The 55,660-nt window shown below is 69.2% G+C and carries 57 protein-coding genes (1 of these 57 cut by a window edge); 27 read left to right on the top strand and 30 right to left on the bottom strand.

The annotated features are described in order from the left end of the window. The 4 genes from H5411_RS19540 to H5411_RS19525 all read left to right on the top strand — a co-directional run. Positions 1-71, top strand: the 3' end of a protein-coding gene (locus tag H5411_RS19540; RefSeq protein ID WP_183124565.1) for a carbohydrate ABC transporter permease. The gene continues 862 nt to the left of window position 1, outside the view; the window shows 71 of its 933 coding nt (coding positions 863-933); the start codon falls outside the window, past its left edge; it ends in the stop codon at positions 69-71. Between the two features lie 89 nt (positions 72-160). Next, on the top strand, positions 161-949 hold the full coding sequence (locus tag H5411_RS19535; RefSeq protein WP_101440804.1) for a carbohydrate ABC transporter permease: 789 nt from the start codon (positions 161-163) through the stop codon (positions 947-949). A gap of 12 nt (positions 950-961) precedes the next feature. After that, positions 962-2,044, top strand: a complete 1,083-nt coding sequence (locus H5411_RS19530) for an ABC transporter ATP-binding protein (protein WP_101435885.1) — start codon at positions 962-964, stop codon at positions 2,042-2,044. A gap of 111 nt (positions 2,045-2,155) precedes the next feature. After that, positions 2,156-2,719: a DUF3995 domain-containing protein gene (locus H5411_RS19525; protein ID WP_183124564.1), complete on the top strand. Its 564-nt coding sequence runs from the start codon at positions 2,156-2,158 to the stop codon at positions 2,717-2,719. A gap of 1 nt (position 2,720) precedes the next feature. Here H5411_RS19525 and H5411_RS19520 read toward each other — a convergent pair whose 3' ends face one another. Further along, positions 2,721-3,311, bottom strand: a complete 591-nt coding sequence (locus H5411_RS19520; RefSeq protein WP_101435883.1) for a TetR/AcrR family transcriptional regulator — start codon at positions 3,309-3,311, stop codon at positions 2,721-2,723. A gap of 51 nt (positions 3,312-3,362) precedes the next feature. Here H5411_RS19520 and H5411_RS19515 point away from each other — a divergent pair, with 51 nt between their 5' ends. Then, positions 3,363-4,163, top strand: coding sequence for a class I SAM-dependent methyltransferase (locus H5411_RS19515; RefSeq protein WP_183124563.1), 801 nt, complete (start codon positions 3,363-3,365; stop codon positions 4,161-4,163). A gap of 7 nt (positions 4,164-4,170) precedes the next feature. Here H5411_RS19515 and H5411_RS19510 read toward each other — a convergent pair whose 3' ends face one another. The 3 genes from H5411_RS19510 to H5411_RS19500 are packed head-to-tail and all read right to left on the bottom strand — an operon-like array spanning position 4,171 to position 6,850. Continuing rightward, complete coding sequence (locus tag H5411_RS19510) at positions 4,171-4,365, bottom strand: ferredoxin (RefSeq protein WP_037356317.1); 195 nt, start codon at positions 4,363-4,365, stop codon at positions 4,171-4,173. Positions 4,366-4,405: 40 nt separating this feature from the next. Then, entirely contained in the window at positions 4,406-5,611 is a 1,206-nt protein-coding gene (locus tag H5411_RS19505) for a cytochrome P450 (protein WP_183124562.1), read from the bottom strand. A gap of 12 nt (positions 5,612-5,623) precedes the next feature. Beyond that, a complete protein-coding gene (locus tag H5411_RS19500; protein WP_183124561.1) occupies positions 5,624-6,850 on the bottom strand; it encodes a cytochrome P450 in 1,227 nt (408 codons plus the stop codon). Between the two features lie 205 nt (positions 6,851-7,055). Between H5411_RS19500 and H5411_RS19495 the strand changes: the two genes are divergently transcribed. Further along, a complete protein-coding gene (locus tag H5411_RS19495; protein WP_101435880.1) occupies positions 7,056-7,688 on the top strand; it encodes a TetR/AcrR family transcriptional regulator in 633 nt (210 codons plus the stop codon). A 139-nt stretch (positions 7,689-7,827) separates the two neighbouring features. Then, positions 7,828-8,364 carry a DUF4232 domain-containing protein gene (locus tag H5411_RS19490; RefSeq protein ID WP_101435879.1) on the top strand — a complete coding sequence of 179 codons (537 nt, stop codon included), beginning with the start codon at positions 7,828-7,830 and terminating at the stop codon, positions 8,362-8,364. 14 nt (positions 8,365-8,378) lie between these two features. Here the strand turns inward: H5411_RS19490 and H5411_RS19485 are convergent, their stop codons facing one another. The 6 genes from H5411_RS19485 to H5411_RS19460 all read right to left on the bottom strand — a co-directional run bounded on the left by H5411_RS19485 (position 8,379) and on the right by H5411_RS19460 (position 13,942). Then, a complete protein-coding gene (locus H5411_RS19485) occupies positions 8,379-9,227 on the bottom strand; it encodes a helix-turn-helix domain-containing protein (RefSeq protein ID WP_101435878.1) in 849 nt (282 codons plus the stop codon). A gap of 140 nt (positions 9,228-9,367) precedes the next feature. After that, complete coding sequence (locus H5411_RS19480; protein WP_101435877.1) at positions 9,368-9,607, bottom strand: hypothetical protein; 240 nt, start codon at positions 9,605-9,607, stop codon at positions 9,368-9,370. A gap of 297 nt (positions 9,608-9,904) precedes the next feature. Then, positions 9,905-10,771 carry an aldehyde dehydrogenase family protein gene (locus H5411_RS19475; RefSeq protein ID WP_101435876.1) on the bottom strand — a complete coding sequence of 289 codons (867 nt, stop codon included), beginning with the start codon at positions 10,769-10,771 and terminating at the stop codon, positions 9,905-9,907. Beyond that, positions 10,764-12,197 (bottom strand): aldehyde dehydrogenase family protein, encoded by a 1,434-nt coding sequence (locus H5411_RS19470; RefSeq protein ID WP_101435875.1) that lies wholly within the window; start codon positions 12,195-12,197, stop codon positions 10,764-10,766. Before H5411_RS19470 ends, H5411_RS19475 begins: the two co-directional genes overlap by 8 nt. 1 nt (position 12,198) lies before the next feature. After that, complete coding sequence (gene deoC / locus H5411_RS19465) at positions 12,199-13,173, bottom strand: deoxyribose-phosphate aldolase (protein ID WP_183124560.1); 975 nt, start codon at positions 13,171-13,173, stop codon at positions 12,199-12,201. Positions 13,174-13,309: 136 nt separating this feature from the next. Then, complete coding sequence (locus tag H5411_RS19460) at positions 13,310-13,942, bottom strand: DUF1707 SHOCT-like domain-containing protein (protein ID WP_101435873.1); 633 nt, start codon at positions 13,940-13,942, stop codon at positions 13,310-13,312. A gap of 811 nt (positions 13,943-14,753) precedes the next feature. Here H5411_RS19460 and upp point away from each other — a divergent pair. Next, positions 14,754-15,377, top strand: a complete 624-nt coding sequence (upp, locus tag H5411_RS19455) for a uracil phosphoribosyltransferase (protein WP_101440802.1) — start codon at positions 14,754-14,756, stop codon at positions 15,375-15,377. Here upp and H5411_RS19450 read toward each other — a convergent pair. Beyond that, positions 15,370-15,960, bottom strand: coding sequence for a TetR/AcrR family transcriptional regulator (locus H5411_RS19450; RefSeq protein ID WP_101435871.1), 591 nt, complete (start codon positions 15,958-15,960; stop codon positions 15,370-15,372). The two genes, upp and H5411_RS19450, sit on opposite strands and share 8 nt — an antisense overlap. 95 nt (positions 15,961-16,055) lie before the next feature. On the opposite strand from H5411_RS19450, the gene H5411_RS19445 reads away from it, so the two are divergent. From H5411_RS19445 to H5411_RS19435, 3 genes are all read left to right on the top strand, one after another. Continuing rightward, positions 16,056-16,457 (top strand): MerR family transcriptional regulator, encoded by a 402-nt coding sequence (locus H5411_RS19445; protein ID WP_009072633.1) that lies wholly within the window; start codon positions 16,056-16,058, stop codon positions 16,455-16,457. Then, positions 16,454-17,434 (top strand): aldo/keto reductase, encoded by a 981-nt coding sequence (locus H5411_RS19440; protein WP_183124559.1) that lies wholly within the window; start codon positions 16,454-16,456, stop codon positions 17,432-17,434. The genes H5411_RS19445 and H5411_RS19440 overlap by 4 nt, the downstream gene beginning before the upstream one ends. 168 nt (positions 17,435-17,602) lie before the next feature. Continuing rightward, on the top strand, positions 17,603-17,851 hold the full coding sequence (locus H5411_RS19435; protein ID WP_312878447.1) for an ATP-binding protein: 249 nt from the start codon (positions 17,603-17,605) through the stop codon (positions 17,849-17,851). Between the two features lie 77 nt (positions 17,852-17,928). Here H5411_RS19435 and H5411_RS19430 read toward each other — a convergent pair whose 3' ends face one another. Together H5411_RS19430 and H5411_RS19425 are read right to left on the bottom strand one after the other, a co-directional pair. Further along, entirely contained in the window at positions 17,929-18,291 is a 363-nt protein-coding gene (locus H5411_RS19430) for a hypothetical protein (RefSeq protein WP_101435870.1), read from the bottom strand. Positions 18,292-18,331: 40 nt separating this feature from the next. After that, positions 18,332-18,787 carry a hypothetical protein gene (locus tag H5411_RS19425; RefSeq protein WP_101435869.1) on the bottom strand — a complete coding sequence of 152 codons (456 nt, stop codon included), beginning with the start codon at positions 18,785-18,787 and terminating at the stop codon, positions 18,332-18,334. Between the two features lie 161 nt (positions 18,788-18,948). Here H5411_RS19425 and H5411_RS19420 point away from each other — a divergent pair, with 161 nt between their 5' ends. Continuing rightward, positions 18,949-19,332, top strand: coding sequence for a hypothetical protein (locus H5411_RS19420; RefSeq protein WP_101435868.1), 384 nt, complete (start codon positions 18,949-18,951; stop codon positions 19,330-19,332). Between the two features lie 36 nt (positions 19,333-19,368). Beyond that, entirely contained in the window at positions 19,369-20,664 is a 1,296-nt protein-coding gene (gene hisS, locus H5411_RS19415) for a histidine--tRNA ligase (protein ID WP_101435867.1), read from the top strand. A gap of 456 nt (positions 20,665-21,120) precedes the next feature. Here hisS and H5411_RS19410 read toward each other — a convergent pair whose 3' ends face one another. Beyond that, positions 21,121-21,570 (bottom strand): flavodoxin family protein, encoded by a 450-nt coding sequence (locus H5411_RS19410; protein ID WP_009072659.1) that lies wholly within the window; start codon positions 21,568-21,570, stop codon positions 21,121-21,123. A 10-nt stretch (positions 21,571-21,580) separates the two neighbouring features. Then, positions 21,581-23,209: a phospho-sugar mutase gene (locus tag H5411_RS19405; RefSeq protein ID WP_101435866.1), complete on the bottom strand. Its 1,629-nt coding sequence runs from the start codon at positions 23,207-23,209 to the stop codon at positions 21,581-21,583. A gap of 58 nt (positions 23,210-23,267) precedes the next feature. Between H5411_RS19405 and H5411_RS19400 the strand changes: the two genes are divergently transcribed. Continuing rightward, a complete protein-coding gene (locus H5411_RS19400) occupies positions 23,268-24,419 on the top strand; it encodes a glycosyltransferase (protein ID WP_183124558.1) in 1,152 nt (383 codons plus the stop codon). Between the two features lie 93 nt (positions 24,420-24,512). On the opposite strand, the gene H5411_RS19395 is transcribed toward H5411_RS19400, so the two are convergent. Genes H5411_RS19395 through H5411_RS19385 form a run of 3 tightly spaced genes read right to left on the bottom strand, consistent with a single transcriptional unit; the run spans position 24,513 to position 26,610 of the window. Continuing rightward, positions 24,513-25,298: a purine-nucleoside phosphorylase gene (locus H5411_RS19395; RefSeq protein ID WP_101435864.1), complete on the bottom strand. Its 786-nt coding sequence runs from the start codon at positions 25,296-25,298 to the stop codon at positions 24,513-24,515. Continuing rightward, positions 25,295-25,723, bottom strand: a complete 429-nt coding sequence (locus H5411_RS19390) for an ABA4-like family protein (protein ID WP_183124557.1) — start codon at positions 25,721-25,723, stop codon at positions 25,295-25,297. Before H5411_RS19390 ends, H5411_RS19395 begins: the two co-directional genes overlap by 4 nt. Then, positions 25,720-26,610: a hypothetical protein gene (locus H5411_RS19385; RefSeq protein WP_460431666.1), complete on the bottom strand. Its 891-nt coding sequence runs from the start codon at positions 26,608-26,610 to the stop codon at positions 25,720-25,722. The genes H5411_RS19390 and H5411_RS19385 overlap by 4 nt, the downstream gene beginning before the upstream one ends. Positions 26,611-26,805: 195 nt before the next feature. Here H5411_RS19385 and H5411_RS19380 point away from each other — a divergent pair, with 195 nt between their 5' ends. After that, complete coding sequence (locus tag H5411_RS19380) at positions 26,806-27,426, top strand: MerR family transcriptional regulator (protein WP_183124593.1); 621 nt, start codon at positions 26,806-26,808, stop codon at positions 27,424-27,426. A 218-nt stretch (positions 27,427-27,644) separates the two neighbouring features. Here H5411_RS19380 and H5411_RS19375 read toward each other — a convergent pair whose 3' ends face one another. Then, positions 27,645-29,351, bottom strand: coding sequence for a serine/threonine-protein kinase (locus H5411_RS19375; protein ID WP_246369076.1), 1,707 nt, complete (start codon positions 29,349-29,351; stop codon positions 27,645-27,647). A gap of 268 nt (positions 29,352-29,619) precedes the next feature. Here H5411_RS19375 and H5411_RS19370 point away from each other — a divergent pair, with 268 nt between their 5' ends. The 5 genes from H5411_RS19370 to H5411_RS19350 all read left to right on the top strand — a co-directional run bounded on the left by H5411_RS19370 (position 29,620) and on the right by H5411_RS19350 (position 36,624). Next, positions 29,620-31,485 (top strand): methylmalonyl-CoA mutase family protein, encoded by a 1,866-nt coding sequence (locus H5411_RS19370; protein ID WP_183124556.1) that lies wholly within the window; start codon positions 29,620-29,622, stop codon positions 31,483-31,485. Beyond that, positions 31,482-33,650: a methylmalonyl-CoA mutase gene (scpA, locus tag H5411_RS19365; protein WP_183124555.1), complete on the top strand. Its 2,169-nt coding sequence runs from the start codon at positions 31,482-31,484 to the stop codon at positions 33,648-33,650. Before H5411_RS19370 ends, scpA begins: the two co-directional genes overlap by 4 nt. A gap of 3 nt (positions 33,651-33,653) precedes the next feature. Next, the gene (meaB, locus tag H5411_RS19360) at positions 33,654-34,643 is read left to right on the top strand and encodes a methylmalonyl Co-A mutase-associated GTPase MeaB (RefSeq protein ID WP_101435859.1); all 990 of its coding nucleotides are present in this window, start codon (positions 33,654-33,656) and stop codon (positions 34,641-34,643) included. Between the two features lie 189 nt (positions 34,644-34,832). After that, a complete protein-coding gene (locus H5411_RS19355; RefSeq protein WP_101435858.1) occupies positions 34,833-35,147 on the top strand; it encodes a hypothetical protein in 315 nt (104 codons plus the stop codon). A 190-nt stretch (positions 35,148-35,337) separates the two neighbouring features. Then, a complete protein-coding gene (locus H5411_RS19350) occupies positions 35,338-36,624 on the top strand; it encodes an amidohydrolase (RefSeq protein WP_183124554.1) in 1,287 nt (428 codons plus the stop codon). Positions 36,625-37,248: 624 nt separating this feature from the next. Here H5411_RS19350 and H5411_RS19345 read toward each other — a convergent pair. Beyond that, complete coding sequence (locus H5411_RS19345) at positions 37,249-37,701, bottom strand: gamma-glutamylcyclotransferase (protein ID WP_183124553.1); 453 nt, start codon at positions 37,699-37,701, stop codon at positions 37,249-37,251. A 132-nt stretch (positions 37,702-37,833) separates the two neighbouring features. On the opposite strand from H5411_RS19345, the gene H5411_RS19340 reads away from it, so the two are divergent. The 5 genes from H5411_RS19340 to H5411_RS19320 all read left to right on the top strand — a co-directional run bounded on the left by H5411_RS19340 (position 37,834) and on the right by H5411_RS19320 (position 42,130). After that, entirely contained in the window at positions 37,834-39,237 is a 1,404-nt protein-coding gene (locus H5411_RS19340; protein ID WP_183124552.1) for an NAD(P)H-quinone dehydrogenase, read from the top strand. A 78-nt stretch (positions 39,238-39,315) separates the two neighbouring features. Then, positions 39,316-39,768 (top strand): hypothetical protein, encoded by a 453-nt coding sequence (locus H5411_RS19335; protein ID WP_183124551.1) that lies wholly within the window; start codon positions 39,316-39,318, stop codon positions 39,766-39,768. Positions 39,769-39,965: 197 nt separating this feature from the next. Next, positions 39,966-40,607 carry a hypothetical protein gene (locus H5411_RS19330; RefSeq protein ID WP_183124550.1) on the top strand — a complete coding sequence of 214 codons (642 nt, stop codon included), beginning with the start codon at positions 39,966-39,968 and terminating at the stop codon, positions 40,605-40,607. A 58-nt stretch (positions 40,608-40,665) separates the two neighbouring features. Continuing rightward, positions 40,666-41,250, top strand: coding sequence for a class F sortase (locus H5411_RS19325; protein ID WP_183124549.1), 585 nt, complete (start codon positions 40,666-40,668; stop codon positions 41,248-41,250). 82 nt (positions 41,251-41,332) lie between these two features. Beyond that, complete coding sequence (locus tag H5411_RS19320; protein ID WP_183124548.1) at positions 41,333-42,130, top strand: VOC family protein; 798 nt, start codon at positions 41,333-41,335, stop codon at positions 42,128-42,130. Positions 42,131-42,801: 671 nt separating this feature from the next. Here H5411_RS19320 and glpK read toward each other — a convergent pair. Both glpK and H5411_RS19310 read right to left on the bottom strand, forming a co-directional pair. Continuing rightward, positions 42,802-44,310: a glycerol kinase GlpK gene (gene glpK, locus H5411_RS19315; protein WP_183124547.1), complete on the bottom strand. Its 1,509-nt coding sequence runs from the start codon at positions 44,308-44,310 to the stop codon at positions 42,802-42,804. A 22-nt stretch (positions 44,311-44,332) separates the two neighbouring features. Next, positions 44,333-45,079: an MIP/aquaporin family protein gene (locus tag H5411_RS19310; protein ID WP_101440797.1), complete on the bottom strand. Its 747-nt coding sequence runs from the start codon at positions 45,077-45,079 to the stop codon at positions 44,333-44,335. Positions 45,080-45,292: 213 nt separating this feature from the next. Between H5411_RS19310 and H5411_RS19305 the strand changes: the two genes are divergently transcribed. Next, positions 45,293-47,062: a glycerol-3-phosphate dehydrogenase/oxidase gene (locus tag H5411_RS19305; protein ID WP_101435851.1), complete on the top strand. Its 1,770-nt coding sequence runs from the start codon at positions 45,293-45,295 to the stop codon at positions 47,060-47,062. Between the two features lie 34 nt (positions 47,063-47,096). On the opposite strand, the gene H5411_RS19300 is transcribed toward H5411_RS19305, so the two are convergent. From H5411_RS19300 to H5411_RS19275, 6 genes are all read right to left on the bottom strand, one after another. Continuing rightward, positions 47,097-47,630, bottom strand: coding sequence for a GNAT family N-acetyltransferase (locus tag H5411_RS19300; protein WP_312878442.1), 534 nt, complete (start codon positions 47,628-47,630; stop codon positions 47,097-47,099). 111 nt (positions 47,631-47,741) lie between these two features. After that, positions 47,742-49,019 (bottom strand): sensor histidine kinase, encoded by a 1,278-nt coding sequence (locus H5411_RS19295; protein WP_183124544.1) that lies wholly within the window; start codon positions 49,017-49,019, stop codon positions 47,742-47,744. Continuing rightward, positions 49,004-49,399 (bottom strand): DUF1707 SHOCT-like domain-containing protein, encoded by a 396-nt coding sequence (locus tag H5411_RS19290; RefSeq protein WP_101435848.1) that lies wholly within the window; start codon positions 49,397-49,399, stop codon positions 49,004-49,006. Before H5411_RS19290 ends, H5411_RS19295 begins: the two co-directional genes overlap by 16 nt. Positions 49,400-49,407: 8 nt before the next feature. After that, entirely contained in the window at positions 49,408-49,956 is a 549-nt protein-coding gene (locus H5411_RS19285) for a DUF1707 SHOCT-like domain-containing protein (RefSeq protein WP_183124541.1), read from the bottom strand. A 54-nt stretch (positions 49,957-50,010) separates the two neighbouring features. Then, complete coding sequence (locus H5411_RS19280; protein ID WP_183124539.1) at positions 50,011-51,804, bottom strand: acetyl/propionyl/methylcrotonyl-CoA carboxylase subunit alpha; 1,794 nt, start codon at positions 51,802-51,804, stop codon at positions 50,011-50,013. A gap of 101 nt (positions 51,805-51,905) precedes the next feature. Further along, the gene (locus tag H5411_RS19275; protein WP_101440796.1) at positions 51,906-52,226 is read right to left on the bottom strand and encodes an SAV_915 family protein; all 321 of its coding nucleotides are present in this window, start codon (positions 52,224-52,226) and stop codon (positions 51,906-51,908) included. 29 nt (positions 52,227-52,255) lie between these two features. Here H5411_RS19275 and H5411_RS19270 point away from each other — a divergent pair, with 29 nt between their 5' ends. Beyond that, a complete protein-coding gene (locus H5411_RS19270; protein ID WP_183124536.1) occupies positions 52,256-52,984 on the top strand; it encodes a hypothetical protein in 729 nt (242 codons plus the stop codon). 42 nt (positions 52,985-53,026) lie between these two features. Here the strand turns inward: H5411_RS19270 and H5411_RS19265 are convergent, their stop codons facing one another. Continuing rightward, positions 53,027-54,373 carry a dicarboxylate/amino acid:cation symporter gene (locus H5411_RS19265; RefSeq protein WP_183124534.1) on the bottom strand — a complete coding sequence of 449 codons (1,347 nt, stop codon included), beginning with the start codon at positions 54,371-54,373 and terminating at the stop codon, positions 53,027-53,029. 103 nt (positions 54,374-54,476) lie between these two features. Beyond that, a complete protein-coding gene (locus H5411_RS19260; protein WP_101435844.1) occupies positions 54,477-55,088 on the bottom strand; it encodes a Maf family protein in 612 nt (203 codons plus the stop codon). Positions 55,089-55,660: the final 572 nt, after the last annotated feature.

Genomic DNA, 55,660 nt, shown 5'->3' with positions numbered 1-55,660 from the left:
CGATGATCGTCGCCACGTTCGCGCTGCGGCTGATGTTCCGCGCGTTCTCCGTGGACGGAGGAGTCAAGTGAGCACCGCAACCGCCACCGCGTCGCCCGCCGCCACCGACACCGCGCCGCCTCCTCGGCGCAGGACCAAACGCCGCTACGGTCCGGGCACGCTGACCGTCGCGACCTGGATCGTCGCGATCCTCTTCGTTTTCCCGTTGCTGTGGATGATTCTCACCGCGTTCAAACAGGAAAACGACGCCTACACCGATCCGCCGAAGCTGTTCTTCAGCCCGACGTTCGACCAGATCTCGAACGTCCTCAACAGCGGTTTCCTGCCGTACCTGGGAAATTCGGCGTTCGTCACGGTGATCTCGACGCTGCTCGTGCTGCTGCTGGGAATTCCGGCCGCGTACGCGCTGTCGCTGGCCCCGGTCAAGGGCACGAAGAACGCGCTGGGCTTCTTCCTGTCGACCAAGATGCTGCCGATCGTGGCCGCGATCATCCCGCTGTACGTCATCTCGCAGAACACCAACCTGCTGGACACGGTGTGGGCGCTGATCATCCTGTACACCGCGATGAACCTGCCGCTCGCGATCTGGATGATGCGGTCGTTCTTCCTGGAAGTGCCCGGCGAAATGATCGAGGCGGCGCGGATCGACGGCGCGAATCTGCCGACGCTGCTCCGCAAGATCATCATGCCGGTGGTCGCGCCGGGAATCGCCGCGACCGCGCTGATCTGCGTGATCTTCTCCTGGACGGAGTTCTTCTACGCGGTCAACCTCACCGCCGCCCGCGCCGGCACCGTGCCGGTGTTCCTGGTCGGCTTCATCACGAGCGAGGGCCTGTACTGGGCCCAGCTGTCCGCCGCCGCGCTGCTGGCCTCGCTGCCGGTGATGATCGTGGGCTGGATCGCGCAGAACCATTTGGTGCGCGGGCTGTCCATGGGCGCTGTGAAGTAAGGGAGAACGCAGATGTCCGCTGAAGTGATCTACGACCAGGCGTCGCGTATCTACCCCGGGAACCCGGGCGTCCGCGCGGTCGACCAGCTGAGCCTCGAGGTCCCGGACGGCGAATTTCTCGTGCTCGTCGGCCCGTCCGGTTCGGGCAAGTCCACCGCGCTGCGGATGCTCGCCGGACTGGAAGACGTCAACGAGGGCTCGATCCGGATCGGCGACCGCGACGTGACCGACCTGCCGCCGAAGGACCGCGACATCGCGATGGTGTTCCAGTCCTACGCGCTGTACCCGCACATGACGGTCGCCGACAACATGGGTTTCGCGTTGAAATTGCGCGGTTTCTCGTCGGCCGACATCAAGAAGCGGGTCGACGAGGCCGCGACGATGCTCGACCTGTCGCGGTACCTCGACCGCAAGCCGAAGGCGTTGTCCGGCGGGCAGCGGCAGCGGGTCGCGATGGGCCGGGCGATCGTGCGCGAGCCGAGCGTGTTCCTGATGGACGAGCCACTGTCCAACCTGGACGCGAAACTGCGCGTGGAAACCCGGGCCAACATCGCGAAACTGCAGCAACGGCTCGGCACGACGACCATCTACGTGACCCACGACCAGGTCGAGGCCATGACGATGGGCGACCGGGTAGCGGTGCTGAAGGACGGCGTGCTGCAGCAATGCGATTCGCCGCGGTCGTTGTACGAGAAGCCGGCGAACTCGTTCGTGGCCGGTTTCATCGGGTCGCCGGCGATGAACCTGGCGACCCTGCCCCTGACCGACGGCGGCGTTCAGCTGGGCGACCTGGTGGTGCCGCTGCCCACCGAGGTGCGGACAGCGGCGGCTGGGCTGTCCGAGATCGTCTTCGGGATCCGGCCGGAGTCGCTGCGCCTGGTCGGCGAGGCGGACGAGGGCTTCGAGCTGGTGGTGGAGCTGGTCGAAGAACTGGGCGCGGACGCGTACCTGCACGGCAAGGTCGGGGACGACCGATTCGTGGTCCGGGTCGACGGACGGACACCGCCCCGGATCGGCGACAACGTCCGGGTGGCGTTGCGCGGCGAGGGCGAGACGCACGCGTTCGATCCGAAGACGACGCTGCGGCTGGGCTGAGCGGAGGTGTCGGTGCCGGTGCTCTCCGGCACCGACACCTAGCTCTCACGGGGGAGATGCCTCCCCCGCGCGCCCGATCCTTTCCGCTGCATTTCGCGCGAGGCTTGGCGCATGTCGCTGAAGCAAGCGGAGCTGAGCAAGTGGCCGGGTTACGTCGCCGCGGCCTGGGGATTGCTGTTCGCGGTCCCCAGCTTCGTCTGGGCGACCGGCAACACCTTCGGCGCGCAATCGACGGTGTCGCCGCCGCTGGTCAAACTGGCGCAGGACCGGGTGCCGTGGTTCGTGGCCGTCCTGGTGATCACTGGTCTGCTGAAGGTTTTCGGTGCCGTGATCGGCGTCAGTCTGACCCGGCCGCTCGGCCGATGGCTCAGCCGGGCGATGGTGCTCTGCGGCGGTGGTGCGGCGATCCTGCTGACCTGGCACGGCGGGCTGTTCGTCGTGCAGGGCGTGCTGGTCAAGACGGGAGCCTTCGCGGTCGAACCCACTGCGCTGGTCAACTGGTATCTCTACCTCTGGGGGCCGTGGTTCATCGCGGGTGGTCTCGCGTTCGCCGGAGCCGCCGCGCTTTACCTCAGGCGCAGCGATGACCGGCGCACGTTGACGCGGTACGGAGCGGTCGGCGCGCTCGGTGCCTTGGCGCTGTCGATTGCCGCGCTCGCGACAGGTCTTGGCTGAGTCAGCGGAGGGCTCCGGCGAGGACGGTGGCCGCCATCTGCCGGACGGCTTCCTCGCTCGGAGGCTCCCCAGTCCGATCGGCGAAGAGCAGATGACCCGCCCCGATGAGCGTCGGAGCCAACGTCTGTACATCGGCATCCGGAGCGAGCCGGCCGAGGTTTCGTTCCGCGGCAAGGTAATCCGCGAGCACGTTCGCCGCGTCGGTCGCCAGCGGAATCCCCGGGCCCGGCCGCGCCGCCCGGAGCCGGTGCCGGAGTTCGTCGCGGAAGGTGATCAGGGCGACGATCGACACCGCGACTGACGAGAAGACTTCGGTGAGCACCTCGGCCACCGTTTCGACCACGTCGCCGGTTCCGGCTCCGGCGCGCAGGTCGTCCGCGCGGGCTTCGAGCCGATGGATCCGGTCGAGCACCAGAGCGGCGAGGAACGCGTCGAAATCCTCGAAATGCCGGTGCAGCACGCCCTTCGCGCAATCCGCTTCGGTGGTGACGGCGCGGCTGGTGAGTCCGCTCGGCCCTTCGCGCAGCAAAACCCGTTCCGCGGCATCGAAAAGCTGGGCGCGCACGTCGCGGAGATGGATCCCGGTGGGCAACTCGACCGTCCTCTCTAGCCATAGTGGGCGCTTGCCCACTATGGTGGGCACATGCCCACTTTACCCGGTTCCGAACCGCATCAGCACCGGACCATGGCGGAATCGTTCGGCGTCGATCCCGAGCGCTACGACCGAGCCCGCCCGCGTTACCCGGACGAGTTGGTGACCGCTGTCCTCGCGGCGAGCCCGGGGAAGGAAGTTCTCGACATCGGCTGCGGTACCGGCATCGAAGGGCGGCAATTCCTCGCGCGCGGCGCGGTGGTGCTCGGCGTGGAGCCGGACGCGCGGATGGCGGAGTTCGCGCGGCGCGATTTCCCGGTCGAGGTCGCGAAATTCGAGGACTGGGACCCGGCGGGACGGACGTTCGACGCCCTCGTGTCCGGACAGGCATGGCACTGGGTCGAGCCGGGCGCGGGAGCCGCGAAGGCCGCACGGGTGCTCCGTCCGGGCGGCCGGTTCGTCGCGTTCTGGCACGTCTTCATGCCGCCGGAAGAAATTTCGCACGCCCTGGCGGACGCGTTGCGCCGGGCGATGCCGGACTCGCCGTTCAGCGGCAACTACCTGAAAAGCCCCAGCGCACAGGCCTATCAGCCGATGCTCGACAAGGCCGCGGCCGGCCTGGCCGGGACCGGCGCGTTCGCCGAAGCGGAGAACTGGCATTACGAATGGACGCAGGACTACCGCCGCGACGAGTGGCTGGACCTGCTCGCCACGCAGGGCGGCGTCACCGTGGCGACTCCGGAGCAACGCGACCAGGTGCTCGCCGAGGTCGGCGAAGCGATCGACGCGCGCGGCGGCCACCTGACGACGAAGTACTCGACCGCCGCGGTGACCGCCGTCCGCTTGTCCTGACCGCCGGTCACTCCTCCAGCGAAAGCGCTTGGCTCGGGCAGATGTTCACGGCCTCGCGCGCCTTCTCGACCAGTTCGCCGTCCGGAGTGTCGTTGAGGACGATGACCGTGCCGTCGTCCTCGCTCTGGTCGAACAGCGCGGGCTCGGTGAGCACGCACTGGCCGGCGCCGACGCACTTGCCGGTGTCCGCGATGATCTTCATGATGGCCTCTTCCTGGCTTGTGGTGGGAGCACTCTGATCTCTACCAGGTCACCGGCAACTGGTACAGGCCGAAGATCGTGGCGTCTTCCTTCACCGGGATCTCGTCGACCGGCAGCACGCTCTTCAGCGTCGGGATGCGGCGGAACAGCGTGTCGAACACGATCTGCAGCTCCATCCGCGCCAGGTTCTGGCCGAGGCACTGGTGCGGTCCGAACCCGAACGCGACGTGGTGGCGCGCACCGCGTTCGAGGTCGAGCTTTTCCGGGCTCTCGAACACCTCCGGGTCCCAGTTCGCGGCGTAGCCGAGCACGAGCACGCCCTCGCCTGCTTTGATCGTGACGCCGCCGATCTCCACGTCCTCGGTCGCGACCCGGGCGGTCGCGCCTTCGACGATCGTGAAGTAGCGCAACAGTTCCTCGACCGCGAGGAGCGTCTTGCCCGGATCGGCCTCGATCGTCGCGCGCTGCCCGGGATTCTCCAGCAGCCCGATGGTGCCGAGCGAAATCATGTTCGCGGTCGTCTCGTGCCCGGCGACCAGCAGCAGGAAGGCCAGCCCGATCATCGCGTCGTGGTCGTAATTGCCCTGCTCGCGGCGTTTGACGATCTGCCTGCCGAGGAGGTCGTCAGTCGGGTCTTTCTCTTTCGCCGCGACGAGGCCGCTGAGGTACTCGCGCAGTTCCTCGGACGCCTTCTTGCGGTCCTCGATACTGGTGCTGCGCCGGATGAGCGCCATCGTGCGCTGCTGGAAGTAATCGTGATCGGTGTACGGGACGCCGAGGAGCTCGCAGATCACCAGCGACGGCACCGGCAGCGACAGTTTTTCCACCAGGTCCGCCGGTTTCGGCCCGGCGAGCATTTCGTCGATGAGCCCGTCGACGATCTCCTGGATCCGCGGCCGCATCGCCTCGACGCGCTTCACGGTGAACTCGCCGAGCACCTCCCGGCGGGCCTCGCCGTGCTCGGGCGCGTCCATCCCGATCATGGCTTTCTGCTTGGTGTTGCTGAGGATCGCGGCCCCGCCCTCGGCCAGGAACGGGAAGCCGGGCAGGAACCGGTCGGAGGAAAACCGGCGGTCGCCGAGGATCTGCCGGGCTTCCGCGTGCCGCGTGGCGACCCAGGCTTGTTTGCCGCCGGGGATCTGCACCCGGGTGAGCGCGCTTTCCTCGCGCATCCGGACGTACTGCTCCGGCTGGGAGAACGGGCAGGTGCGGGCGACCGGCATGCGGAGTTCTTCAGTGGCAGTCATCGTTTCCCCCCTTCACCAGCTCACCGGGAGGCAGTACAGCCCGAAGACGCCGGAATCGTGTTTGAACGGCAACTGCTCGACCGGCACGGCGAGACGCAGCGTCGGGATGCGGCGGAAGAGCGTGTCGAACACGATCTGCAGCTCCATCCGGGCGAGGTTCTGGCCGAGGCACTGGTGCGCGCCGAAGCCGAAGGCGACGTGGTGACGGCCGCCGCGGGTGATGTCGAGCCGCTCGGGCTCGGGAAAGACCTCGGGGTCGAAGTTGGCCGCGTAGCTCAGGCCGAGGACGCCCTCGCCGGCCTTGATGGTGACGCCCGCGATGTCGACGTCCTCGAGCGCGACGCGCGTGGTGGCGAGTTCCGCGATGGTGAAGTAGCGCAGCAATTCTTCGACGGCGTCGAGGGTTTTGCCCGGGTCCTCCTTGATCGCGGCGAGCGCGTCGGGGTTCTCCAGCAGCGCGACGGTGCCGAGTGAAATCATGTTCGCCGTGGTCTCGTGTCCGGCAATGAGCAGCAGGAAAGCCAGCGACACGAGGTCGTCGTGGTCGTAGGCGCCTTCCTCGCGCTTCTTCGCGATCTGGCGGCTGAGCAGATCGTCCGCTGGTGCGGTTTCCTTGAGGGATACCAGCTTGGACAGATAATTCTGCAGCTCTTCGACCGCGTGCCCGCGCTCTTCGACGCTCGATTCGCGGTTGAGGATCTGTGAGCTGTGCTTCTGGAAGAAGTCGTGGTCGGAGTACGGGACGCCGAGCTGTTCGCAGATGACCAGGGACGGCACCGGAAGCGAAAGCGCCGACACCAGGTCGGCGGGCTGGTCGCCGGCCAGCATCGCGTCGATGTGCTGGTCCACGATCTCCTGGATGCGCGGCTGCAGCGCCTTCATCCGCTTGACGGTGAACTCGCCGACGACGCTGCGCCGCGCCGGGCCGTGTTCCGGCGCGTCCATCGCGATCAGCGACGGGCGCAGCTTCGGGCGGCGCTGCTGGCCGTCCTTGAACAGGATCGGGAAACCGGGGTTGAAACGGTTCGAGCTGAACCTCGGGTCGTTCAGCATCGCCCGGAGGTCCTCGTGCCGGTTCAGCACCCAGGCGCGCTGGCCGCTGTGTTCGAGCTCGACGTAGTGCGCGCGAGCGTCGCGGAAACGGTCGTAGCCCGGTGGCGGCGCGAACGGGCACGTGCGCTTCATCGGGAACGCGGCCCGCTCCGGCTGTGTGCGGCTGGGCTGGGCGACTTCGGTCATCTGAACCCCCTGTGGTGGGTTTGCCCCGTTACGGAATGAATGTGGAGGATTACATTCCGGTTCACTGCCCAAGGTACCGAAGTGGAGGATCTTCGTCCACTAGCAACGGGGTGACAATTGCTGTCCGCCCCAGGTTGCGGGCACGTTTGCGCAGTTGGTCCGGCGTGCGAGAATGCGCGCCAACCGGGAAGAGGAAAGGCCGGGTATGAGTGCAGACCCCGAGACACCGCTGCGGGCGGACGCGCAACGCAACCGCGACCAGATCATCGCCGCGGCTCGCGCCATCTTCGCCAGCCACGGTCCCGAGGTCCCGATGGAGGAGATCGCGCGCGCCGCAGGTGTCGGCGTAGGCACCCTCTACCGGCGCTTCCCGGACCGCGACGCGCTCATCCGCGCGGTGGCGGTCGACAACTTCGCGGGCGTGCTGGACGACGCGAAGCGGCTGTCAGTGGAAGCGCCGACGGCGTGGGACGCCTTGGTGCAGCTGCTGTATCAAGGCGCGGAACTGCAGTTGTCGATGCAGCTGGCGATGCTGTCGCAGCGTGCGCACGAAATTCTCAAGAATGACCCCGAGGTGGCTCGCCTGCGCGAAGCGGTTCTGCTTGAGGTCGATGACCTGGTGCTCCGGGCGCAGGCCGAGGGGTCGCTGCGGAAAGACGTGGGCGCGGGTGACGTCGCGGTGCTGTTCGCCCGCATCGTGCGGCAGTTGCCCGCGCATCGGCTGAAGATGCCGGAGCTGGCGACCGCCCGCAGCATCGCCATCATGATCGACGGCCTGCGCGCCGGCCCGGTCACTCCGTTGCCGGGGCGGCCGATCGGCAAGGAAGACTTGCTCTGACCGTCTTTTGGGACGCGACGGGCCGTCCGGGGTTGCCCCGGCGGGGGTGATCTCACATCGGGTCATCGTCTTCCGGGTGCGGACGTCTTATCTCGTGAAGGCCGGTGCGGAGCCGCCGGAAACACGAGAGGGGACGACCATGAAGAACATCTGCAGGATCGCCGTTGCCGTCGCTGTCGCCGGAGGCGCTGCCGCGCTCTTCGCGGGGACGGCCGGCGCCACGACCGCGGAGTCGTCGGCATTGCCGTGCACGGCGAATCAGTTCAGCACCAAGCTCGTCTACGGCGGCGCAGGCGCGGGCCAGCGTCAGGCGGCGCTGCAGTTCACCGCGAACCCCGGCGAACGGTGCGTCTTGCCTGGCCGGGCCGATGTCGACCTGGTCGGAGCCCACAACGTCCTGGTCAACAACGAGGCGCCGGCCGACGCCCCGCCGGTGCTGATCGCGAACGGTTCGTCGGCGTACGTACCGCTGCACTGGACCGCGATCGGGTCCGACGACGAGCAGCAGACGCCGAACGCGGTGACCGTCACCGCTCCGGCCGACTCCAACCCGCACGGGGACCCGATCGACCCGAATGTGTCGGTGGACTGGACCTTCGGTGCGGTGGACGCCAACGCGGACAGCCACACGCTCGACGTCGGCGCGCTGACGTCTGGCGAAGCGCCTGCGGCGTAAGGGATTCTCCGCGGTCAGTCGGGCGGGGCTGCGCGGGTGAGCGCATCGAGCGCCCGAAGCAGCACCGCCCGGGCCGCGTCGCCCTCGGCCGCGACTGTCCACAGTAGATCCGCGACCTCGTGGTACGGGTCGACGTCGCTCGCGATGTGCTCGCCCTCCGGGGTTTCGACCATCGCGACGTCGTCGACGACCCAGAAGTCCGCGGTGACCGGATAGGGCACGACAACGTCCGCGGGGATGATCCCGAAGCGGATATTGGGGGTGCCGAGCAGTGCGAGCAGCTTGTGCACCTGCGCGATCATCACGTCCCGCGGCGCGTTCGGATAACGCAGCGCGGCCTCGGAGGTGAGCAGTTCGATGGTCCGGCCGGGTTCGTAGAGGATCTGCTGGCGTTGCATTCGCGCCCGGACCGCCTCGGTGATGTCCTGGTCGCCGCCGTGGATCCGGGCGTGGGCAAGCAGCGTATGCCGTGCGTACTCCGGGGTTTGCAGTAATCCGGAGACAATTCTGAGGTCTACCGCGCGAATTCGTAGCGCTCGCGCCTCGCGGGCAATGGATTCCTCTTGCCGGGCCCGATGTCCCTCGCGGACTTTGTCTTTCCAGCTGGCGTGCGCGTCGCGGACCTCGACCAGCTGCTCCCGCAGCTGTTCGGCCAGCTCCGGAGGTCCGCCGACCGCGGCGACCCAGGCGTCGAGGTCGTCGTCGCCGACGGTCTGCCTGCCGTTTTCGATCTTGCTGACCTTGGGCGCGTTCCAGCCGATGGCCTTGGCGAAGTCCTTTCCCGTCTCGAAGCCCGCGTCGACCCGGAGCCGGCGCAGGCGATCGCCGAGCTCTGCCCGGCGTTTCTCGAAACTGGTAGGCACTCGCCCTCGCTATCGCATGCGGAATTCCTCGAACCCGAGGGCATCTTCCCACACCTGGGGTCGAGTTTCGAGAAATCCTGGGTGGCTAGTGCCTCTGAATCGCCGGGATGCCTTGCCTTGCCCGCGCAGGCCCGTCGTGCTCAGGCTTCCCGCGGGAAGAACTTGAGCAGGCCGGCGGGGATTTCGACGGCCGTCTCGGTGTCCGGCATGCCGCGTTCGTGCAGTTGCCGCAGCGCCTGCTCGTCGGTAACCCGGTATCCCTGGACGACGTACGTGCCGCGGTTGGTGCGATAAGCGTTGGGGCAGTTGCCGCCCGCGCTGGTGGTGCCGAGGAACTCGAGGTCGAGTGCTTCTTCGGACTGAGCGGGATGCAGGGTCATGCGGAGTCCTCCTGACGTGCTGACAGCGCCCGTACCGGACACGGGGCGGTCGAAATTTCCCCAATGGCACATGTTGGCAGAGAATTTCGCGAAAGGATAGAGTCGAGACGCGAAATGCTGAGGCCCGGCGGTCCTCAGGCGAGTCCGGTGTCCGCGACCGGTGAGGTCGATCGCGGACAGCGGGGGTGCTGTGTGTTCGGCTGCCGTCCTGCCCGCGCGGACGGCGACGTGTACGGCGGCAAACAAAAACCGCCGTTCCGGGGCAACCGGAACGGCGGTTCGCGTGGAACTCGACGGTCAGACGCCGATGGGATGCCAGACGGTTTTCGCTTCCAGGTACCGCCGGAGGCGGGACAGGTCTGGTTCGGCGGTCCAGTCTGATTCGGCGTCGGGGACGGACAGGACTCGTTTCACGGTCCCGGCCGCTTCCTGGGCCAGGGTGACGCGGTCCTCGGAGGTGGCGCCGGTCGGGTCCAGGGCGTTGACGTCTCCGTGGGAAGCCAGCCATGGGCCCAGTTCCGCGGCGCGGCCGGTCAGGATGTTCGCGACTCCGCCGGGGACGTCGGAGGTGGCCAGGACCTCGGACAGCGTGATCGCGGGCAGCGGGCGCTCCGCGCTGGAGACCAGGACCGCCGTTGAGCCGGTGGCGAGGACGGGAGCCAGGACCGTCACCAGGCCCAGCAGGGAGGACTCTTGCGGGGCCAGGACGCCGACGACGCCGGTCGGCTCGGGCGTGGTGAAGGAGAAGTACGGGCCGGCAACCGGGTTGGCGGCACCCAGGACCGACGCGATCTTGTCGGTCCAGCCCGCGTACCAGACCCAACGGTCGATGGCGGCGTCCACAAGGGACTCCGCCTTTTTCGCCGGGACGCCTTCGCAGGCCGCTACCTCGGCGGCGAACTGGGCGCGGCGGCCTTCCATCACCTCGGCCACGCGGTAGAGCACCTGGCCTCGGTTGTATGCAGTTGCCGACGACCAGCCGGGGAAAGCCTTGCGGGCGGCGGACACCGCGTCGCGCAGATCCTTGCGCGACGCGTGGGCCGCGTTGGCCAGGAAGGAGCCCTTGGCATCGGTGACGGGGTAGACCCGGCCCGATTCCGAGCGGGGGAATTTGCCGCCGATGTAGAGCTTGTAGGTTTTGGCGACGGAAATCCGGTCAGACATTGAGGTAGGCCTCCAAACCGGTGCGTCCGCCTTCGCGGCCGAAACCGGACTCCTGGTAACCGCCGAACGGGGCGGCGGGGTCGAAGCGGTTGAACGTGTTGGCCCAGACAACGCCGGCCCGGAGCTGGTTCGCCATCCACAGAATGCGCGAACCCTTCTCGGTCCAGATGCCCGCCGACAGCCCGTACGGCGTGTTGTTCGCCTTCGCCACGGCCTCTTCCGGCGTGCGGAAGGTGAGGACCGACAGCACCGGGCCGAAGATCTCCTCGCGGGCGATCCGCATCGACTGGTGGACTTCGGAGAACACGGTCGGCGCGAAGAAGAACCCGCGGTCCGGCACCGGGCACGGGCTGGTCCAGCGCCGCGCGCCTTCCGCGTCGCCGGATTCGACCAGGCCGCGGATCTTCGCCAGCTGCTCGGCCGAGTTGATCGCGCCGACGTCGGTGTTCTTGTCCAGCGGGTCGCCCAGCCGCAGCGTCGACACCCGGTACCGGAGCTTCTCCAGCACCTCCTCGGCCACCGATTCCTGCACCAGCAACCGCGAGCCCGCGCAGCAGACGTGGCCCTGGTTGAAGAAGATCCCGTTGACGATCCCCTCCACCGCCTGGTCCAGCGGTGCGTCGTCGAACACCACGTTCGCCGCCTTGCCGCCGAGTTCCAGCGTCAGCTTCTTGCGGGTGCCCGCGACGGTGCGCTGGATCAGCTTGCCGACCTCCGTGGAGCCGGTGAACGCGATCTTGTCGACGTCCGGATGCTCCACAATGGACGCTCCGATGTCGCCCGCTCCGGGCAGGATGTTCACCACGCCCGGCGGCAGCTCCGCCTGCTGGCAGATCTCGGCGAAGACCAGCGCGGTCAGCGGGGTGGTCTCAGCGGGCTTGAGCACCACGGTGTTGCCGGTGGCCAGCGCCGGGGCGATCTTCCACGCCAGCATCAGCAGCGGGAAGTTCCACGGGATCACCTGGCCCGCGACGCCGAGCGGCTTCGGGTCCGGGCCGTAGCCCGCGTAACCGAGCTTGTCCGCCCAGCCCGCGTGGTAGAAGAAATGCGCGGCCGCGGTAGGCACGTCGGAATCGCGCGACTCCTTGATCGGCTTCCCGTTGTCCAGCGTCTCCAGCACCGCCAGTTCGCGCGAGCGTTCCTGGATCAGCCGCGCGATGCGGAAGAGATATTTCGCCCGTTCCGTGCCCGGCATTTTCGACCAGACCGACGTGTACGCCTTGCGCGCGGCCTTCACCGCGGTGTCCACATCGGACTCCGACGCGGTGCCGACCTCGGCGAGGATCTCCTCTGTGGCCGGGTTGATCGTCTTCAGCGGCTCGCCCGAGCCGTCGACGAATTCGCCGTTGACGAACGGCTTGTAGTGTTCTTTCAGATTGGCCAGTGCGCGCGATTCCGGCGCGGGCGCGTATTCGAAGATGCCCATGTCAGTCCACCGTCACGTAGTCAGGGCCGCTGTAGTGGCCGTCCACCTGGGTGCGCCGCTGCAGCAGCAGGTCGTTGAGCAGGCTCGACGCGCCGAACCGGAACAGCTCCGGCGTGAGCCACTGCTCGCCCGCGACCTCGTGCACGGCGACGAGGTACTTGATCGCGTCCTTCGTCGTCCGGATCCCGCCCGCGGGCTTGACGCTGCGCAGTTCGCCGGTGCGCTCGTGCCAGTCGTGCACCGCCTGCAGCATCACGTGCGTGACCGGCAGCGTCGCTGCGGGCGAGACCTTTCCGGTGGACGTCTTGATGAAGTCCCCGCCCGCCAGCAGCGCGAGCCAGGACGCGCGGCGCACGTTGTCGTACGTCGCCAGCTCGCCCGTTTCGAGGATCACCTTCAGGTGTGCCGAGCCGCAGGCTTCTTTCACGGCGCGGATCTCGTCGAACACTTCCAGGTAGCGGCCTTCGAGGAAGGCTCCGCGGTCGATCACCATGTCGACCTCGTCCGCGCCGGCCTCGACGGCCAGCCGCGTGTCGGCCAGCTTCACTTCGCGGCTCGTGCGGCCAGCCGGGAAGCCGGTGGCGACGCTCGCCACCCGCACGCCACTGCCCGCGAGCGCTTCGACGGCCGTCTCCACCAGGTCCGGGTACACGCACACGGCCGCGACGCGCGGGCAGTCCTGCCGTTCGGGGTCCGGCCGCATCGCCTTGGCGGCGAGGCCTCGGACCTTGCCGCGGGTGTCGGCTCCTTCGAGCGTGGTCAGGTCGACCATCGACACCGCGGTGTCGATCGCCCACCGCTTGGCTTCTTTTTTGATGCTCCGGGTCGCGAGTCCCGCTGCGCGCTGCTCGACGCCGACCTGGTCGACACCGGGCAGCCCGTGCAGGAACCGCCGCAGGCTCGCTTCGTCGCGAGTGACGTCCGTCAGCGGCGACGGGGTGTCCGGTGCCGCTGACGGGCTGGTGGTAGCTGTCATACCGCTGAGTGTAGGTGCGCGACAGCAGGCGCCGGAGCGCTCACTGGAATCTGTGGACAGCTGGTCACGGCCGCTCGGTTGTCCACAGTCGCGCGGTGCGAGCGGCGGTTTTTGTCGGTGTCGTGTGCAGCCGGGTTCAGGACTCGATCTGCGGTGCGTTCGAGTCCTTGGCCGGCTTGCGGTACACGACGACGCCACCCCAGAAGCCGAGGCCGTTGATCGTCACGGTCGGGGCGGTCGGCGGCGCGGGCGGCGCACCGGACTTGTCCTCCAGCATGAACGCGCCCATGAACCCGATGCCGGTGACATTCACGTTGATGTCGTCCGGGACGGTGATCTCGATCCCGCCCATGATCGCCACCGCGGTGATCGTGCACGACTTCTCCGCGAACCGGGCGCTGCGCAGGTCGATCTCGGCACCGCCCCAGAACGCGAAAGTCGTGTGCTGCTGCGGGAGAACCCAGCTGCCCTTGCGCACGGCCCCGGACATCACGCCGATCGACACGGCGGAACCGGGATGCCCGCCGATGCGGTTGTCCGGCAACCCGAGCGCGCGCGAGGGGGCGGCCTGCAGTGAGGCCGACGCGCTGGTGGCGAGCGCGGCGCTGCCCGGCAGATCGGCGGTCACCGGTTTCAGGTCGGCGAACGTTTTCGCGGAGTAGACGCTGGAAAGCCGCTCCTCCAGCTCGTTGATCGTGATGCGGCCTTCGGACAGGGCCTGGTGCAGGACCTGCGCGACCTGCTCCCGATCAGCGTCCGACACGCGCATCTGGTCGGGGCCCGGCGTGGCTGGGTCTTCACTCACCTGGGGCAGCCTATCCCTGTCAGGTCTGCGTCGGGTCCATCTAACGGTGGATAGGGGGATCATGACGCGATGGATTCTGCGTTGACGGGGACCCTCGTGCTTCCGGACGGAGTGGTGGTGCGGGCGCGCGGGCTGGGGCGGCCCCAACCGGAGGGGCCGGAGCCGGAGTTCGGGTTGTATCTGGGATCGCGGCGGATGCGGGCCAAGTACGACGCTTCGTTGGGGTGGGAGCGTCGGTGGGTGCTGTGGCCGGACTTTCTGCTGCCGCGGGATTGGGAGGGGGCGCGGCGGGAGATTGTGGGGTTGCACGGCCGGGCGGTTGCCGGGGAGGCCGTGGAGGTGGCTTGTCTTGGTGGGGTGGGTCGGACTGGGACTGTGTTGGCTTGTTTGGTGACGTTGGGTGGGATGGGGGTTGGGGAGGCGGTGGATTGGGTGCGGAGGGAGCATCATCCGAGGGCGGTGGAGACGCCTTGGCAGCGGTGGTGGGTTCGGTGGTTCGCTGAGTCTCGGTAGGGGGCCTGCTCGTCTCCTGGGGGCGACATTGCAGGTGGGTGGTTGCGTGGGGCACCCCGAACCGCAGGGAGGCTTCGTATCGGGGTGCGGGGGAGGGGCTGGGTGCCTCGATTGTTGGGTGCATCGGTGGCCTTTTAGGGGTGGGTGTGCGCGGGCGCGGTTGGGAGCAGCGCGGCGGGGCGGTGGGCCGTGAAGTAAGCGGGCCCACGAAGGCGCGGGGGAACGGGTGGCGTCCCCGAGTTGGGCGGCTAAGTTGTGCGGCATGGATGTGCATGTCGTCGACCACCCGCTGGCCAAGGCTCGTCTCTCGACCATGCGGGACGCTCGGACGGACAGTGCTGCGTTCCGGGCCGCGCTGCATGAGTTGACTGTCATGCTCGTCTATGAAGCCACGCGCGATGCTCCGGTGCGGACCGAGCGCATTCATACTCCGGTCGCGCGCACTGATGCGTATCGGCTTGCCAGTCCGCCGTTGCTGGTGCCGGTGTTGCGTGCTGGGCTGGGGATGGCCGACCAGGCGCACAAGCTGATCCCCGACGCGCAGATGGGGTTCGTCGGTCTCGCTCGCGACGAGGAGACGCTCAAGCCGACCCCGTATCTCGAGTCGCTGCCTGAGTCGCTCGCGGACCGGCCTGTCCTGGTGCTTGATCCGATGCTCGCGACTGGCGGGTCGATGGAGTACACGATCCGGTTGCTGACCGATCGGGGCGCTACGGACGTCACCGCTATCTGTGCGCTCGCGGCACCCGAGGGCCTCGCGCATCTGGAGAAGACTGGGCTGCCGGTCCGGGTCGTCACGTCGAGCATTGACGAGCGGCTCAACGACTCCGGGTTCATCGTTCCGGGGCTCGGCGACGCGGGGGACCGGCAGTACGGCGCTAGGTAAGCCAGCCGGAAGCGTTGGCGTGCAAGGCTTTTTCGTAGGCGTCGGAAACGCTGAAGCCATCCGGCAGGCGGCCGGACAGTTCCAGCGACACCAAGCCGTGCACGAAACCCCACAGGCTGACGGTGATCAGTTCCGGCGCGACGTCTTGGAACTGGCCGGACGCCACGGCGGCGCGGACCACGCCCATCAGCGGGGCGAGGGTGGCCTGGGCGACCTCGTCGGCCTCGGCGTTGGGTTCGAAACCTGGCACGGAGCGGCTGAACATGATCGCGTACAGATGCGGGTCGGCTAGGGCGCTTTCGCGGTAGGCGATGCCCAGACGCACGAGGTCGGTTACTGCGTCGCCGGACAGCGGGACCTTCTCCAGGCGCGCGCCGAAGCGGCGGAAGCCTTCCACGTACAGTGCGTTCACCAGGTCCGGTTTGCTGCCGAACAGCGAGTACACCGCGGTGGTCGACGTGCCGGAGTCGGCGGCCAGTTTCCGCAGCGACAGGGCCTTCGGGCCGTCGGCTGAGATCAGTTCGCCTGCCCGATCCAGGAGCTTCAGCCGGAGGGTTTCGTCGTGCGTACGGGGGCGAGGCATCTACCCAGCGTAACGCAACAACGTTATAAAACGCGAGCGTGACCACCGGTGGAAGATTTGACCTGGAGCGCGCTCCAGGTCGTACTGTCGAGCGCATGAGCTACTCGATAGCGGAAGCCGCACGACGTAGCGGCCTGTCGATCGACACCCTCCGGTACTACGAACGGATCAAGCTTCTCGAACCGCCCGCTCGCGATTCGGCGGGGCGGCGCGCCTACTCCGACGAAGACCTGAACTGGCTCGGCTTTCTGACGAAGCTGCGGCTCACCGGCATGCCGATCAAGAGCATGCGCGAATACGCCTCGCTGCGCCGGCACGGCGTGGCCAGCGCGGGACGGCGCAAGGCGATCCTCGTGGAGCAGCGGCAGTCCGTCGCCGACCGGATCGCCGAACTCCAGGGTTGTCTCGACATTCTGGACTACAAGATCGCCAACTACGAGCAGATCGAGCGCAAGGCCTTTGGCGTAGCGCCCGAAATGGAGGGAATTTCCGCGTGATCGGTACTAGGAAGCTCGGCGCACTGGAGGTCGGGGCGCAGGGGCTCGGCTGCATGGGGATGAGCGCTGCCTACGGCGTGCGCGACAACGACAGCGAGTCCATCGCCACCGTGCACCGGGCGCTGGAGCTGGGGGTCACCCTGCTCGACACGGCCAACGTGTACGGCGCGGGGGAGAACGAGAAGCTCGTCGGCAAGGCGATCGCCGACCGTCGTGACCAGGTGGTTCTCGCGACGAAGTTCGGCATCGTGCACACCGACCAGGGCATGACCGCGCGCGGGGACGCCGCGTATGTCAAGCAGTGCTGCGACGAATCCCTGCAGCGGCTCGGGATCGACCACATCGACCTCTACTACCAGCACCGCGTCGACGCGAACGTGCCGATCGAGGAAACCTGGGGCGCGCTCGCCGAACTGGTGCAGGCCGGAAAGATCCGCTACGCCGGGATTTCCGAAGCGGGCGCGGAGACGATCCGCCGGGCGCACGCGGTGCATCCGGTCACCGCGCTGCAGAGCGAATGGTCGCTGTGGACGCGCGGCATCGAAAACGAGATCCTCGGCACTTGCCGGGAGCTCGGTATCGGAATCGTGCCGTTCTCGCCGCTGGGCCGCGGTTTCCTGACCGGTGCGGTCACGTCGGTGCAGGAGCTGCCCGAGGGCGACATGCGCCGCAACCTGCCGCGGTTCGCCGAGGACAACTTCGCGCGCAACATGGCGATCGTCGAGGCGCTGCGCGCGCTGGCCGCGGACAAGGGCGTCACGGCGGGACAGCTGGCGCTCGCGTGGGTGCAGGCCAAAGGGTCCGACGTCGTGCCGATCCCGGGCACGAAGCGGCGGAAGTACTTGGAAGAGAACGTCGGCGCGGCCGAGCTGGAACTGTCCGAAGAGGACATCGCGGCGATCGAGAAGGCCGCTCCGGCCGATGCGGTCGCCGGCGAGCGGTACCCGGAGGCGCTCGCGCGCGTCACGGGCAAGTAGCGGCTTCAGCCGGTGCCCCGCGACGGAAGCGGGGCACCGGCGTCCCTAGGGACGGAAGAACGCGCGCTCGACGGTGCCAGGTACACCATCCGCACGGTGAACCGCGGCGACGACCCCGGCTGAGTCGTTCTCCGCGATCGGGCACACGCCGCCGGCGGTTCGATCGAGGTGATCCTCGCCCATCCGGACGCCAGGCACGTCGCACTGCGCGTGTGCGTCACCGGGACGGGCTTCCCGCAGCACGAAGCGGAACGACTTTTCGAGCGTTTCGCACACGGGACGAACGGCGAGGGCCGACGGTTCGGGCAGGGCTTGGCCTTGGCGCAGGAAGTCGTTACGGGGCACGGAGGAACGATCGCGGCGGCCGGAAAGCGGGGTGCTGGCGCGACATTCACGTTGCGCTTCCAACGTGCTTGAGCTTTCGTGCCTGGAACTTCTTGTACAGGAAGAAAGAGAGCTTGATGTACTCCGCGCAGGCTCCGCGGCCGTAGCGCTCAGTCGGTGAGGGTGTCCGTCGGCAGCAATGCGCGCAGCCGCCGGGTCGTCGCCTCGTACTCGACATACGCGCGGGAGTTCTCCGGTCCGCCCGCGGCCATCAGCTGGTCGTGCGCGATCGCCTGTTCCGCGATCACCGACGCGAGCTGCACCAGGAATCGGGCCGAGCGTTCGGAGCGGATCGCCATCTCGGCGGAACCGGGAAGGCCGCGTTCGGCGAACCCCTCGAACGCGGCGGTGTTCTCGCGCTGCTTCTCCGCCAGCAACCGGCAGGTCGCCGATTGCTGGCGGAGCTGGTCGGCATAGGCCAACGCGACGTCCTGCGGCGAAGCGGCATCCCCGGGCTGGCTCACGCCCGCCATGATGCCTGGTCCGCGCCGAGGACATCCACTGGATCGGTCCCTAGAGCACGACGACCGTGAACACGGCGGAGGCGGCAGCGGCGAACAGGGTGGATTCGGGGTGGAAGACCCGCAGCGTCAGGGTCCCGGACACGTTCAGCTGGAGGCCGAGGTCGAAGTCGCTGTCCGGCGAGCACGACGTGGAGACGAGGTTCACCCAGACTCCGGCCTGCGTTTCCTGCTGCAGATACAGGGTCCCGCCGCCGTCGCCGCGGGCCGCTGGGCCGGTCGCCACGTGTCCGTGGATCCGGAGCTGCTCTCCCTTGTGCACCTTGGCCTTCACCGGTCCGGCCTTGATGTGGACGGGGGTTTTCTTCCCCTCCTGGTGCGCTGCCGGAGCGCTGGCCTGCGGAACGGCCGCCTGGGCGGGCAGGGCGGTCAGGCACAGGCCGCTGAGGGCGAGGGACAAGGCGAGACCGGCCCATCGGGCGGGGCGCCGCATCGAGGTCGTAGTCATGACCTTCAGTTCAGTGCGCCGCGGCCTGCTTCGCTGCCCACATCCCTCGACCGTCGGGTGACAGCCACCGCCATGAGGGACATCGTGACCGTCCGCGAGAAGTTTCGTGACAGTGTTTTAAAACGGTGTTATGGTCGTCGTCGCACCCCAAGGAGGCGACCATGCACGGCCCAGTCCAGTTGTTCACCGTCATCGCGCTGGTATCGCTGCCCACCGTCATGTATGGCGGTTACGCGCTGAGCGGCGTCCTGCGCCGCGGTGACCTCACCGAGAAACAGCGCGGCTTCTTCCGCGCCGGGCACGCCCACGCTGGTGTGCTGCTCGTCCTCACTCTCACCGCGTTGCAGCTGGTCGAGCACGGCGGACTCGGCGACACCGCGCGCTGGATCGTCTGCTTCCTGCTCCTGTTCGGCGTGCTCGCGCAGTCCGGCGGGTTCTTCCTCGCGATGCTGCGCACCCGCGTCGGCATGAGCGTCACCACCGGCGGCGCGGTGCTGCTCGGCGCGGCCATGCTGCTCACCGCGTACGGCATCGCGTTCCCCTGACGAAATGGCTGGCACCGGGTCGTTAAGCTGGATGACGTGCCTGAATACCTGTCGACCGCGCCTGTCAAGGGGACCCGAGACTTCCTCCCCGCCGAAATGTCCGTCCGTACGCAGGTGTTCGGCCATCTCTACGACGTGCTGGAGCGCTACGGCTACCTCCGCTACGACGGCCCGATCCTGGAGCAGGCGGAGGTCTACGAGCGGAAGTCCGGCCAGGAGATCGCCGACCAGCAGCTGTACACGCTCACCACGCGCGGCGGCGAGCGGCTCGCGCTGCGCCCGGAGATGACGCCCTCGGTGGCCCGGATGATCGCCGGTCACGCGAAATCGCTGTCGTTCCCGGTGCGCTGGTACAGCCACCCGAACTGCCACCGCTACGAGCGCCCGCAGCGCGGCCGCGTGCGCGAGCACTGGCAGATCAACGCCGACATCTTCGGTTCGGAAAGCGCGAACTGCGAGATCGAGATGTTCGAGCTGATCCACGACCTGATGGGCGCGGTCGGCGCGACCCCGGACATGTTCGCGGTGCGGGTGAACGACCGGAACCTCCTGTCGTCGGCGCTGACCGACGTCGTCGGGATCTCGCCGGACCACCTGCCGCAGGTGTTCGCGCTCGTCGACCGGTGGGAGAAGACCTCGGCCGAGGAGCACGCGGCGAGCGCCGCCGAGATCGGGTTGTCGGACAAGCAGTACGAGAAGCTCGCCGAGACCCTCGGCGCGGGCCCGGCGCTGCTCGACGAGCTGCCCGCGGAGGTCAAGGCCGAGTCGAACCTGATCAAGGTGCTGTCCAGCAGCGCGGCGAGCCTGGTCCGCTACGAGCCGCTGATCGTGCGCGGGCTGGCGTACTACACGTCGACCGTGTTCGAGGTCTTCGACACCTCGCCGCAGAACCGTCGCGCGCTGTTCGGCGGCGGCCGGTACAGCAACCTCGCCTCGATGTTCACCAAGGAGCAGATCTCCGGCATCGGGTTCGGCATGGGCGACGTGACGCTGATGGACTTCCTCGACACGCACGGCCTCACGCCGCAGCCGCGCAGCGAGGTCGACGTCACGGTCATCCCGGTCACCGAGGACCTGGCGGACCCGGCGCGCGACGTCGCGACGGCGTTGCGCAAGGCAGGGCTGCGCACGTCGACCCCGCTGGAACTGCGCAAACTGGGCAAGGAACTCACCCGCGCGGACAAGGCGGGCGCGGTCGCGGTCGTCATCGTGGGCGAGGAGGACTGGGCGGCCGGCCGCGTGACAGTCCGGAGCCTGGCCACGCGCGAACAGCAGCAGGTCGCCGTGGCCGATGTCCCGGCCACGGTGCGGGCGATGGTCTCGCCTGCTTGATTTCTCGAGGCGGGCATCGGTCTTCGGGCCGGTGCCCGCCTCGGTTGTTCGCCGAGTGGTGGATCGGGTGCGATTTCGTCACTCGCCGCAGTCGGCCGTCGGCGAGTCGGCCGACCAGCCGGACACTCCACAATGGACACTCAAGGGCCGGTCCGCTGGGCCGGACGGGGTGCCGAAGGCCCGTTGACCGGGACGCGGGCCGGGAAGGATCCACGTTTCCCCGGCTGTGCGGACCTGGTCGGCGCCCTCGGAGTTGATTCGAGCACGCTTGGTCGCCGTTGCAGGGTCGTCATGATCGGTTCTTTGTAGTACCCTTGCGTAGTCGAGGTCGATCGCCTTCGTTGCGAACCCTCGATCTGGCCTGTTGCCGGAGGTCGACCCCCAGGGCTTCCGGTGACAGGCCTCTTTACTTTCCCGGGAAAGGCTTTCGGCCCTGCTCAGCGGAGCGACCGCCGCTCACATGAGCGTCGCGGCAAGGGTTCCGCCGAGTTCGGTCACCGCTTCCAGTGCGGCTTTGTCCGGCTCTCCCGTCACGAGCACGGGCTCCGCGACCCGGGTCCAGCCGAGCCCGGTCGTGATCGCGTCGAGTTGCCGCACGGTCCCGGACGTGTCGTTGTTGCCGTGCACGTACGCCCCGAACGGACGGCCTTTCGTCGCGTCCAGGCACGGGTAGTACACGGTGTCGAAGAAGTGCTTCAACGCTCCACTCATGCTGCCGAGGTTCGCCGGCGTACCCAGGAGGTAGCCGTCCGCGGCGAGCACGTCGGCCACCGTCGCGCCGAGCGCGGGACGGCGGACGACGTCGACGCCTTCGATGTCCGGGTGCTTCGCGCCGGCGAGCGCGGCCTCGAACATCGCCTGCATCGACGGCGACGGCGTGTGATGCACGATCAGCAACGTTGGCATGGTTCTCCCGTCAGCGCAGCAGCGCGGTGATCTCCTCGCGGACCGCGTCGAGAACTTCCGTCGCGCTGCGCCGCGCGTCGGCGAGTTCACCGGTCACCGGAGCCACCACTTGCAGGTACGCCTTCAGTTTCGGTTCCGTGCCGGACGGCCGCACTACGACACGCACGCCGTCGCCGCTCAGCCGCAGCACGTCGGCGTCCGGCAGGAGGTCTTCGAGCGTCACCGGCACCCCGCCGAGCGCGGCCGGCGGGTCCGAGCGCAACGCGGTCATGAGGCGTCCGCGCACGGAAAGATCGGTGACCCGCAACGACACTTGATCGGTGAGGTGCACGCCGTGCCGGGTCGCGAGGTCGTCGAGGACGTCCAGCAGCGTGCGGCCTTCGGCCTTGAGCGTCGCGGCCAGGTCCGCGCCCGCGACCGCGGCGGCGATGCCGTCCTTGTCGCGGACAAAGCCCGGGTTCACGCACAGGCCGAGCGCTTCCTCGTACGCGAACACCAATCCCTCGCCCGCGCGGACCAGCCACTTGAACCCGGTGAGCGTTTCCGCGTACCGCGCGCCCTTTTCCTTCGCCACCTCGCCGAGCAGCGACGAGGATACGATCGTGGTGGCCACCAACGGATCTGGATTGTCCGTTGTGGACAGAAGGTGTGCCCCGAGCAGGACACCGGTCTCGTCGCCGCGCAGCATCCGCCAGCCGTCCGGGCCGCGGACGCCGAGCGCGCACCGGTCGGCGTCCGGGTCGAGCGCCACCGCCAGATCAGCGTCCACTTCGGACGCCAGCGCCAGCAGGAGATCGGTCGCGCCGGGCTCCTCGGGGTTCGGGAACGAGACGGTGGGGAAGTCGGCGTCCGGTTCGGACTGGGCGGAAACCAGGTGCACGTCAGTGAATCCGGCGCGGGACAGCGCGGCCCGCAAGGTCTCCGCGCCGACGCCGTGCAGCGCCGTCGCGGCGATCCGCAGCTCGCGCGTCGTGCCGCGCGGCAGCGCGCCGACCGCGGAAAGGTACGCCTCGCGCGGGTCGACGACCTCGGCGCCGGGCGTGCGCGGAATGCTCCGAGCGGCCGGAGCGGACTGGATCGCGCGCTCGATTTCGCCGTCGGACGGCGGCACGATTTGCCCGCCGGTGGCGTCGTAAAGCTTGTAGCCGTTGTCCGCGGGCGGATTGTGCGACGCGGTGATCTGAATGCCGGCGACCGCGCCGTAGTGCAGCACCGAGAACGCCAGCAACGGCGTCGGCAACGGCTCCGGCAGCACCTTCACCGCGAACCCGGCGGCGGTCAGCACCTCGGCCGCGGCGGTCGCGAACGCTTCCGAACCGTGCCGCGCGTCGCGACCGACCACGACCACTCCGCCGGCGTGCCCCTGCGCGGCGAGCCACGCGGCGACGCCCGCGGTGGTCCGCGTGACCACCGCGACGTTCATCCCGTTCGGACCCGCGCGCACCGGCCCGCGCAGACCCGCGGTGCCGAACTCCAGCGGCCCGGCCATCCGGTCGGCGATCTCCTCGGCCGCGCCGGGCTCCTTGCCCATCGCGCGGGCGAGAACGGCGGTCAGTTCCTCGCGCGAGACCGGATCCGGGTCGTCGGTGATCCAGCGGTAGACGGAATCGCGAAGGCGGGAATCGAGGCTGTCGGACACCCGCGCCAGCTTACGCGGATCCGGAAACTCCGGTGATGGCTGACGATACGCTCGTGCGGTGCGCATTCTTTTCACTTCCCTCGCCTCTTACGGGCACGTCTATCCGCTGCTGCCGCTCGCCGTCGCCGCGCGCGACGCCGGCCACGACGTGGTTTACGCGACCGCGTCCGAATTCCACCCGACCCTGGAGAAAGCCGGGCTCGAACCCGCCGCTGCCGGGCTGACGATGCAGGAGGCGTTCGGCCGCCTGTTCGCCGGAGACACCCGCAGCCGCAAGGAGATCCCGGAAGGAGAGCTGAACGAGGCCATCGGCAAGGCGTTCGGGCGGCTGCTGCCCACCCAGTTCATGACCGATCTCGCGCCGGTGCTCGCCGAGCGGAAACCGGACCTGGTCGTGTACGAAATGGGCAATCCGGGCGGCGCGTTCGCCGCCGGACAGGCGGGGATTCCCGCGGTCGGACACGGCTTCGGCCGGGTTTCCTCCGGCGGCCCGATGGACCGCATCAGCGAGCAGATCGACGCGTTCGCCGCCGAGGCCGGGCTCACCGGCAGCAGCAGGCTCTTCTGGGGCCACCCGTTCGTGGACATCTGCCCGCCGTCGGTGCAGGCGCCGGAGTTCGTCGCCGGGGCCCGGCGCGTGCCGCTGCGCCCGGTCGGCTGGAGCGAAGCGGGCGATCTGCCGTCCGGCATCGAAGGCCGGGACCGGGGCCGCCCGCTGGTGTACCTGACGCTCGGCACCACCCCGGCCAGCCAGGCGCACCTGCTGACTTCGGCGTTGCAGGGCCTGGCCTCGCTCGACGCGGACGTGCTGGTGGCCACCGGCCCGGCCGTCGACGTCGCCGCGCTCGGCGAGGTGCCGTCGAACGTGCGGCTCGAGGCGTGGGTGCCGCAATCGGAACTGCTGCCGCACGTCGATCTGGTCGTGCACCACGGTGGCAGCGGGACCACGCTGGGCGCGTTCGGCGCGGGGGTGCCGCAGCTGGTGCTGCCGCAGGGCGCGGACCAGTTCACCAACGCGGACGCGGTGGTCGGCGCCGGCGCGGGCGCGAAGCTTCTCGGCGACGAGCTGACGGCGGACGCGGTCCGCGAGACGGCCGGTCGGTTGCTGGCCGACGGCGCGGTGGCGGACGCCGTGCGCGAGCTGGCGGCGGAGGTCGCGGCGATGCCTTCGCCGGAGGAAGTGGCCGCGCAGCTGCCGCGGTACGCCTGAGTTGCTGCTTCGGCAGAGGTCCGTGAAGGGCCCCATGAAGGAATCAGATTCCCTCAAGGAGCCCTTCACGGACGTCCATCGGTCGGGGAGAGCTCAGGCGCGGGCGACGAGTTCCTTCAGCAGCGAGCCCATCCGCGTCGCCGACTGCCGTCCGGCCTCGAGGACTTCCTCGTGGTTGAGCGGCTGGCCGGTCATGCCCGCGGCCAGATTGGTGACCAGCGACAGCCCGAACACCTCGAGCCCGGCCGCGCGGGCGGCGATCGCCTCCAGCACGGTCGACATGCCGACCAGGTCCGCGCCGAGATTGCGCAGCATCCGGATCTCGGCGGGGGTCTCGAAGTGCGGCCCGGGCAGGCCCGCGTAGACGCCCTCCTCCAGCGAATCGTCGATCTCCCGCGCCAGGTCGCGCAGCCGCTTCGCGTAGAGGTCGGTGAGGTCGACGAAGTTCGCGCCGACGATCGGGGAGCGCGCGGTCAGGTTGAGGTGGTCGGAGATCAGCACCGGCTGCCCGACATTCATGCCCGCGCGCAGCCCGCCCGCCGCGTTGGTCAGCAGCACCGTCCGCGCGCCCGCCGCGGCGGCCGTGCGGACGTTCTGCACGACCGGGTCGATGCCCTTGCCCTCGTAGAAATGCGTGCGGCCGAGCAGGACCAGCGCACGCTTGTCGCCGATCCGCAGGGACCGCACCGTGCCACCGTGGCCGACGGCTCCGGGCGGGGTGAAGCCCGGCAGCTCGCCGAACGGGATCTCCGCGTCGGCGGTTCCGATCACGTCCGCGGCCGGACGCCAGCCCGAACCCAGCACCACGGCGATGTCGTGCTTCTCGACGCCGGTGCGCTCGGCGATGACGGCCGCGGCCGCCTCCTCCAGGTTGCTCATGCCGCCGAGCGTATCCGGGCGCCGCGCACGACGAGGAACGCGACCAGGCCGAACGGCGACAGGAAGATCGTCAGCAGGAGCAGCGGGCTGAGCACCCACCACGGGATCCGGTGCGTGCGCGCCTCGAAGAACATCCAGCGCGCGATGAACAGGTCGAACGCGATGAGGTGAGCCCAGACCAGCGCGGCCCCGTACGGCGTGCTCAAGAACCCTTGCAGGACACCGAGATCAGGCCGCTGCATGGCGTGCCACAGCTCGCCGAAATGCGGGATCGCCAGCATGAAGTACCAGACCAGCGGCAGCAGCGGCACCCACGGCGAGGCCAGGATCCGGCGAGTGCCGCGCCAGCCGGGCAGGAAGATCATCAGCGCCCAGAACGGCACCGCGACGGGGAACGTCCAGGCGAAGACGGTCAGCTCGCTCACCGGGCCGCCTTCCGGACCGGCACCAGCGCCGACGCCGCGGCAGCCGCCGCGATCGCACCGACGAGCAAACCGGCCGCGGCCAGCGTCGTGCCGCTCGGGTAGACGAGCGGTTCGCCGCGTTCGGCCTGCCACAGGACCAGGCCGACGAGTCCCGCGTAGCCGACCGAACCCGTCCACACCAGCCGGACGCGCACCGCGCTCTCGCGCAACCGGGGCAGCCGCGTCGCGAGCACCGCGAGCCCGAAAGCCAAGAGCGGCAACGCTTGCAGCGCGTGCAAGCCGAGGAAATGCGGGATGCGCAGATCGCCGCCGGTGGTGCTCCAGCCGAGCAGCGGGAGTCCGGGGCCGCCGTCCGCGACGCCGACACTGTGCGCGCCGATGAGGTCGGAATGCCCGGTGGCCTTGATCTCGGCACGTTCGATCGGCGTCGGCCGGGTCATGGTCGCGCCGAGGCCAGCGCCGATCAACGCGAGGACTGCGCCGGTGCGCACCGCCCAGTACACCGCGCGGTCTTCGATCCTGGTGAACATGAGCAGGACGGTGCCCACGAGGGTGGCGAGCCAGAGCCCCGCCACCATCACGCCCATGGCCTGGAACAGCGCGAAGTCGAACGGCGAAGTGTTCGCGAAGTGGCTCGGCCTGCCGCGGACCGCCTGGAAGGCCATCGTCACGTATTCGGCGGCGAACAGCGCGACGGCGACGGTCGTGGCGGTGCCCGCTACCTTGTGCAACCGTCCGCGCAGCAGCGAGACGAGCCAGCTCCAGGTGAAGAAGTAGAGCCCGCCGGACACGGCGAATTTGAACAGCTTCGCCCACGCCGGCGCGCCGAGCAGGGTCCGGCGGTCGATCAGCATCGCGGCGATGGTCAGCACGGTCGCGACGGCCATCGCGGCGGCGAACCACAGCGAGGGACGGTGCCAGGTGCGCATCCGCGCGGTGTTCAGCGTCGCGGGTGGGTCGACAGTGGTGGTCACGGTGGTCCTCCCAGAATGGATAGTGAAGCTCTCCGTTATGGGAAGTTAAGCTATCCATGCTGAGAAGTCCTCAGGGTTTTTCCCGGAAGTAGGGTCGAGCGGGTGCGGATGGCAGAGCTGAGCGCCGAGTCCGGGGTCCCGGTGGCGACGATCAAGTACTACCTGCGGGAGGGGCTGCTCCCGGCCGGCGAGCGGACCAGTCCTAACCAGGCTCGCTACGGCGAGGAGCACGTGCGGCGGCTGAAGCTGATCCGCGCGTTGGTCGAGGTCGGCGGGTTGTCGGTGGTGACCGTGCGGGAGGTCGTCGCGGCGGTTGATTCGGACCGGACGGCGTACAACGTGCTGGGGGTGGCTCAGCGGGCGTTGAGCGGATCCGCCGCGGAGGTCCCGGAGGGGGATCGGGAATGGGCGACGGGATTGCTGGGGGAGGTCGCCCGGGAGCACGGGTGGAAATTCGGGGCGGACGATCCGGTGGTGGAATTGCTGGTGGGGACTGTTTCGACGATTCGTGCGTTAGGACATCAGGCGCTGCTGGATCAGATCGGGCGGTATGCGGAGATCGCCGATCGGATTGCTGAGGCTGATTTGGATACGGTCGAATCGGCTGGGTCTATGGATCGGATTGTTGAGGCCGCGGTGGTGGGGACGGTGTTGGGGGATCGGTTGTTTGAGGGGTTTCGGAGGTTGGCTCAGGCTGCGGAGACTGCGCGGAGGTATTCGGAGGGGTGAGGGGTGTCGCGGGCGGCTCGTCGCCTGGGGGCGACATTGCATGTGGGTGGTGCGTGGGGCACCCCGAAGCCGGATTGTGCTGACGGTTCGGGGGTGCTTGTCAAGGCGGGAAAGATGCCTTGACAAGCACCCCCGAACCGCAGAGGAGGCTTCGTATCGGGGTGCGGGGGTGGTGTGGGTGCCTCGATTGTTGGGTGCGTTGGTGCCTGTTTTTGTGGTTAGGAGGATGTTGGGAAGGACAGTGTCGGCGCGATTTGGCTGAAGGTGGCGGAGCCGCTGTCTTCTTGTTCTGTGGGTACTGTCAGGGACAGTAGCCAGGCGGCGTTGCCGGATTGTTTGATTAGCGCGAAGGTCGCGCGGGTGATTACGGCGTCCGGTTTTTCGGAGTGGGCTTGTGCTCGTTCGGCCGCGCGGTAGGTGAGTTCGGTGCCGTTGGGGGTTTGGTGTGCTGGTTGCGCGATGGTGAACGAGTCTTGCGACGATGAAAGGCGCAGGGCTTCTACGGCGTCTTGCTGGGAATACTTTTCGAAGAAGTTCGGGATTCGTTCCAGGCGCAGGGATTGGCGGCCGTCCGGGGAAACGTATTGGACGACCGTCGAGGTGCCGAAGACTGATTTCCGCGATGCGATGAAGCGTTGCCAGCCTTCGGGCACGGACACGGTGTATTCGCTGTCGCGCGAGACGTTCGCCGTTGCGCTTGCGTTGCCGTGCTGGGGGACCAGCTTCAGGGGCTTCGACGAGCTGTCCACCGTGCCCAGGGTGGCCAGCGTTCCGGTCTCCGGGCTTTGCGGCGGCAGCAAGTTCTGGCCGCTCACCAGGCGGGCCAATGCGAAACCGCCGCCGCAGGCCAGGGCGAACAGGACCACCGAGGCGACTGCCAGCATCGCCGTGGCCTTGGTGCTTCGGCGTGGGGGTGGCGGCGGCAGCGGGGCGGGCAGCGGTGGCGGAGCCGGCAATGGAGGCGCGGGGGTGAACGCGGCGGCGGAGCCGGTGTTCGAGGAGCGCAGGAACGGGAGCGGGCCTGGATCCGCTGCCAGTGCGGCGGGTTGATTCGCCGAGTCCGGTTTCGGGGCGACCGTTTTGATTACCTGGGTGTCGGTGGCGTCCAGGTGCGCGGCGGTCTTCTTGCCGTCTGGGGTGCGGAACAGTTCGGGGCCGAACAGGTCAAGGGCGGCCTTGTTCTGCATCGGGTACAGCCGGTGCCGCACCTCGCGCAGGGAGATCCGCTTTTCCGGTTCCTTCTTCATCAGCGCGGTGATGACGTCGGCAAGGGGACCCGGCTTCGGGCGCGGCACCTTGCCGTTGACGACCTTGCCGACGGTTTCCAGCGGGTCGCCGTCCGCGTCGTACGGGGGTGCGCCTTCGACGGCGGCGAACAGCGTCGCGCCGAGGCCCCACAGGTCGGCGTTGGGGGTGACCGCGCCGCCGGAAGCGACTTCCGGCGAGATGTAGGCGGGCGAACCGAGCATGATTCCGGTTCGCGTCATGGTGGCCTCGGAGACGTTGCGGGCGATGCCGAAGTCGGTGAGCTTGATCCGGCCGTCGCTGGCCACCAGGACGTTGCCCGGCTTTACGTCACGGTGCGTGATGCCTGCGTCGTGGGCGGCTTCGAGGGCGGCGGCGACTGCGATGCCGACTGCCGCGGCCTGTTCGACAGTCAGCGGGCCGTGGTCGCGCAGCAGGTGCGCGAGGCTGCGCGACGGCAGCAGCTCCATCACCACGAACGGTGCATCGTTCTCGCGCGCGACGTCGTGCAGCGTGATGACGTTCGGATGGGACAGCACCGCGATCGCCCGTGCCTCACGCAGCGTGCGCTCGCGCAGTTCGTCCGCCTGTTCCGCCGGGATGCCCGGCGGCACCTTCATCTCCTTGACCGCGACCGGGCGGTGCAGGAACTCGTCGTAAGCCGACCAGACCGTGCCCATCGACCCGGACCCCAGAATCGACCGCAGCCGGTACCTCCCGGCGACTACCCGCGGCTGGTCGCCGCCGGTCGACGGCTCGGCGTTCGCGGAGCCGGTGCTGTCGGTGTTGCCGGGCTGGTCCAGGTCGCTGTTCTCCGAGGGCACCCCATGATTGTGGCCCACCCCGCCGTCAGTCTTCGACTCAGCACCGCTACCCCTGAGTTCACCCGTACGGGGGGCGAGCAGAGTCACAGGTGCGGGTGGTGGCCTGCCTCTACCATCACTGGGTATGACGAACGTGGCTGGTCCGGAGTCGGCGCCGCACTCCGAGCCCGGGCTCGCGCTCGCGGCGGAGTTCCCGACCGCGGACCGTGCCCAGTGGCAGGAGCTGGTGGCGGGAGTGCTGCGCAAGAGCGGCAGGCTCCCCGAGGATTTCGCGGGTGCGCCGGAGAGCAAGCTCGTCTCGCGCACCTACGACGGCATCGAGATCCAGCCGCTGTACACCGCTGAGGACGCGCGCGGCGACCTCGGCTTCCCCGGGCTGCCGCCGTTCGTGCGCGGCACCCGGCCGGAGGGGGTCGTCGACACCGGATGGGACATCCGGGTCCGCCACCAGCGCGAAGACGCCCGCGCGGCGAACGCGGCGATCCTCGCTGACCTCGAAGGCGGCGCGTCTTCGGTGTGGCTGCGGCTCGGCGAGGGTTCGCTCCCGATCTCCGCGCTCGCCGACGCGCTGAACGAGGTGTACGTCGGTCTCGCGCCGATCGTCCTCGACGCCGGTGCGGAGTACGAAACCGCTGCTCAGGCCCTTCTCGACCTCTTCGCCGAGCGTGAGGTCCCGGCCAGCGAAGCCGTCGGCACGCTCGGCGCGGACCCGCTCGGCACCTCGGCGCGCACCGGGCAGGCGCTGCCGCTCGGTCCGGCCGCCGAATTGGCCGTGAAGGTTGCCTCCAAGTACCCCAAGGTCCGCACGATCGTCGCCGACGGACTGCCGTTTCACGAGGCAGGCGGGTCCGACGCCCAGGAACTCGGGGCGACGATCGCGGCCGGCGTCGCTTATCTGCGTGCGCTCACCGAGGCGGGGCTGGACGTCGCCGCTGCGGCCGCGCAGATCGAATTCCGGTTCGCCGCGACCGCGGACCAGTTCCTCACCATCGCCAAGTTCCGCGCCGCGCGCCGGCTGTGGGACCGGGTCCTCGAAGTCTCCGGCGCGGCCGCCGAAGCGCGCGGGATGCACCAGCACGCGGTCACGTCGCCGTCGATGTTCACTCAGCGCGACCCGTGGGTGAACATGCTGCGCACCACCGTCGCCTGTTTCGCGGCCGGGGTCGGCGGAGCGGACGCGGTCACCGTGCTGCCGTTCGACGCGGCGATCGGCCTGCCGGACGCGTTTTCCTCGCGAATCGCCCGCAACACCAATGCGATCCTCATCGAAGAGTCGAAGCTGGGCAGCGTGATCGACCCGGCGGGCGGCTCCTGGTACGTCGAGAAGCTCACCGACGACCTCGCCGAAGCCGCGTGGCGCGAGTTCACCGCGATCGAGGCGGCAGGCGGCATCGAGGCCGAGCTGGCGTCCGGCGCGCTGGCCGGACGGCTCGCGCAGACCTGGGAGAAGCGCGCGAACCGGCTCGCCACCCGGCGCGACCCGCTCACCGGCGTCAGCGAGTTCCCGAACCTGGACGAAAAGCCGGTCGCCCGCGATCCGCTTCCGTCCACTGTGGACGGCGGCCTGCCGCGGCACCGGTACGCCGAGGAGTACGAGAAGCTGCGCGACGCGTCCGACGCTTACCTTGCTGAGCACGGCGAGCGGCCGAAGGTTTTCCTGGCCACGCTGGGGCCGGTCGCCGCGCACACCGGCCGCGCGTCCTTCGCGACGAACCTGTTGCAGGCGGGCGGCATCGAGGCGGTGAACCCGGGCGCGACCGACGACCTGCCCGGCGCGTTCCGCGAGAGCGGCGCGAAGATCGCGTGCGTCTGCGGCACCGACGCGGCGTACGAGGAACAGGCCGCGTCCGTCGCGGCGTCGCTCGGCGCGGACAGCGTGCTGCTGGCGGGCAAGGGAACCTACGACGGAATCAGCGGCAACCTCTACGCCGGGTGCGACGCGCTCGAAGTCCTGACCAGCCTCCACGCACAGCTGGGAGTCTCCGCATGAGCATCCCGAATTTCGCCGACATCCCGCTCGGCACGCCGGAACCGGGCGACCGGGCCGCGTGGGCGCAGGCCGTGCAGGACGCCACCGGCAAGGGGCCGGACGCGCTGGCCTGGGAAACCCCCGAGGGCATCGGCGTGAAGCCGGTCTACACCGCGGCCGATCTGTCCGATGTGGACTTCCTGAACACGTACCCGGGCATCGCGCCGTACCTGCGCGGGCCGTATCCGACGATGTACGTCAACCAGCCCTGGACGATCCGCCAGTACGCCGGGTTCTCCACCGCGCAGGAGTCGAACGCCTTCTACCGCCGCAACCTCGCGGCCGGGCAGAAGGGCCTGTCGGTCGCGTTCGACCTCGCGACGCACCGCGGCTACGACTCCGACCACCCGCGCGTGTCCGGCGACGTCGGCATGGCCGGGGTGGCGATCGACTCGATCTACGACATGCGCCAGCTGTTCGACGGCATCCCGCTGGACAAGATGTCCGTCTCGATGACGATGAACGGCGCGGTGCTGCCGGTGCTCGCGCTGTACGTGGTCGCGGCCGAGGAACAGGGGGTGAAGCCGGAGCAGCTCGCGGGGACCATCCAGAACGACATCCTCAAGGAGTTCATGGTCCGCAACACCTACATCTACCCGCCGCAGCCGTCGATGCGGATCATCTCCGACATCTTCGCCTACACCTCGCAGCACATGCCGAAGTACAACTCGATCTCGATCTCCGGCTACCACATGCAGGAGGCCGGAGCGACCGCTGACCTGGAGCTGGCGTACACGCTCGCGGACGGCGTCGAGTACATCCGCGCGGGCGTCGAGGCCGGGCTGGACGTCGACAAGTTCGCTCCGCGGCTGTCGTTCTTCTGGGCCATCGGCATGAACTTCTTCATGGAAGTCGCGAAGCTGCGCGCCGCACGGCTGCTGTGGGCGAAGCTCGTGAAGCAGTTCGACCCGAAGTCGCAGAAGTCGCTGTCGCTGCGTACGCACTCCCAGACGTCCGGCTGGTCGCTCACCGCGCAGGACGTCTTCAACAACGTGACGCGTACGTGCGTCGAGGCGATGGCTGCCACCCAGGGGCACACACAGTCGTTGCACACCAACGCTCTCGACGAAGCGCTCGCGCTGCCCACTGACTTCTCCGCGCGGATCGCGCGCAACACCCAGCTGTTGCTGCAGCAGGAATCCGGCACCACGCGCGTCATCGACCCGTGGGGCGGCAGCGCGTTCGTCGAGAAGCTCACCTACGACCTCGCGCGCAAGGCGTGGGCCCACATCACCGAAGTCGAAGGCGCGGGCGGCATGGCGCGCGCGATCGACGAAGGCATCCCGAAGCTGCGCATCGAAGAGGCAGCCGCGCGTACGCAGGCGCGCATCGACTCGGGACGACAGCCGGTCATCGGTGTGAACAAGTACCAGGTCACCGACGACCAGCAGATCGACGTGCTGAAGGTCGACAACGCTGGCGTACGCGCACAGCAGCTCGAAAAGCTGCGCCGACTGCGCGAAGAACGCGACTCGCAGGCCACCGAGGACGCGTTGCGCCGCCTCACCGAAGGCGCGCAGAACAACGGCAACCTGCTCGAGCTGGCCATCAACGCCGCGCGCGCGAAGGCCACCGTCGGCGAGATCTCCGACGCCCTGGAGAAGATCTGGGGCCGCCACTCCGGCCAGATCCGCACGATCTCCGGCGTGTACCGGGAAGAGGTGGGGAAGTCGGACAACGTCGAGAAGGCTCGCGAGCTGGTCGAGAAATTCGCTGAAGAGGAAGGCCGCCGGCCGCGCATCCTCGTCGCGAAGATGGGCCAGGACGGCCACGACCGCGGCCAGAAGGTAATCGCCACCGGCTTCGCCGACCTCGGCTTCGACGTCGACGTCGGCCCGCTGTTCTCCACTCCGGCCGAGGTCGCCCGCCAGGCGTCCGAGGCGGACGTGCACGTGATCGGCGTGTCCTCGCTGGCCGCCGGGCACCTGTCGCTGGTGCCCGCGCTCCGCCAGGAACTGGCCGAACTGGGCCGTGAGGACATCATGGTCGTCGTCGGCGGCGTGATCCCGCCGCAGGACTACCCGGAGCTGCGCGAAGCGGGAGCGGCGGCGATCTTCGGCCCGGGCACGGTGCTCGCGGACGCCGCGATCGACCTGCTCGAGCAGCTGGCCGCGCAGGAGTCCTGAACCTTGCCGCGGCGGATCGACGTCGGCGACTACGCCAAGGGCGTGCTCGCGGGCGACCGGGGGACCCTGTCCAAGGCCATCACGCTGGTCGAATCGCACCGCGAGGACCACCGGCGGCAAGCACAGGAACTGCTCGTCGAGCTGCTCCCGCACGCGGGCGGGGCGAAACGCGTCGGCATCACCGGCGTGCCCGGAGTCGGCAAGTCGACATTTATCGACCAGCTCGGCACCGACCTCACCTCGGCCGGGCATCGGGTCGCCGTGCTCGCCGTCGATCCGTCCTCGACCCGCACCGGCGGTTCGATCCTCGGCGACAAGACCCGCATGGCGCGGCTGGCGGTCGACCCGAAGGCGTTCATCCGGCCCTCGCCGACGTCCGGCACGCTCGGCGGCGTCGCCCGCGCGACCCGCGAGACGATCGTGCTGATGGAGGCGGCCGGCTTCGACGTCGTGCTGGTGGAGACAGTCGGGGTCGGACAGTCCGAAGTGACCGTGGCGAACATGGTCGACTGCTTCCTCTTCCTGACCCTGGCGCGCACCGGCGACCAGTTGCAGGGCATCAAGAAGGGCGTGCTGGAACTCGCCGACGTCATCGCCGTGAACAAGGCCGACGGCCCGCACGAACGCGACGCCAAACGCGCCGCGCGCGAGCTGCAGGGCGCGCTGCGGATGATCTACGGCAAGGACGCGCTCTGGACGCCGCCGGTTCTCACGTGCAGCGGGCTCGAGGGCAGCGGCCTCGACGAGGTGTGGGCGGCGATCGGAAAGCACCGCGAGGTGCTCACCGAATCGGGTGATCTTGCCGAGCGGCGCAAGAAGCAGCAGGTCGACTGGACGTGGTCGATGGTCCGCGAGCAGCTGCTCGACCGGCTCACCGCGCATCCGGCCGTTCGCGCGCAGGTAGCCGACGTGGAACGAGCGGTGCGCGACGGAGAACTCACCGCCACGCTGGCCGCGGAGCGGATCTTGGCCGCGTTCGCCGAACCGTCGTGAATCCCGCTTCTTGAACGTCGTCCAAGAAGAGAAAACGCTGTGCGCACAAGTGTCTCGTGCCCGTATCCAGGGCTGGTTGCGCCCGGCGGTCGTCAGCACGAGGCGAGCGGACCCGGTCCCACCGCGTGGCGGCTGACGGGCCCGCGCCTCGGCGGGCACAATGCACGGGGACCGCGTAGAAGGGAAGTCATGGCGAAGGTGCGGGGACTGCTGCTGGCCGGTCTGCTCGGCGTGCTGCTCACCGGGGTGCTGCCGGTGGCGGCGTCCGCGGCGACCTCGGGTCCGGCCGCGGCCGCCGTGGCTTCCGAGACGGTGATCACGCAGGTGAACACGGTCCGCCAGGCGCCTCCGGGACCGGTGCTGGACCCGTCGCAGACCGACAAGGCCAACGCGGCGAAGACGAAGAAGAACCTCATCGCAGGCGGTGCCGCGGTCGTGCTGCTCGCCATCGTGTTCTTCGGCCGCCGCCACCGCATCAAGCGCCGCAAGGCCCAAGGCGGCTGAGCTTTCCGGCGTTCACCCACGCCGAACTTCGTCAGCCGTTCGCCGCAGATCCGCTACCGGCCGTCTTGGTCGAAGCGCACGGTACCGCCGCTTGCCACCTGCATGGTGCACGATCGACCGCAATGCGTAAGACAGATCGATCGGCACGTTGCGTGTTCCCCTGCGCTCGTGTTGCGGGAGGAGGTGCGGCGTGACGGTGCTCGATTCACGGCCGGACGTTCCAGGTGACCACAACCCGATCGCGGCGCCCGGCGCGCTGCTGACCGAAGCCGGCGTCAGCATGGCTCCGGTGGAAGACCTTGGCGCGGGCCGCGGCCCGTTCTGGCTGGACGACTGGCTGCGCGCGAACGCGACGGACGTGCTCGCGTGGCGGCGGCACATCCATGCCCACCCCGAGCTGTCGCGCAACGAGTTCGAGACGACCGAGCTGATCGTCTCGCTTCTGCGCCGGGTCGGGCTGAAGCCGTGGGTGCTGCCCGGCGGCACCGGCGTGGTGTGCGACATCGGCAAGGGTGAGCGCTGCGTCGCGCTGCGCGCGGACATCGACGCGCTGCCGCTGACCGAGGACACCGGCCTGCCCTACAGCTCCACCACCGACGGCGCGGCGCACATGTGCGGCCACGACGCGCACACCGCGATCCTGCTCGGCGCCGGCCGCGCGCTCGCCGGCGCGCCCGAGCTGCCCGGCCGCGTGCGGCTGATCTTCCAGCCCGCCGAGGAGGTCATGCCCGGCGGCGCGCTGGACATGATCGCCGCGGGAGCGCTGGAGGGCGTCGAGCGGATCTACGGCCTGCACTGCGACCCGCGGCTCGAAGCGGGCAAGGTCGGCACCCGGGTCGGCGCGCTGACGTCCGCCGCCGACCTGATCGAACTGCGCCTCACCTCGCCCGGCGGCCACACCTCGCGGCCGCATCTCACCGCTGACCTGGTGTACGCGCTGGGCACGGTCATCACGTCGCTGCCGTCGGTGCTGTCCCGGCGCGTCGACCCGCGGTCCGGCACGGTGCTGGTGTGGGGCGCGGTGCACGCCGGACAGGCCGCGAACGCGGTCCCGCAGGACGGCGTGCTGCGCGGCACGCTGCGGACCGCCGACCACGAGGTGTGGAAGGCGCTGGAGCCGCTCGTCGCGTCGTCGGTGGAATCGCTGCTGGCCCCGACCGGCGTCGGCTTCTCGCTCGACTACCGCCGCGGCGTGCCGCCCGTCGTTTCCGACGCGGAGTCGACCGCGCTGATGCGCGCCGGCGTCGAGGCCGCGGTCGGCGAAGCGGGGCTCGCCGGGACGGAACAGTCGTCCGGCGGCGAGGACTTCGGCTGGTACCTGGAGCATGTCAGCGGGGCCTTCGCCCGGCTCGGCGTGTGGTCCGGTCCGCCCGCTCCGCAGGCCGACATCCACCGCCCGACGTTCGTCCTCGACGAGCGCGCGCTGCTCGTCGGAGTGCGCACTTTGGTGCACACCGCGCTGGCCTCGCTGGCCTGAGTTATCCACAGGCATCACGCCGATGTGGATAACTCAGGCGGGGGAGAGGCACCCCTCGTGCGGGGGTGTCAGCGGGGAGTTACGCGCTGTGGTCTAGACCGCCGGTGCCTCCGCTGCGGCGCGCTTACCGAGAGTCATTTCGGACTTTTGTGCTGCCCGAGTGTGGCGGTTGGCCGTTGGCTCCCCGGGGTGGATTTCGTGTTGTCCGGCAACGGCTTTGGCGGAATTCGGAGCTGTCGGGATGGCCCCGCCGACCGTATTTCTGCCGTCATCTTTGGTGACGCGCTGCGATTTTTCCTGCGCTCCGCGGTGGTGGATGCCCGTGTGGGTGAGCCTCTGCAGTGTGGTATTGGGCGGCTGTCCGGCGGAGTTGTGGATCATCGGGTCACGCGGAGTTATCCACAGGGAGGTCCCGCTGGGGACAACTTCGAGCCCCGCTGGGGACGGTCCAGGCAGGCTGTGGATGACTCGGAAAACGAACGTTCTCAGCCGCCGTCGCGCGGTCGAACCGGCACTCGCGCGGCGGGGTGGTTCGCCCCTCGAACAGCTGAACGTCCGCGAGGGGGAACGGTGGGGATCACCGTCCGTGAAGGTTGCCCGCACGGACGGTCAAGACCGCAACCGTCAGCCGCTGATCCCGGTGCACGGCCGGGTGCGCAGGTCGTCCACGTAATCGGCCGGGGCCCCGGCCGCCTCCGCGGCGTCCGCCAGCACCCCGAGATACCGCGCTGAGGGCAGCCCGCCCTCGTACGCGTCCAGGACGTACAGCCAGGCCAGCACCGACCCGTCCATCGTCTGGACCCGCAGCCGGATCTTCGTGTGCATCCCCAGCTCGCCGCCTTCCCAGCGGTCGAGGCGTTCCTCGTCGAGCGCGGTCACGTCGTACAGGACCACGAACACCCGCGACGACGGGTCTTCGACGATGGTGGCCAGCGCGCCTTCCCACCCGATGTCCTCGCCGCCGAAGGTCAGCCGCCAGCCTTCCAGCCAGCCGGTGCCCGCCATGGGCGAGTGCGGGGCGCGCTCCAGCATCTGGGCGGGCTCCATGTTGGATCCGTAAGCGGCATACAACGGCACGCGGCACAGCCTAGCGACCCATCCCCGCCGCGTTCGGATGCACATGCCGTGTCCGGGCACTTCGCTTGCCGGTCAGGTTCGCCGCGTAGGGTCAGGACCACCGCCAAGCACGTGTGACATAGGAGGACCCAGGTGACCAGGATCGTGATCATGGGTGGCGGCCCGGCGGGCTACGAAGCCGCCTTGGTCGCGGCGCAGCACGGCGCCGACGTGACGATCGTCGAGCGGGACGGCCTCGGCGGCGCCTGTGTCCTCTACGACTGCGTGCCCTCGAAGACGTTCATCGCCTCGTCCGGCGCGCTGGCGAAGATGCATGACCTCGGCGAGCTCGGCATCAACACCGATCTCGCGGACACCACCGTCGACCTGCCGACTGTCCACGGACGGGTGAAAGGCCTCGCGCTCGCGCAGTCGGCCGACATCCGCGCCCGCGTGCAGCGCGAGGGCGTTCGCGTGGTCACCGCCGAAGCCCGGTTCGCCGACGACGAGCCCGGTCTGGCCACCCACACGGTGGAGGTCAAGCACTCCGACGGGACGGTGGAACTCCTGTCCGCCGACGTCGTGCTGATCGCCACCGGGGCCACCCCGCGCGTGCTGCCCGGCGCGGTGCCCGACGGCGAGCGGATCCTGGACTGGCGCCAGCTGTACGACCTCACTGAGCTGCCCGAGCACCTCGCGGTGATCGGATCGGGCGTCACCGGTGCCGAGTTCGCCTCCGCGTACACCGAGATGGGCGTGAAGGTCACCGTCGTGTCGAGCCGCGACCGCGTGCTGCCGCACGAGGACGCCGACGCCGCCGCGGTGCTCGAAGAGGTCTTCACCCAGCGCGGCACCACAGTGGCCAAGCAGGCCCGCGCGGAACGCGTCGAGCGCACCGAAAAGGGCGTCGAAGTTCACCTGGCCGACGGTCGCGTGATCGAGGCAAGCCACGCGTTGATGACCGTCGGGTCCATCCCGAACACCGCCGACATCGGCCTCGACCGCGTCGGCATCGAGCCCGGCCCCGGCGGCTTCATCGCGGTGGACCGGGTGTCGCGCACGAGCGTCCCCGGCGTCTACGCGGCGGGCGACTGCACCGGCGTGCTGATGCTCGCGTCCGTGGCCAGCATGCAGGGCCGCATCGCGATGTGGCACGCGCTGGGCGAGGGCGTCGCGCCGATCAAGCTCAAGACCGTCGCGGCGAACGTGTTCACCCATCCGGAAATCGCGACCGTCGGCATCAGCCAGCAGGCGATCGACTCCGGCGAGGTTCCGGCGCGCACGATCATGCTGCCGCTGGCCACCAACGCGCGCGCGAAGATGGAAGGCCTGCGCCGCGGTTTCGTGAAGCTGTTCTGCCGTCCCGCCACCGGCGTGGTGGTCGGCGGCGTGGTGGTCGCGCCGTCGGCGAGCGAGCTGATCCTGCCGATCGCGCTGGCCGTGCAGAACCAGCTGACGGTGGACCACCTGGCGCTGACCTTCTCGGTGTACCCGTCGCTGTCCGGATCGATCACCGAAGCGGGCCGTCAGCTCATGCGGCACGACGATCTGGACTGATTTTCCGCTTCCGGGCAACCCCGTGTCGCACGCCGCGTCTTGCGGGGTGAAGACGGGTGGCACGGGGAAGGACTGAGGGTGCGCAAGAGCGCGATTTTCGCGGTGGCGGCGGCGATCGGAATGGCCGGGACAGCGGTGGCGGCGGTGGCGGCGGACGGTCCGGCACCCGATCCGGTGACCGTGCAGCTGAACCAGGACACCGCAGTGCTGCACGGCCAGGTGAACGTCTACCAACGTGGCTCGGACCCGAACATGGCGCTCGCTTACTGCCCCGGGGCCAAGGCGGGCACGGCGACGTTCACCTCGCCGGCGCTGAAGTTCTCCGGCTACGCCTACGGCGAGATGATCGGGGTGAAGGCCACGATGAGCGCGCAGGCGCGCCTGGTGCCCGGCACCCAGCCCGGCAGTTATCCGCTCACCGTCACGTGCGACGGGAAGCAGTACAACGCGACGTTCACCGTGCCCGCCGCGCAGGTGTCGCGGGTACCCCAGGGCGCGGCGAAAGCGGGCGACGGAAGCCTCGCCGGCTAATCGTCCAGGCTTGCCGAAAACCGCCGGAAATTGTTTCCGGCGGTTTTTTCGTTCCCAGGCAACCCCGCGGCGGGCGGAGACGTCTTGGTTGTTGTCGGAGCGAAACGCCCGGGCCGCAGGGGGAACTGCCGGCCGGGCGGGGATTAGCCGCTGCCAGTGCGCGGCGGGAATCGCATTTTCATCCAAAGGGGAGTGTCATGAAGCGTACCGTTGTTTTCTCCGCCCTCGTCGCCGCCGGAATGCTTTCGGCCGCGCCCGCTTTCGCGGCTGAAGCGCCCACCACGCCGCCCGCGACGAGTACTGCCGCGCCGTCTCCGAGTACGGAACAACCGCCGGACGGCAACGCTGGCGTGCCCAAGGCGTTCATCCGGGTGCTGCCGTCCTCCGGCCGCGCCGGGGACCGCGTCACGGTGCGCGTCGGCTGCGAGGCCTCGGAAATCAAGAACCTGAATTCGGCGGCGTTGCAGTTCGGAAAGCTGCACCCGGTCGGCGCGCAGAACGACCCGTCGAAGGCTCCGGTCTCGCAGGGCACCGCGACCGTCCGCGCCGGGGTGAAGCCGGGTTCGTACAAGGTCTCGTTCTCCTGCGGAAGTGCCGACCTCGCCACGAAGTTCACCGTCCTGGGCGCGAAGCCTGCCCCTAAGCCGACGCCCGCGCCCGCGCCTGCGCCCAAGCAGGTCAGCAAGGTCCCGTCCGGTGCGCCGCAGACCGGCGGCACGGACGGTCCGGTCACGGACGACCAGGCGAACCTCGGCCTGCCGATCGCGGCCGGCGCGATGGGCGTCCTCGCGCTCGGCGGCACCGGGCTCGTGGCGGCGCGTCGCCGCCGGCGTGGCTGACTAGTCTGCTGGGCCTGGCTGCTTCACCGCGGCCAGGCTCAGGCGGATCGGGGGACAGATGATCAGGAAGACACTCGCCGCGACGTCCGTCGCGCTCGCCGCGCTGCTGGCCGGATGCTCGGTCGGCTCGACGACCGCGGCACCCGCCTCCAGCGTTCCGTCCGCTTCGTCGGCGGCGATGCCGAAATCGGAGCCGGTTTCACTGGACATCCCGAGCATCGACGCGCATTCCAGCCTGGTGCCGCTCGGCCTCAATCCCGACAATTCGGTGCAGGTTCCGCCGGTCAGCACACCGTTGCAGGCCGGGTGGTACGAGAACGGCCCCACCCCGGGCGAGGTCGGCCCCGCGGTCGTGCTCGGACACGTGGACGGGAACAAGCAAAAAGGCATCTTCTACCGGCTCAAGGAAATGAAGCCGGGAGACGACGTCGACATCGCCCGCCGCGACGGCACCACCGCGCACTTCCAGGTGACCAAAGTGGACCAGGTGCCCAAGGACGTCTTCCCGACCGACGCGGTCTACGGGGACACTTCGGACCCGGAGCTGCGCCTGATCACCTGCGGCGGCGCGTTCGACCGGGCCGAGCACAGCTACGTGGACAACATCATCGTGTACGCCCACCTGGTGAATCGCGCGCGCTGAAACCGCGTTGAACAAGACGCTCCCGTTTTTGTCGGTGCCCGGTGCGACACTGTGGCGGTTGGCACAATTCTGGGAGGCGCACATGATCACCAGGACCGAACCGTGGCCCGCGGGCACACCGTGCTGGGGCGACTTGATGGTGCCGGACCGCGACAAGGCGGTCGCGTTCTACGAGTCGCTGCTCGGCTGGACAGTCGAATCCGGCGGCCCGGAGACCGGGTATTACGGAATGGCGCAGATAGCCGGAAAACCGGTTGCGGGCATCGGCCAGATCCCGCCGGAGCAGGCAGGCATGCCGCCGATGTGGACGACGTACCTGTCCGTGTCCGATGTAGACAAAACGGCGGCCGCGATCGTCGAGGCGGGCGGCCAGGTCATCGCGCCGCCGATGGACGTCCTGACCGAGGGCCGGATGGCCATCGCGACCGACCCGACCGGGGCGACGTTCGGCCTGTGGCAGCCAGGTCGGCACTCCGGCACGCAGGCCACGCTGACGCCGGGAGCGCCCGCGTGGAACGAATGCATGACCCGGGATTTCGCCGCGGCCAAGCAGTTCTACGCGGATGTGTTCGGATACGGCTTCGGGGATATGTCCGCGCCAGGTTTCACGTACGCGACGCTGGACATCGACGGCCGGCCAGTCGGCGGCCTCGGCGAGCTGTCCGCGGACAGCCCCGCACAGCCCGGGTGGGTGACCTACTTCTGGACGTCGGACGCGGACGAGTCGGCAGCCCGCATCCCGCAACTAGGCGGCACGGTCGTGAGCCCGCCGGCCGACACGCCCTACGGCCGGATGGTGGCCGCGGTGGACGACCAGGGAGCGGGGTTCTCGTTGATGGCGCCCAACGACCAGTCCGGGACCCAGGAAGGGTGGGGGTGAGGTTAGGGGGAGCGGCTGAGTTCGCCCGGTCGGGAACGGCTGGGGCGAGGCGGTTGAGCGGGGAGGCGGTTGAGCGGCGAGGTGCTGGGCCTTGCCGCGCCGCCGTGTTCTCGGACCGAGCTGAGCCAACGTGGTACCGCGTTACTGAGCTGAGCAGGCGGGTCTTGATCGGGCCAGCGGTGTCGGGCCGAGTGTTGCCAGGTGCGGCGCTGGACTGAGTTGCGCTTGGTGGCGTTGCGGTGCCGAGTTTGATCGGCCAGTCGTCGCTCGAGCCTGCGGTGCTGGGCCGGGTGGTGCCGAGCGCAGTGCTGGGTTGAGCTGGGCTTGGCCGTACAGCGGTGCGCAGTCGGGTAACCAGCTGCCTCTCGGGCCCGAGGTGATCGGGCGCGCTGCCTGGCGGGAGTTGTCGAGCGCGGTGCGGGGCTGAGCTGCGTCTGGTGGCGTTGGCTGCCTGGTCGAGCGGCTAGCTGTCGCTCGAGCCTGCGGTGTATCGGACCGCATCTTGCCGGGCTGGTTGTGGAGCCCGGCCCGGTGATGCGGCGGCGCAGAGTCGGGCAGCCACCTACCGGCTGGCTGCCTCGTCCCCACGCACAGGCCACAAAAGCCAGTGAGGGGAACCCCGCAGGAAGCCAGTTCCCGCAGGGTTCCCCTCACCGCTGCTCAGGCCGGGATCAGTCCTCCACCCAGTCGAAGGTCTTCGTCACCGCCTTCTTCCAGTTCCGGTATTCCTTCTCCCGCCGGGACTCGTCCATCGACGGGTCCCACTGCTTGTCCTTCGCCCAGTTCGTGCGGATGTCGTCCTCTGACTCCCAGAACCCGACTGCCAGCCCGGCCGCGTAGGCCGCGCCCAGTGCGGTCGTTTCGTTCACCACCGGGCGGATGACCGGCACCCCGAGGATGTCCGCCTGGAACTGCATCAGCAGCTCGTTCACGACCATCCCGCCGTCGACCTTGAGCGACTTCAGCGGGACACCCGAGTCGGCGTTCATCGCGTCGATCACCTCGCGCGACTGGAACGCCGTCGCCTCCAGCACGGCCCGCGAGATGTGGCCCTTGTTCACGAACCTGGTCAGGCCGACGATCGCGCCTCGTGCGTCGGAACGCCAGTACGGGGCGAACAGGCCCGAGAACGCCGGCACGAAGTACGCGCCGCCGTTGTCGTCGACCGTTCGGGCGAATTCCTCGATCTGGGCAGCCGAGGAAATCAACCCCAGGTTGTCCCGCAGCCACTGCACCAGCGAACCGGTGACCGCGACCGAACCCTCCAGCGCGTACACCGTGTCGTTCGAGCCGATCTTGTAGCAGACCGTCGTCAACAGGCCGTTTTCCGACAGGACCTTCTCCGTGCCGGTGTTCAGCAGCACGAAGTTCCCGGTGCCGTAAGTGTTCTTGGCTTCACCGGGCGAGAGGCACGCCTGGCCGAACGTCGCCGCCTGCTGGTCGCCCAGAATTCCCGCGATCGGCACTTCGGCCAGGGCCCCGCGCGGACGAACCTTGCCGTACACCTCCGACGACGACCGGATCTCCGGCAGCATCGACAGCGGAATGCCCATCTCCGCCGCGATGTCCTCGTCCCACTGCAGGGTGTCGAGGTCCATCAGCAGCGTGCGCGACGCGTTCGTCGGGTCCGTCACGTGGACGCCGCCGTCGGTGCCGCCGGTCATGTTCCACAGCACCCAGGTGTCCATGTTGCCGAACACCAGGTCGCCCGCCTCGGCCCTGGCCCGCGCGCCCTCGACGTTGTCGAGGATCCACTTGATCTTCGGGCCGGAGAAATACGTCGCGAGCGGGAGACCGGTCTTCGACCGGTAGCGCTCCTGGCCGCCGCCGAGCGCGCCCAGTTCGGAGGCGATCTTGTCGGTGCGGGTGTCCTGCCAGACAATCGCGTTGTACACCGGCTTCCCGGTCTTGCGGTCCCACACCAGCGCCGTCTCGCGCTGGTTGGTGATGCCCACAGCGGCGATGTCGGTCGGCCGCAGGTCGGCCTTGGCGAGCGCGCCCGCCGCGACCGCCCGGGTGTTTTCCCAGATCTCCTCGGCGTTGTGCTCGACCCAGCCCGCCTTCGGGAAGATCTGCTCGTGCTCGCGCTGGTCGACCGCGACGACACGGCCGGAGTGGTCGAAGATCATGCAACGCGTCGACGTGGTGCCCTGGTCGATCGCGGCGACATATGAAGTCATGGATTTCCTCCAGGAAAGGGGATCAGGTCAAGTTGTGCACGCCGAGCCACACCACCGCGGCCAGCGCCGCGCCGACCAGCGGCCCGACGACCGGCACCCACGAGTAGCCCCAGTCGGGGTCGCGCTTGCCCTTGATCGGCAGCAGGAACGCGTACGCGAGCCGCGGGCCGAGGTCGCGGGCCGGGTTGATGGCGTAGCCGGTCGGCCCGCCGAGCGAGATGCCGATCACCAGCACGACGAACGCCACGCCCGCGTAGCCGAGCGCCGCGTTGCCGAAGTCCGGCCCGGTCGAGGCGTTCTTGTAGACCGGGTTGAACAGGATCCAGCCGACCAGCACGAAGGTGCCGATGATCTCGGTCACCAGGTTCCACGCCTTGTTCCGGATCTGCGGGGCGGTGGAGAAGATGCCGAGCGTCTCCTCGGGATTCGGGTGGTCGTCGAACTGCAGTTTGTAGGTCAGCCAGCACAGCACGGCGCCGAGAATCGCGCCGAGCATTTCCCCGATCAGGTAATACGGCACGACCGTCCACGAAACCTTGCCCGAAATGGCAAGCCCCAGCGTGACCGCCGGGTTGAGGTGCGCGCCGGTCGGCGCCGCGATGCTGGCCCCCGCGAACACCGCGAAGCCCCACCCGAAGGTGATGAACAGCGTGCCGGCTTGAAAGCCGTTGTTCTTCCGCAGCACGACGTTGGCCACCACGCCGTTGCCCAGCAACAGGAGCACTGCTGTGCCCAGCAGTTCCCAGACGATGATCGCGCCCGGACTCAGACTCTGACTCACGCTCTCCGCACCTCCACACTGGACAGTCTGTGCAGGGCCGATCACGTCCGGCCACAGCCTCGTCGCCGACCCCAGTCCGCGGCACGTTACCGGTGCGTACGCTCGCAATCCATAAGCCGGGCGAACCAATGTGACCATGATCGTCATGGGTTCCGCCACACGTGTCACCTCGGGGTCAGCGGACGATCACGCAAGCGTGCGATGCTGGGGAAGGTGGAGCACGAGGAGGAACGAGTGGTGACGAATCCGCGCAGCGGCAGCGACCCGGCCCAGCTGGGTCCGGCGGGCCGGGAGGAATCCTGGCGGCGCTTCGGCGACGAGACCTTCGACCTGGTCGTGATCGGCGGCGGCGTCGTCGGCGCGGGCACGGCGCTCGACGCGGCGACCCGCGGCCTGCGGGTGGCCCTTGTCGAGGCCCGCGACCTGGCGTCCGGCACGTCGAGCCGGTCCAGCAAGCTCTTCCACGGCGGCCTGCGTTATCTCGAGCAGCTCGAGTTCGGACTGGTGCGCGAGGCGCTGCACGAGCGCGAGCTGATGCTGACGAAGATCGCGCCGCACCTGGTGAAGCCGGTGAGCTTCCTGTACCCGCTGACGCACCGGATCTGGGAGCGTCCGTACACCGCCGCCGGGCTGCTCATGTACGACACGATGGGCGGCGCCCGGTCGGTGCCGGGCCAGAAACATCTCACCCGCGCGGGTGCCCTCCGAATGGTCCCCGCGCTCAAGCGGTCGGCGCTGATCGGCGGCATCCGGTACTACGACGCGCAGTCGGACGACGCCCGGCACACGATGACCGTCGCGCGCACCGCCGCGCACTACGGCGCGGTGGTCCGGACCTCCACTCAGGTCGTCGGCTTCCTGCGCGAGGCGGACCGGATTTCCGGCGTGCGCGTGCGCGACGTCGAGGACGGCCGCGAGACCGAGATCCACGCCGGAGCCGTGGTCAACTGCACCGGGGTGTGGACCGACGAACTGCAGCGGCTGTCCGGCGGCCGCGGCCGGTTCCGCGTGCGTGCCAGCAAGGGCGTGCACATCGTGGTTCCGCGCGACCGGATCGTGTCGGAGTCGGGGATGATCCTGCGCACCGAGAAGTCGGTGCTGTTCGTGATCCCGTGGCGCAACCACTGGATCGTCGGGACCACCGACACCGACTGGAACCTCGACCTCGCGCACCCGGCAGCGACCAAGCACGACATCGACTACCTGCTCGAACACGTGAACTCGGTGCTCGCGACGCCGCTGACGCACGACGACATCGAAGGCGTGTACGCGGGTCTGCGGCCGCTGCTGGCCGGAGAGAGCGAAGAGACGTCGAAGCTGTCGCGCGAGCACGCGGTGGCGCGGGTCGCGCCGGGACTGGTCGCGATCGCGGGCGGCAAGTACACGACGTACCGGGTGATGGCGGCCGACGCCGTCGACGCCGCGGTGGTCGACCTGCCGGGCCGCCCGCCGTCGTCCATCACCGACAAGGTCCCGCTGCTCGGCGCGGACGGCTACCACGCGCTGGTCAACCAGGCCGACCACCTGGCCGCGGAGCACGGGCTGCACCCGTACCGCGTGCGGCATCTGCTCGACCGCTACGGCTCGCTGGTGCACGAGGTGCTGGCGCTCGCGGCGGACCGGCCGGAGCTGCTCAAGCCGATCGAGTCGGCACCGGACTACCTCGGCGTGGAGGTCGTGTACGCGGCCAGCCACGAGGGTGCGCTGCACCTGGAGGACGTCCTCGCGCGGCGCACGCGGATCTCCATCGAGTACGCCCACCGCGGCGTCGACTGCGCCGAGCAGGTCGCCCACCTGGTGGCCGGCGTGCTGGGCTGGTCCGAAGAGGAGACCAAGCGCGAGGTCGAGGTCTACCGGGCGCGGGTCGAGGCGGAGCGGGATTCGCAGCTGCAGCCGACGGACGAGTCGGCGGACGCGCTGCGGGCCGCGGCTCCGGAGGCCCGGGCGGGATTGATCGAGCCGGTCAGCTGAGCTTTTCCTCGTGAGTGCCGGGAAGCACCGGCGCTCACGAGGGCTTCAGCACCCAGCGGATGAGCGTTTCCCCGGTGGGCGAGGGCCGGTCTTCGGGTCCGACGCGGGTGAACCCGGCCCGCTTCGCGACGACCTCGGACGCGGTGTTGCTTTCGTCGTGCCGGTAGGCGATTTCATGCAGGCCCAGACGGGCGAACCCGAACTGGATCGCGGCCGAAAGCGCTACCGCGGCGATGCCTTTGCCCCGTTCGGCGGGATGCGTCCACACCGACGCCTCGGCGGTGCCGAAGCGGAGGTCCAGATCGCGCAGGCCGACCTCGCCGAGCAGCCGGCCGGTCGCCGGTTCGGCCACGGCCCACGAGCAGCGCTCGTCGCACGCCCACTGCGCGGCGCGCAGCGTCACGTACTCGGTCGCTTCGTCGGGCGTGCGCAACCGGTAGTTCAGCACGTACCGCCGATGCTGCGGGTCCGCGAACGCCTCCATCAGCGCGGGCCGGTCGTCGAGATGCCGGTCCGCGCGCAGTTGACGCAGGTAGTACGCGCCCGCGTTGATTTCCACGGGTTCCACGACTCGAGCCTAACCGTCCGGAGGCGCGAAACGGCTGCGTGTCGCGTCACGACCGGGGTGGACGCAGGGTGAAATTTGTGCCGGGTGGCAGCGTTCGGATGATTGACGGACTCAAGCGGTGCCGGGCGAGGAGATCGCTGGGAACTCCGCGTGCACGGCGGTCCCTTCCCCTCGCGCGGACTCGATGGTCAGCGAGCCCGCGACCCGTTGCACGCGCTGGCGCATCGCTTCCAGGCCGAAGCCGGTGCCGTCGCCGCGGTCGCCGGGGGCGAAACCCTTTCCGTCGTCCCGGACATCGAGCATGACCAGGTCGCTGGTGTAGGTCAGGGTGAGGCCGATCCGGTTGGCGCGCGCGTGTTTTTCCGCGTTGGCCAAGGCTTCCTGCGCCACCCGGTACAGCGCTACTTCCAGCTCCGGCAGCAACGGCCGCGCGTCCCCTTCGACGTCGGCGGTCACCTTGACGCCGGAGGTGTCGGACACTCGATTCGCCAATCCGGCCAACGCTTCCGGCAGGTGCGAATCCGCCAACGGCTCCGGTCGCAACGCCTGAACCGCTCGACGCGCCTCGGTGAGACTGTCCTTCGCCAGCGTGTGGACGTGGTCGAGATGCCGTTGCCGATCCGCGGCTTCGGTGGCCCGGTCGGCGGCCTGCAGTTGCGTGACGATTCCGGTCAATCCCTGAGCGACAGTGTCGTGAATTTCGCGAGCCATTCTCTGTCGCTCGTCGAGCACCCCTGCCTCTCGGGCTTGGGTCAGCAATTGCGCATGCAGTGCGGCATTTTCCGTCAACGCCGTTTCCAGCCGCGCGTTCGACTGTGCGAGTTCTTCGTTGGTACGACGGCGTCGCTCGTTCTCCGCACCGACGAACCACGCTGCATACAGAATCGGCCCGACGATCGAAACCGCGGTGATCCACGGTGGCGACGGTTGCCAAATTCCCTTGGCGAGCAACGGAACCACTGCCGTCGCGGCCGCCGCGAAAATGCTCCACCGCGTCGGGAACAACACGAACGCGATCGGGTAGCCCACCGAGGCAAAAGCGGTGAACGGGTCCAGGCGGGAGGTGAGCACGGTCGCGGCAGCCAGCAGCACGACGAAGAATCCGATGGCCAGCCACGGTTTTTGCGTGCGCCGCGGGAAAACCGGGATCAGCAAGAGGAGCCACAGTCCGCTCGCCGCGGCGAGAAGCAGAGTGGTGCGCCAGTGCGCGGGGTCGCCGTGCGGCTGACCGGCGGCGATGAGCGTGCACACCGCGAGCGCCAGAATCCCGACCCCGGCGAACACCGGGCCTGCCCATCGTTCGGCCCTCGGATCGACCGAACCCGGCCGCAACCCCATCATCGGGCTGAGCCGCGGTGTGCGTTCTGGCGGGCTCAGCGCCGCCGCCATCCGCTGAAGAGGACCAGCAGCAATGGCAGCGCGAACACGATCAGCAGCCGTCCGCGCGTCAGGACGAGCACGATGACCGCCAACGCGATCGACAGCGGCAGCGAATACCGCATCACGAACGCGCCGAGCCCGCCGCCGTCGTTGCCGTTGCGGGCGGACGGCACGACCGGTTCCGGCCGGGCAGTGGCCAGCAACGCGCTCGGGCGCGGCGAAGGCAGGTCTTCGAACAGCGGCACCAGTTCGCTCACCAGCTTGGCTGACGTGACCTTCGCCGAGCGGCTGCCGTATTCGTCGATGTCGAGGCGTCCGGTGCGGACGTGCTCGGAGAGGACGTCGAGCGCGTCCTGGCGTTCGGCGTCGCTCAGCCGCAGGTCAGCCATGGTCCGCCTCAGCGGTCCAGCCGGCGCTGGCGCCGGTGTTCGTCGCGCATCGCCCGGAACTCCTCGCGGCGTTCCCGATGCCGGTCGTGGTGGTGATGGTCATGGTGCTCGAAACCCTTGCCCCAGAGCGCACGGCCGACCGCGGTGAGCGCGATCGGCGCGAAAATCACCGGCCAGCCCGCGGTGCCGGTGGCGATCAGGGCGATCGCCGCGACCCACACCAGCGGGGTCAGGGCGGCGACCGCGCGTTGCGCCGGCGACCATTCCGGCTGCCGCACGGCCACCTCTCCGGACGCCGCGGGCTGCACGGGCGCCGGCGTCGCGGCCGGTGAGGGCGCGGCAGTCGCTCCCGCACCGAACACCGGATGCGGCACCGGAAGGTCGGTGAACAACTCGCCCAGCTCGCCCCGGGTTTTGGCCGCGGTGATCCGGGCGGATCGTTCGCCGAACTCGTCGATGTCGATCCGCCCCGCGCTCATGTGCTCACCGAGCGCATTCAGCGCGGACTCTCGCTCCTGGTCGCTGATCCGCAGCTGCGGAGACGGAACCTCAGTCACGTAGTCGATGGTAGGCCGCGCGAGGGCGCGGCACCCACGACATTCAGCACAACTTCAGTCCTTGAGCTCCAAGAGTTGCGTTCCCTGCGTGACCGCGGAGCCGATCTCGACCGAAAGCCCGGTGACGGTGCCCGCTTTGTGCGCGGTTACCGGGTTTTCCATCTTCATCGCTTCCAGCACCACGATCAGCTCGCCCGCTTCGACCTGCTGGCCTTCCTCGACCGCGATCTTCACGATGGTGCCCTGCATCGGCGCGGTGACCGCGTCGCCGCTCACCGCTGCCTTCGCGCCGCCGGCCCGCTTGCGCGGCTTGGCTTTCGTCGCCGCGGGCGCGCCGCCGCCTTCGAGGGCGAACCCGCCCGGCAGCGAGACCTCGAGCCGGCGTCCGCCGACCTCGACCACGACGTTCTGCCGCGGCGCCTCTTCCTCGGCCTCGATGTCCGGGGCGACGAACGGCTCGATCTGGTTGTCGAACTCGGTCTCGATCCAGCGGGTGTGCACGCTGAAGCCGTTTTCGTCGCCGATGAACGCCGGGTCGTTCACGATCACCCGGTCGAACGGCAGCACCGTGGCCATGCCCTCGACCTCGAACTCGGCCAGCGCGCGACGGCTGCGCTCGAGCGCGTTCTGCCGGTCCGAACCGGTGACGATCAGCTTGGCGAGCATCGAGTCGAACTGGCCGCCGACCACGCTGCCGGCTTCGACACCGGAATCGACGCGCACGCCCGGACCGGACGGGGCGACGAACTTGGTGACGGTGCCCGGCGCGGGCAGGAAGCCGCGGCCGGCGTCCTCGCCGTTGATGCGGAACTCGATCGAGTGGCCGCGCGGCGTCGGGTCCTCGGTGATCCGGAGCTTCTCGCCGCGCGCGATGCGGAACATCTCGCGGACCAGGTCGATGCCGGTGGTCTCCTCCGACACCGGGTGCTCGACCTGCAGCCGGGTGTTCACCTCGAGGAAGGAAATGGTGCCGTCCACCGCGACGAGGTACTCGACGGTGCCCGCGCCGTAGTAGCCGGCTTCTTTGCAGATGGCCTTGGCGGACTCGTGGATCCGGGCGCGCTGGTCGTCGGACAGGTACGGCGCGGGGGCCTCTTCCACCAGCTTCTGGTGGCGGCGCTGCAGCGAACAGTCGCGGGTGCCGACGACGATCGCGTTGCCGTGGTGGTCGGCCAGCACCTGCGCCTCGACGTGCCGCGGCTTGTCCAGGTAGCGCTCCACGAAGCATTCGCCGCGGCCGAACGCGGCCACCGCCTCGCGCGTCGCGGACTCGAACAGCTCAGGGATTTCCTCGCGGGTACGGGCGACCTTCAGGCCGCGGCCGCCGCCGCCGAACGCCGCCTTGATCGCGACCGGCAGGCCGTGCTCGTCGGCGAACGCGATGATCTCGTCGGCGTCCTTCACCGGCTCCTTGGTGCCGGGCACGAGCGGCGCGCCCGCGCGCATCGCGATGTGCCGCGCGGTCACCTTGTCGCCGAGGTCGCGGATCGACTGCGGGCTCGGCCCGATCCAGGTCAGGCCCGCGTCGAGGACGGCCTGGGCGAATTCGGCGTTCTCGGAAAGGAAGCCGTAGCCGGGGTGGACCGAGTCGGCACCGGACCGCTTGGCGGCGTCGAGGATCTTGTCGATCGCGAGGTAGCTCTCGGCCGCGGTGGTCCCGCCGAGGGCGAACGCCTCGTCGGCGAGGCGCACGTGCGGAGCGTCCCGGTCCGGGTCCGCGTACACGGCCACGCTCTGCAGGCCCGCGTCCTTCGCGGCCCTGATCACGCGAACCGCGATCTCGCCCCGGTTCGCGATCAGGACCTTGGTCACCGGACCGCCTGTGCTCGCGGTGTCCTGCTCGCTCACCACATACCTCCCGTGCCCGTCGCCGCGCTGCTGGTCAACCGGGAGTCTACGGACCAGGGCAGGGCCTGGATTGAGAGGTGGACCACCCAGTTCGGTCCTGTTTATACCCGTCCGGCCGGAGCCTGATGCCGCAGTTCGGCCGGTAGTTCGGAGTCCAGCACGATGACGTCGTAGGGGTTGACCTGGTGCACCAGCGCCAGGTTCTCGGTGTTGACCAGGATCCACGGCTGGTGCTCGCCGCAGCAGTCGACGAGCCGGTCGAGCGCGGTGAAGGCGACCAGCGCGGTGCGGCCGTCGGGAGTGCGGCGGAGTTCGACGTTGGCTCCGGTCTGGCCGTCGGTGGTCGGGCCGGCGGGGCCGGTCGGCAGGTAAAGGGCCGGGGGCAAATTGGGGTTCGTCACTCCGACAACATAGACGGACACGGTGTGCAAGGTCGCTTACAGTCTCGGATATGCGGACTTGGCCGAAGCGCGTCCCGCGATCCGCGCTGCTCACCTCCGTTCTGGCGGCGGTGGTCACGGCGGCGGCGCTCGTCGTGGTCGTCGTGCTGCGCCCGAAGCCGGACGGCGCCGTCACCATGGCGCCGCGCGAGCCCGATGCGGCTCCGGTGGACGGATCGTCCTCGACCTGCGGGAACGGGCCCTGTCGGCAGGTGGCCGCGGTGAGCGTCGGCGGTACCCCGGTCGTGTTGCTGGCCGACGCCGCGGGCGGATCGGGCCGGGTCCAGGTCGGGCAGCAGCCGGGCACCGAGTTCGAACTGGCGATCACGAGCATGGGCGCGAAGCTGACGGCGACTTCCTTGCGCTGCATCGACGGGTCGACCGCCGCGTGCCTGATCCGCGGCGACGCGGCCGGCGGCTCGTACGGCGAACTGCTCACCGAGTCCGGCGGGGCGTGGCGCGACTACGGGAAGCCGTATTTCTCCGATGCCGGTTCGCTGTCGCTCTACGACGTGAGCCAGGACGGCCGTCCGGACGTGATCGTCGTCCGGCACGAATGCCCGGAGGCGGTCTCCGGCACGCCGCGCTGCGAGGCGGCTCCGGTGGTGGGCGAGGTGTACGAACTCGACGGCGAGGTGATGGGCTGCACGAGCACCGTCACCGCGCCGTCGAATTTCCGCGGCTGGCCGGACGTAGAGCTGAGGAAATCCCAGCTGCGGCGTTGTTCCAGCAACTCGTGAGCGGCGATCCCGGTTCTCCCCGGGATCGCCGCTCACGAGGCGTCAGGCGGTGACGGGCCGGGCGGCGCTGCCTTCGTCGCGGTGGTTCGGGCGAGCGGTCTGCGTGTCGAGGATTTCGTCGTCGAGCAGGCCCTCGCTGCGCGCGACGATCGTCGGGACCACGATCTGGCCCGCGACATTCGTGGCGGTGCGCATCATGTCCATGATCGGGTTCACCGAGTAGATCAGCGCGATGCCGAGCGCGACCTGCTTGGCGTCGAGACCGATGAACGCGGTGGTCAGGGTGAGCGCGGTCAGCCAGCCGGTGGTGCCCGCGGTGGCCAGCGCGCCGACCACGGCGACGACCACGATGCCGACGTACTGGCCGAAGCTCAGCGGCACCCCGGCGAGGTTGGCGATGAAGATCGCGCCGATCGCCGGGAACACGGCGGCGCAACCGTCCATTTTGGTCGCGCTGGCGAGCGGGGTGGCGAAGGCGGCGTAACCGGGGTCGACGCCGAGGTTCACCGCGGACTGCCGGGTCAGCGGCAGCGTCGCCGAACTCGACTGCGACGCGAACGCGAACTGGATCGCGGTGCCTGCCTTGGCGAAGAACGTCAGCGGGCTCACCTTCGCGACGAACCGCAGCAGGATCGGGTAGACGACGAACAGGACCAGCAGGCAGCCGACGTACACCGCGAGCGTGGTCGACAGCAGCGGGCGGAACAGCGCGTCGCCGTAGTTGGAGACGGCGGCGCCGATCAGGCCGATGATGCCGAGGGGCGCGAGCCGCACGATCCAGCCGAGGTAGCGCTGAACGATTTCGAAGACGCTGGTGGTGAACTCGACGAACGGCTTCGCCTTGTCGCCGAGGCTGTAGGCGGCCGCGCCGATCACGACGGCGAGGAAGAGCACCTGGAGCGTGCTGCCCTCGGCGAAGGCGGAGAAGAAGTTCTCCGGCAGCAGGCCCTTGATGAAGGCGTCCCAGGAACCCCAGTGGCTCATGCTCTTCGCGGCCTTGTCGGCGTTCTTCGCGGTGGCCGCGACGCCCTCGCCGAGCCCGCCGGAGCCGGGGTTGAACAGCTTGCCGATCGCGATCCCGATCAGCGAGGCGATGAACGACGTGATCGCGAACCACAGCACGGTCTTGCCGCCGAGCCGCGCGGCGGTGCGGCCGCCGCCGAGGCCGCGGAGGCTGTTGATGCCGACCACGATCGCCGTGAAGACCAGCGGGATCACCGCGATCTGCAGCAGGGTCGTGAAGATCGTGCCGATGTGGTCGAGGGTGTCGGTCAGCCAGCCGGCTTCAGTCGTCCGCGCGAGCACGCCGAGGCCGGCGCCCACGACAAGCGAGCCGAGTACGGCCGCGGCGAACACGCGCGGCTTGGTGTACGTCCTGACAAAGGACATGTGCCACCCCAGAGAGGTCGAGAGTTTCCGCTGGCCCGGGTGCGGGCCGGGATCGACTTTCCCTGATCACTCGTCCGAGTGACACATCGTCCCAATATGTGAACTACTTCCACATTTCGGTGACGCTGACGCCCACCTCGGCGAGGAGCTGCCGAAGCAGCGGAAGACTGATCCCGATCACGCTGGACGGGTCCCCCTCGACACCCTCGACGAACCACCCGCCGAGCGCGTCGAGCGTGAACGCCCCCGCGACGTGCAGCGGTTCGCCGGTGGCGACGTAAGCGTCGATCTCGGCCTGCGTGGGGTTGGCGAAGTGCACGGTGGTGGACCGGGTGCCGGAGGCTTCCTTGGTGCGCTGCCCGCCGTCGATCCGGACCACCGTGTGCCCGGTGAGCAGGACACCGGAGCCGCCGGCCATCCGGGCCCAGCGCTGCTTAGCGACCTCGGCCGTGGCGGGCTTTCCGACCATCTCGCCGCCGATGGAAAGCATGGAATCGCACGCGACGATCACGGCGTCCGGCTCGGAGACCATCTCGACGACGGCGTTGGCCTTGGCTTTGGCGAGAGCCAACACGAGTTCGGCGGGTTCGGGATCGGTGAGCGCAGCCGCGACGGCGTCCTCGTCGACACCGGACACGACGACCGCCGGATCGAGACCGGCGCTGCGCAAAACGGCGAGGCGGGCGGGGGACTGGGAGGCGAGGACTAGACGCACGTGCGAACGCTACCTCGGTGGGGCGCGGTGCTGGGCCGTGACCCGGTGCCGTGTTGGGCGGCATGTTTCGCGGTGCGCTGGCTGCCGCTGCCCTCGGTCGCTTCGGTGCCGACGATGGTGTGCGGCTCGGTGATGGACACGAGCAGCTGGTCGCTGTGCGATCTGGGGCGGAGTGGGTTTGGTGCCTGGGTCGCACAGCCGGTCGCTTCTGGGCGACGAGCATGCATGGCGGGGTTCGGACTAGCTCGGCAGGGTGGGTGCTTGGCGGGTTCAGAGTTGCTCGGCGGGGTGGGTGCCTGGCGGATTGGGGGTTGCGGGCGGGGGTGTGTTTCTGTCGGGCTGGGGTTGCAGGGTGGGGCGCGTGCTTGGCGGATGGGGGTTGCGGGGGCAGCGGGTGACCTTGTGGCTGCAGATGTGGAGACCGCCGCGTGGGTTGGCGTTGTGCTGCAGTCGGAACATCTGATGCCGCGTGGTGTGAGGCGTGTTGGGGTCGCGCCGGTTTGCCCGTTGCCGGCCGGGTGAGGTGTGTGGGCTGGGTGTCCGGCGGATGGGGGTTGCGGGGGCAGCGGGAG

Origin of the sequence: Amycolatopsis echigonensis (assembly GCF_014174495.1) — a bacterium.
Lineage (GTDB): Bacteria > Actinomycetota > Actinomycetes > Mycobacteriales > Pseudonocardiaceae > Amycolatopsis > Amycolatopsis echigonensis.
This window is presented reverse-complemented; position numbering and strand designations above follow the sequence as displayed.

What these genes read in the sequence shown, in the direction of transcription:
- H5411_RS19530 (WP_101435885.1), top strand. Translation starts at nt 962, where the DNA reads ATGTCCGCTGAAGTGATCTACGACCAGGCGTCGCGTATCTACCCCGGG.
- H5411_RS19525 (WP_183124564.1), top strand. Translation starts at nt 2,156, where the DNA reads ATGTCGCTGAAGCAAGCGGAGCTGAGCAAGTGGCCGGGTTACGTCGCC.
- H5411_RS19515 (WP_183124563.1), top strand. Translation starts at nt 3,363, where the DNA reads ATGCCCACTTTACCCGGTTCCGAACCGCATCAGCACCGGACCATGGCG.
- H5411_RS19510 (WP_037356317.1), bottom strand. Translation starts at nt 4,365, where the DNA reads ATGAAGATCATCGCGGACACCGGCAAGTGCGTCGGCGCCGGCCAGTGC.
- H5411_RS19505 (WP_183124562.1), bottom strand. Translation starts at nt 5,611, where the DNA reads ATGACTGCCACTGAAGAACTCCGCATGCCGGTCGCCCGCACCTGCCCG.
- H5411_RS19500 (WP_183124561.1), bottom strand. Translation starts at nt 6,850, where the DNA reads ATGACCGAAGTCGCCCAGCCCAGCCGCACACAGCCGGAGCGGGCCGCG.
- H5411_RS19495 (WP_101435880.1), top strand. Translation starts at nt 7,056, where the DNA reads ATGAGTGCAGACCCCGAGACACCGCTGCGGGCGGACGCGCAACGCAAC.
- H5411_RS19490 (WP_101435879.1), top strand. Translation starts at nt 7,828, where the DNA reads ATGAAGAACATCTGCAGGATCGCCGTTGCCGTCGCTGTCGCCGGAGGC.
- H5411_RS19480 (WP_101435877.1), bottom strand. Translation starts at nt 9,607, where the DNA reads ATGACCCTGCATCCCGCTCAGTCCGAAGAAGCACTCGACCTCGAGTTC.
- H5411_RS19475 (WP_101435876.1), bottom strand. Translation starts at nt 10,771, where the DNA reads ATGTCTGACCGGATTTCCGTCGCCAAAACCTACAAGCTCTACATCGGC.
- H5411_RS19470 (WP_101435875.1), bottom strand. Translation starts at nt 12,197, where the DNA reads ATGGGCATCTTCGAATACGCGCCCGCGCCGGAATCGCGCGCACTGGCC.
- deoC (WP_183124560.1), bottom strand. Translation starts at nt 13,173, where the DNA reads ATGACAGCTACCACCAGCCCGTCAGCGGCACCGGACACCCCGTCGCCG.
- H5411_RS19460 (WP_101435873.1), bottom strand. Translation starts at nt 13,942, where the DNA reads ATGCGCGTGTCGGACGCTGATCGGGAGCAGGTCGCGCAGGTCCTGCAC.
- upp (WP_101440802.1), top strand. Translation starts at nt 14,754, where the DNA reads ATGGATGTGCATGTCGTCGACCACCCGCTGGCCAAGGCTCGTCTCTCG.
- H5411_RS19450 (WP_101435871.1), bottom strand. Translation starts at nt 15,960, where the DNA reads ATGCCTCGCCCCCGTACGCACGACGAAACCCTCCGGCTGAAGCTCCTG.
- H5411_RS19445 (WP_009072633.1), top strand. Translation starts at nt 16,056, where the DNA reads ATGAGCTACTCGATAGCGGAAGCCGCACGACGTAGCGGCCTGTCGATC.
- H5411_RS19430 (WP_101435870.1), bottom strand. Translation starts at nt 18,291, where the DNA reads ATGGCGGGCGTGAGCCAGCCCGGGGATGCCGCTTCGCCGCAGGACGTC.
- H5411_RS19425 (WP_101435869.1), bottom strand. Translation starts at nt 18,787, where the DNA reads ATGACTACGACCTCGATGCGGCGCCCCGCCCGATGGGCCGGTCTCGCC.
- H5411_RS19420 (WP_101435868.1), top strand. Translation starts at nt 18,949, where the DNA reads ATGCACGGCCCAGTCCAGTTGTTCACCGTCATCGCGCTGGTATCGCTG.
- H5411_RS19410 (WP_009072659.1), bottom strand. Translation starts at nt 21,570, where the DNA reads ATGCCAACGTTGCTGATCGTGCATCACACGCCGTCGCCGTCGATGCAG.
- H5411_RS19395 (WP_101435864.1), bottom strand. Translation starts at nt 25,298, where the DNA reads ATGAGCAACCTGGAGGAGGCGGCCGCGGCCGTCATCGCCGAGCGCACC.
- H5411_RS19385 (WP_460431666.1), bottom strand. Translation starts at nt 26,610, where the DNA reads ATGGCCGTCGCGACCGTGCTGACCATCGCCGCGATGCTGATCGACCGC.
- H5411_RS19380 (WP_183124593.1), top strand. Translation starts at nt 26,806, where the DNA reads ATGGCAGAGCTGAGCGCCGAGTCCGGGGTCCCGGTGGCGACGATCAAG.
- H5411_RS19375 (WP_246369076.1), bottom strand. Translation starts at nt 29,351, where the DNA reads ATGGGCACGGTCTGGTCGGCTTACGACGAGTTCCTGCACCGCCCGGTC.
- H5411_RS19370 (WP_183124556.1), top strand. Translation starts at nt 29,620, where the DNA reads ATGACGAACGTGGCTGGTCCGGAGTCGGCGCCGCACTCCGAGCCCGGG.
- scpA (WP_183124555.1), top strand. Translation starts at nt 31,482, where the DNA reads ATGAGCATCCCGAATTTCGCCGACATCCCGCTCGGCACGCCGGAACCG.
- H5411_RS19355 (WP_101435858.1), top strand. Translation starts at nt 34,833, where the DNA reads ATGGCGAAGGTGCGGGGACTGCTGCTGGCCGGTCTGCTCGGCGTGCTG.
- H5411_RS19330 (WP_183124550.1), top strand. Translation starts at nt 39,966, where the DNA reads ATGAAGCGTACCGTTGTTTTCTCCGCCCTCGTCGCCGCCGGAATGCTT.
- H5411_RS19325 (WP_183124549.1), top strand. Translation starts at nt 40,666, where the DNA reads ATGATCAGGAAGACACTCGCCGCGACGTCCGTCGCGCTCGCCGCGCTG.
- H5411_RS19320 (WP_183124548.1), top strand. Translation starts at nt 41,333, where the DNA reads ATGATCACCAGGACCGAACCGTGGCCCGCGGGCACACCGTGCTGGGGC.
- glpK (WP_183124547.1), bottom strand. Translation starts at nt 44,310, where the DNA reads ATGACTTCATATGTCGCCGCGATCGACCAGGGCACCACGTCGACGCGT.
- H5411_RS19305 (WP_101435851.1), top strand. Translation starts at nt 45,293, where the DNA reads ATGCTGGGGAAGGTGGAGCACGAGGAGGAACGAGTGGTGACGAATCCG.
- H5411_RS19295 (WP_183124544.1), bottom strand. Translation starts at nt 49,019, where the DNA reads ATGGCGGCGGCGCTGAGCCCGCCAGAACGCACACCGCGGCTCAGCCCG.
- H5411_RS19290 (WP_101435848.1), bottom strand. Translation starts at nt 49,399, where the DNA reads ATGGCTGACCTGCGGCTGAGCGACGCCGAACGCCAGGACGCGCTCGAC.
- H5411_RS19270 (WP_183124536.1), top strand. Translation starts at nt 52,256, where the DNA reads ATGCGGACTTGGCCGAAGCGCGTCCCGCGATCCGCGCTGCTCACCTCC.
- H5411_RS19265 (WP_183124534.1), bottom strand. Translation starts at nt 54,373, where the DNA reads ATGTCCTTTGTCAGGACGTACACCAAGCCGCGCGTGTTCGCCGCGGCC.